A 53,782-nucleotide genomic window follows, 5' to 3' on the forward strand; every position below is an offset into this window, starting at 1 on the left:
TAGCTGCATTTATTGGCGGAGATGTTCCATCAATAAAAGTTATTTCTGAAAAATCATTAAAAGCAGTCATATTAATGCTCCTTCCTATTATTTTTTATTTCTATTGCTTCTTCTTTTGTATATGCTTTATGGGAACTTGGCGGTTTTTTAGTCTTTTCTATTGCATTTTTTTTAATTACTGGATTAACCATTTCCATCCTATATCTAATTATATTTATTTTTTTAGGTTCTTTTTCTTTTGAATCTTCTTTTAATTGATCTTCTTTTTTTAGTTTTGGATTATCAATTTCTAATAATTCAACCTGAAAATTAAGTTTATCTTTTATCTGATCAATATAATTTTTGCAAAAATTTTTATAAAATTCTTCAACATATTTAGGATCATTTATTTTATTTTTATCTATCTGAGCATCCATTTGAAAGATCATATTATTTCTACCCCCTTGTAAATTCATCTTCACGAACAAAATTTATTTGTTCGGTTGCTGTTTTAGATTCGACAGGGTCTAAGACTATTCGACTAATCATTAATCCTGTATCTTTTCCACTACCATCTGTCCAATTTATAGATTCACTTCCACAGAAAAAGCCAACCTCTTTAATTGTCACAATTCCGCTTAAATCAGTGGGTTCCGTATCTAATAATATTGCCGTAGATGTTACAATTCCAGTTCCTGTCTTTATTTTTGATATAATCGGAATTCTATAAACTTCATTAACTAATGTTGTCATAGTGTCCAAATTTGCTGTGTCATCATCACCAATTGCAACATGTTTTAACAATAAGTCAGTCTCACCAGTTCCATAAAGAGTTTTTATTACTTCATCCAAAGCACTATTCATCAATCGATTAAAGATAATTCTATTTGTTATAATTTTATTAGTTCTTATATCTTTTTTTATTAATCTAAGCTTTCCGATCCATCCATGATTTTCTTTTATTTTTATCATTACATCACCTCTTTAATTGTTAATCGTATTCTGTCCTAGTTGTGTCAATAGTTCCCGGAAATAATAAATTTGATGGATAACGTCCCCCGGGATCATCTTCAGGATATAAACAATCAAGCTTAGTTATAACAACTGTTCCATTCCAGTCTTGTTCCTCATTTATATTATAGGCTTTTTCAACAAGTGCATCCTCTCTTAAAGTGAATTCTTTAGTTTTTGCCATCCACTCTTTGAAAAAATTAACGAATCCACCAATTTGAGTACCGTCTACAAATGTTGCACTTTTTAGAAGCGGCAAGTTGTTGCCAACATCTTCAATTTTTAAATTTCTAACTAAATATCCCCCACCTTCTGAAGTCAAAGAGTTAATCCCAAAGTTTGGAAAAATTGTATCGCAAATTTGACCATTTTTCCAATTGTGATTATATGAAGCTAACATTATTTTATTTGCTACACGTTTATATCTATCCAATAATGCTTGTGCTTTTTCCTCTGCAATAACTATTCCTTCAATATTTGCTCCACTTTCTACATCTTCATACAATCCCGAACCGCCTTCAATCGCTTTTCTTTCATTTATAGAATCCTCATCATCTTTAACCACATCAATTGAGTATTGTCCGAAATATTTTAAAACTAAAAATTGTCCATCTGTAAGGACTTCTTGATCTTGATCTTGTGTAATTGTATTATCAGCTTTTGACCAATACCAATACATATCACTATCTAAACCATTAATTCCAACGTATCTGGGATCAACTAAATCTTGATCCCTCGGATTATTTTTATATCTTTCTATAGTAATATATATTTTAGGTTTATTATTTAATTTAAATCTTACATAATAACTTCTGTTATTATCAGGATTTGGGTTTGCGGTTTCAGTTAATTCATCTGTTATGGCTTTTACACTCTTTAGAATTTGCTTAGTTCTTAACTCTGAAATATCCTGTCCAATTTTTAAACTTCCCCATAAATAATTTGTATTTTCTCTAATTTCTGGGCCTATATTGATTGTTCTATCATCAAGATAAAACTTTTTATTTGCATCAATATACCATTGCCATCCTATAAGCTCTACAAGTTCATTGAACAAAGTAGAGCAATAAACATATGGACAATTAACTGATATTTCGTTTAGTGTTTCATCAATAGAGTCATCATCATACCATATTCCATCATCTGCCAAGTAATTATCAATTACTTTTTTTATTAAATCTGAAATTTTTAATTTGGGATATGATTCATTAACAAGCCTTCTATCGCAAATCTCGTTATAGTCTACACAAGTAATTGATTGAAGTGTTGTTGGTTTTTGATTAATTTTTTCAATGTCTGGCGTATCAATTTTACCACCATAAATTAATGTTCCATTTTCCCATACTTTTACATCTTTTCCGCAAACAGATTGAAAGTAAAATAAATTACCTGTTAAATTTTCATCAATTAGATTAAAACTAAGCACGCCACGAGTGCCAGTTTCATCATAACTAATGTTTAGACTTTTACTTTCAACTTTTACTCCTGAAGGCAAAAATTGATTATCAATCTTTAAAACAAATGACATTAGAACTTACCTCCATATCTTCTTAATACATCTTTCATTTCTCGCATAAATCCATTCATGTCTTTAATTCCATGAAAGTTAAAATCTCCATTAAAAGAAATACCTTGATTATTATTTGGATTCAAAGTTTGTGGAGCGATTGACTTTTCATTCAACATTAAATCCTTTAAAAAATAATTACCGACAATTAAGTTAGCTTTTGCAAGACTTTTTTTAATGGGCCCTGCAAAATTTAATTTATCTAAATCTCTAAGAGGTCCTTCTTTTGCTGGTGAAAATGGTAATAAATCTCTTAATCTTTTAACTAAGCTTTTTAACGCTCCGACCGCTGCACTAGCTGCCGCATTAATACCGTTTTTAATTCCATTAACGATTGCCATTCCTGAGGAATAAGCAGATGAAGCAATTCCTTTAATTTTACTTTTTATGTTACTAACCATACTAGAAATAGTGCTTACGGCTTTTGATTTTATGCTGTTCCAAGCTGAACTAAAAGTATTTTTTATACTGCTTAAAAGACTTGAAATTCCACTTCTCAAACTGCTTATTTTGCTTTTAACTGAACTAATTAATGAGCTTACAATACTTGAAACTTTAGATTTTATACTATTCCAAATTGAACTAAATACGCTTCTTACTGCATTAAAAACTGTTGATACATTGCTTTTAAAAGTGTTAAAACGAGCGATTACAAGTTGGATTAATGCACTTACAATTTTTGAAATATTAGATTTCATGTTATTCCAAACCGCTATAATTGCGTTTATTAAAGCGACTATAATTGAATTAGCCTTAGTTTGTAAATTTATAAAAAATTCAATAATTTTTGTAACAAATCCAATAATAATTTCTAAAACTCTTGCCGGAAGAGTTAAGAACCATTCGATTATTCCATTAATCATATCCGGGACAATTGATCCACCAACTAAAGTTTCGTATAATCCAGTAAAAAAACCGACTATTCCTTCAATAAATCCCGAAACTAAATCAATTATAGCAACGACAATATTTCCAAAAAAGTCTAATATACTATTCCACATATTTTGAAAGCTTTCATCAACTAACTTCCAATTGCCTGTAAATAGCCCAACTAATACGCCTAAAGCTCCACCAATAAATGATATAACATTCATAATAGCAGCAATAACATTGTCAATCGCTTTGACGATTCCGTTAAAAAGCCCCGCAATTATTCCAATTATTGCGGCTATAGCACCACCTATAACCATTCCTAACCCTTTAAATATTGTAACAACTGGACCTATTACAGCTTTTATATTTTCAAAAGCTTTTTTGATTGCATTAACATTGAATTCTTTGAATGAATCGGAAACTGCTTCTTTAACATTAGCAAAACCAGCGGCAATTACACTAACAAAACCGCTTACAGCTCCTATAATTCCACCAATAACTGTAGTTACTACATTTTTAATTGAATTAAAGGCATTCATAAATCCATCTTTAAATGAAATAATTTTGTCTCTGATCTCAATCATTTTATCTCTAAATTCTACAAAGCTAATAACAGCTTGATGTATTTTTGTCATAGTCTCACTTGGAACTAAATTTTTCATATTATTTATAAAATCACCGAAATTACCAGTTGCGATTCCTTTTATTAATCCCATAAGAGCTCCTTTTATGGAATCTGCATTTTCTTGAATAAATTTTGCGGCTTCTCTTAATTTAGAAATAATTCCATTAAATTTTTCAAATATAGCTCCCCGAACTTTTTCAGAACTCAACATTAATCCTACAAAAGCAGTGACAAGTCCACCAATAACACCGATTACAGCTAGAATCGGCACTGTAACTGTACTTATAATTGCAGTAAAAGCAGCTATTACAGTACTTACACCACCAATAATTCCCCCTAGAACACCAATAGCTGTAGCTATACCCGCAATAACTGGTCCGATTAGTGCTGCCATTGCTGCAAATCCAGCGACTAATTTTTGTTGAAATGGATTTAAAGATGCAAAAGCATTTCCGACAAATTCAAAAGCTTTAACCAGTGTTTCTAACACTGGAACAGCCACAGATTTTATAACTTCAAAAAACTTTATTAAATTAGCTTGTAAAGCAGATAAAGCAGCATTCCATTTAAAATCTACCGTTTCGCTTGCAGCTTTAAAAGCTTTATCGAGTGATCCAGTAGAATTTTTAACAGCATCAAAAGTTTTCTTATTGCCTTCAAGATTATTTCCCATTAAGTCAAGTACTCCCATTAATGCTCTAATATTTGGGAATACTCTCGCCATTGCTTCTTCTCCGTATTTATTGGTCATTTCTCGCAAATCCATAAGGGCTTGAAGTAGACCCTCTTCTTTAATTTTTTTCCTCATTTCTGAAGAACTAGTTCCCATTGCTCGAAGTTGTTCTTCAGCTTGTTTGCTAGGTTTAATTAATCCAGCCATAATGCTCTTTAATTGAGTCGCTGCTTCGGCTGCGTTAGTACCTGTTTTTGTCATTGCTGCTTGTGTTGCAGCTACCTGATCGAATGTTACTCCTAACTCACTAGCTAGTGGTAACACTGCCCCCATTGTTGCTGCTAGTTCTGCCGCCTCTGCTTTACCTTCACGAACCGCAGCGACTAAAATATCAGTTGCTTGTCCTGCACTTAAATTCTCTATTCCATAAGCATTAACCGCAGATGTTACAAGATCGGCAATGGTTTTAGTCTCGCCTAATCCTGCGGCACTTGCTTTCGCAGACTTTTTAAGAACATCTAAGGCATCCGCTCCTCTTAATCCAGCACTTGTAACGAAAAACATTGCTTCGGCTAGTTCTTTCGGTGGCTTTGCTACCTCTGGCGACATACTTAATATGTCACTTTTCCATGAATTAACTTGTTTTTGAGATACGCCAACAAGTCCAACGACTTTTGACATTTCCTTTTCAAAATCTTTGCCGAATTTTGCGGCGGCTAAAACCCCAGCAGCTAAAGGAACAGTAATAAATTTTGTGAGACTTTTTCCAACTGTCATCATTGAGCTTGAAACACTTTTCAATGAATTGCTAATTTGACCAGCAAAAGCAGACCCCATTCCTCTAGCACTTGCCAAGCCGCTCTGGAATGGGGAAAGATCGGCATCTATCGGAGCGGTTACTCTTCCAACAATAAACATATAAAAACTCCTTTTTTTTGCCAATAAAATCTATTCGATTATTTTATAATTACTTCTTCAGCTTCAACAAAATTTCTATTTTCTTTATCGTTATACCAACGATTATATGCTGAATCCTCTGGAAGTCCTCTAACTAGTATTAAAAACTTCCTCCAAGTAATTAAATTATTTTTATGTATATAATTTAAATCTAAATCATAAAATCTTTTAAAATCAGCTTCTAAGCTTCCCCATGCCCAAATTATTATTTTTGGATTTGGATTTTTTTTTCTGATATATGACCAGATTTACTTGTATCCATATGATATCCCCATTCGTCTAATATTTTGGGAACTATGTTTTCATAAACAAACATCATAGATATTCGATTGTCTCTAGACTTTTCTAAATTTTCAATAAATCTTTTCCCAAACATTAATTCTATAAAAGGCATTATTTTATCATCATCCATAATGACAGTCCATTGTCCTTTTATTTTCTTGTAACAATTTCTTAGGAAAAAAGTTGAAAAATTAAAAGGCATTTTTTTAGGTAAAAAATAAGTTTTACCCAAAAGCTTTATTTCTATTTTTTGTTTGTTTTCTTCTCTTAATGCTTGATCAAAATCTAAAACAAGATTATTACTTTGTCTTTCTGTAATTTCTTCTTGTTTTTCATCTAAAAATTTGATTCTATCGGCATTATTATTTAAATTATTAGACATTTTAAACTCCTTTTATCTTTTTATTGCTTAACTACCTGGGGTTATTTCTACTTTAGAATTAATTCTAAAACTACCCTTATAAGTATAAACTCCGCTTGTATCTGCTCCTTCTTCATATGAAGTAAAAAAGCCGCTTAAAGACCAGCCATATCCAGTATTACGAGTACTTTTTAATGTTATAATTTTCCCTTGATCAACTGCATCTTTTAATTCACTTTGTCCATCATCTAAACCAGCAGCAGCCGATTCAATAGTTATCCCTTCAATATCAGCAGTTTCCGAAACTGCAATTGATGTAAATACTTGATGTAAAACATCTGTTCCGGGGACAATATCTTCTGACCCAGTAATATCTTGTTCAGATACCGAAACTTTTCTATTAAAAGAAGTTATTTTGCTTACGACTTGACTATCTACCTCAATGACAGTTCCAGCGAATTTTACTTCACCTTCAACATTATCTGGACTTGCCATTAAAATAGGCAAAACAGGAGATAATAAAATGGTTTTCAAAGTTTTCTTAAAAATATTAAAAGCTTTATTTGATAGCATAAAAATCCTCCTTTCTTATAATCTATACTTATTGCCTGTACTTTGTACTCGGCAATTATAAGTAACTGCGTATTCTGTTCGATTTTTTTCATCTTTCCCCAGATTTTCTGGCGGCTGATCTATAAATACAGCACTAACAATCGGACCACCAGATATTAGAGGAGTACCACCAAACCCCATAAAGTATTTGTGAATATTATAAGCAAGTTCTTTGGCTGCCGCTTTGCTTGAATTTCTTGTAATAACTTGAAGTCCAAATAGATCAACTGATAAGCTGCTTGACTCGTCAATTTGTGGAGCATTAACATCAAAAGCAGTTACACAGTTATCAGGACTTAAAGGTTGAAAATTATCAAATAAATCAGTTCCAACAACTCCGAATCCTTCTTCTTCAAGCCACTCAATAAAATTATCGGCAATCATAACGCTCCTCCTATTCCATTTCTAAGATTAGATAAAAGTTTATTCTTCGCTAATCGATTAAATGGATCCCTTAAATAGAATCTTTTTCGACCATGTTGGAAATTTGCGTTTTTTTCATGCCATCTAATAGCGTAAGGAATTACAGGATATCCAGTAGAATGACCACCGCCAAAACAAGCACAGCCAGCAGCTTTCCCATCAGGAGACATTTTCGCTACTCCTGTATTTCTTAGTGTTCCTTCATCCAACGGTACTTCTCCTTTTCCTGCTTGAACTACAGCATCACAAGTTTGAAAAACTGCCGCTCTTGCTGCCTGATTCATTATTCTTGTTAATTCACTGCCTCTCCAAATACTCCAACCACCTAAACCCATAATATCACCTCACCATAACTTCAAAATGATGTGTTTTTCCTGCTTGTAATGGATGATCAATAGGATCAATTTTTAATACTTCCATATCTGTTCTTGTTTGTGGACTTGTTTGATCAATTTTCCAATATGGATAATTTATATCAATTCCACAATCATCTTTTAAGAAAACAATTGCGGTCGATAAGATTTTTTCACCTTTTTCATTGATTATTAAATTATTACCATATTGAACAAATCCCTTTAAGGTATCATCACTTGAAAGAACTGAAAAATCAGCAGCAGCATTTCTTTGCATTTTTTTTAAAGTTATTGAATGATTCATCATTTTATTGAAAGCTGCTATACTCATTTTAAACCAACTCTTTTCTCAATTATTCCAGACGAAATTAGAATTGAATCAACATAACCCATTGACTCGGGAAGTTTTGATCCTGTTGAATTTTTTGATTTTGAAACACTAAATCGACCTAGTTTTAAGTTATCTTGTGAATTTGGGGTATTATTATTATTAAATAATTCGGTTATCATTGAAGCTATCCATAATTGTATAGCTTCTTTTTGCCCTATAGTAACTTCTATTTTATAATTCGTATTAGAAACATTAACATAATTATAATCATCAGATAACAAACAAGGTGATACATACCAAGTCGATTTACTTGTGTCAATCTTATATCCACTTTTGTAAATTCCATAGTTTCCTATTCTATCATCTAACAGTTTTGAGGCAAGTCTTATTCTTATTGTTGTTGCTTCGGACGAGTCTCGCCCTGTTAATGTTGCATATTCTGAACTTGTAATATATGCCATTATGCCCACCTCTTCCACTGTCCAGCATTGTCTTTCTTATATCCAGCTTTCTCAACTGCCGCCCAAGCTGTTTGGTTAGCTCTTTTTTCATTGCTATTATATTCTTTAAATGCATTATTAAAAGCAGCTATCCAAATCTTTTTTGCTTGTGCCGGTAATACTTTAATTCTATCAGGATAATTATTTACAGTATAAGGCATTAAATCACCTCATTAATTAATTCCTTTTTCATTTAAAGAAGTAATTAAATCTTCTTTTTTGCCAACCGCAGGGAGATTATTATTTTTACAAATATCTTGTAATTCTTTGTATGATTTCTTTTCTAATGGAATTTTTTCAGCTGTTTTAACATGATATTTTACTGCATTTTGATTTAAATATGCGGTTGCATCACTTTGATCCATTTTAACCACATCACCTATTTTATATAATTTCCCCTTATAATACCTTTCCTTAAGAAACTCAACATTTGATTTAAAAATTTTTATCACTTCCTAACTTAACTTACGGCTTCACCATATACAGAAAATGGATATCTTGTTTCTTCAATTTCGTTAAGACGATTTATAGGATTTGGTACTTGCCATCCTAATCTCATAGACGCTCTTAACGCAATCATGTTTTGTTGGGCTAAATTAAATACGATTTCTTTTGTGGTAGGGTCTTGAATAACTGCTTCCGTCAAAATTGTCCACATGATATCTTTTCTAATTGCATACATTAATTGTTTCCATTCTCCAGAAATCATTAATGACCTATTTGGAATTATAGCTCCATTTCTAGGAAATACACAAGGCTCACCATCAAGATAATAAGTAGAACTACCTTGCACACCTTCTTTATTTAACGATTTAAAGATAGGAATTCCATCTGTGGCTCTTAATGATCTAAATTTTGATCTCATTGTCATACTGCATACATGACCATCAACCATGAATCCATCTTCTTCAACTTTTGCTATTAAACCACCATCACCCATTATATCTTCATATATATCGCTTTTATTTGTATTTGGACTTATGATACTTCCTTTAGGTACAAAATTTCCAGCAGCGGTAGCAGCCGCAACAATGTTATCGGGCCATATTTGAGGAGCATTAATCCCATAGAATACAGCTTGATCAAAAGCAATTCCGAAAGCTTCTATTAATTTAGGTTTACTTTCTGCCCAAATATCATAGTCAGCATCGTCTAAAACTGCCATTGGAATTGGAACAATGACGTTTAATTCCTCTGCATCAATGTATTTATTTTCCCACATTAATTTAGATAATCTTTTCCATTGCTCATCTTCTGTTTTAGTTGATGGACCCGGATTTGAAAAATATGCGGTTGGTAAAACTGATAAACAAGGAATCCTTCTTTGTGATCTTGACATATTTGGACCTCTTCTTGCATATGTCATAACCGCAGAATTTTCGGGAACACTTTGAACTATTTCACGTTGTACATCTTCAGGCATAAGAGCTTCAACACCAGCTCTTGGAATATAGGTAGCCATGAAACTTCCTCCTTATATCCCTAAAACTACTTAATCAACTAATCAACATATCCAGCTTTTTTTCTTATCAAATAATTCATATCTATACTATTTCCAGATGGCTTATTTGATCCAGCGTTTTGATCGTCTCCACCCGATTGAGGGTCTTGATTATTACTATCATTGCCAGAATCTAATAAATAAGGTTTTTCTTTAATTAATGCTTTCAATGAATTTTCGATTCCCATAACCTTTCCATTGTCATCAATAGATACGTCATCTTTGTCCATTAAAATATAAGCAGCTTCGGGATCTCTAATTTTTAATTTACTTGCAATACTAACAACTTTTGATTGAATTAAAAACTGATTTGATCTGTTTGTTGCTTCAATCAATTTTTTGTCACTTTCTTCTTTTTCTAATTTAAGTCTTTCAAGCTCACTTAAACTTTCTTTTTTCTTTTCAGCTTCAAGTTCTTCTCTAGTTTTCTTAATAGCTTTATTAATTCTATTTTTCAAAAGACTATCAAGTTCAGCTTGTGATTTAAAAACTACTTGCCCACTTGTATTATTTCCATCTTCTCTATTTTCGCCATTTTCGTCGGCATTTGAATTTTCTCCATCTGTATTATCCGAATTTTCTCCGCCTTCTCCTTCACCTTCTACGCTTATGATTGGAACTATTGGAAATAAAAAACTAGTAAACAATATTTTCTTAAATCTTTTGAATTTTCTTAAAATCATAACTCCTCCGATTTATAGTCTGTCGACTTTATATTCCGTTTACGCCCGTCGGCTAATTCAATTATATCCTACATGACAAAAAAAAACAAACATGTTATATTTGTTCTACGTAGAACAAAAAACATGATTGTTTGTTATTTTTAAGTGTATTTAATTGACGTTTTTATATAATATTTCTTTTATTTTGAAAAATAATTCCTAATCTTTTCCATTTACAGAACATTTCAGATTTAACAAAACTTTTGTTTTGATATGCAAAAGCATAAATATAAAAATTATTTCTATTACATAGATTATATAAATCATTAAAATCATATAAAAAACTATATATTTTATTATTATTCTTATTGGTTACATGATCTAAGATATACTCTATCAAATATTTTTGATTATCATATATTCTTATTTTTATATTTCTATAATTAATTTCTAAACACCTTTTATCATCTTCTAATAAATAAATTGTTTTAGATAGTTTCATTTAATTATCTCGACTTTCTATAAATTTTATAGCTTTGTAAATTTCTTCTCTGAATGTAGATGAATTATTCATGTAGAATTCATTCATATCTTTATATTTATTTAATTTTAAAATTATACTTTTTAGTCCAAGAATTCTTAAACCTTCATCAAGTGATTCCCTCGCTATTTCAGAAGGCATTTTTTTATTCGGCTTTTCTGGATTTCTTGGATCGTTGTCAAAACAGATGAAAAACTTAACTTGATTTTCTTTTAATTGATCAATAAATTCTTTAATAATATCTAAGAATTTATTAACCATTGTTATGGAATTCAAAGCTATTCCTTTACAATCTATACATTCAAAAGATAGAGCATCGAAAATGCCCTCTGTTATAAAAAATATGTCATTCTTCTGTGAATGCCTAATATAACCAGCATTCCAAATTTTTAAAGGAAGTCCTTTTAGATTTAAAGTCTTTTTATTTTTTTTATTTAAATAGTCATCCCTTCTTAGAATTACATTTACTACTTTTTTATTTTCCCAAACAGGAATTATATTTTGGTAACTCCATAAGTTATAGACTTGTGGTAATAATTCTTTTGGAAAAATTTTTCTTGGATCATCACAAATTATTTTATAATGTTTTAAAATATTATCGTTTTTAATATTTCTTCTATAAAAATAATAATATCTTTTTGATAAAGAGAAATATTGTAGTATAATATCAGTTAGATTATGATTAACATTTTTAAATTCTTTTTCTTTAGTAGATTCATTGTTTTTATTGCTTTTATTTCGTTTAGTTTTATAGGTATAATTAATAGTAGGGTTTTGACACCCTACTATTTCAATTCCCTTTTCTATTATTAAAGTGAAATCTTTTTTAATGTTATAACCTTCTAATTCAGCTATAACATTAAACGAATCGCCTTTTAAACCACAATGACAACAACAAACATTACCTTTTATGGACAAATCATTATCAGGCTTTTTATGTCTATAAGGAATACATTGCCAATTGTATTTCCCTTCTTTAGCCCCATAATAAGTCAATATTTTTTCCAAATTATTTCTTACTTGATCTTTTTGAGCCTCAGTAAATTTTCTAGTTTTAGTTTTCATGATATATTCTCCTAATCTTCGTTTAATTTAATTTGTATTTCTGGACTACTTAAACAAACTCCGTCAAAAAGTAATCCATCATCATTGCTAATTGATCCATCTTCGCAAATATAAAGATGATCTTTTAATAGATTAAATAATATTTTTTTATTAGTATCAATATAGTCTTTTTCTAATTTATTTCTGATCAAAAAATTATATAATCTTTCTTCATCAGATATTATAATTTCTTGCTTTTTAAAATATATTTTTGCCGATGGTAGAGAATAAATTAAATAACCATTTTTAGATAAAATAGTATTTTCATTAATTACCTTATTAGTAATAGTTTCAAAGAGTAAAGCCCAAATTTCATGTTTTAAAAATTCTTCTTTGTCTTTACCTTCTTCAGCTATTTCATTTATATATCTTTCGTTTTGTTTTATCATTTCTTCACAAGTTCTTAAATATAAATTTGCTCTAATCTCCATAACTGCATTATTAGAATTACTATATTTAGTAAATTTTCTAATATTATTGTTATACATTTTTATTCTATAATCATAAAGATTTTTTCTTTTTTTAAACTTATATAATTCACTTTTATAATCCAATATCATTTCTTCAATTGTTACATTTAAAGCTATTTGCTCATTTGAAATCATTGTTTTTATACCTCCATTTTTAATTCTATCGAATTCGAGCTAATAAGAAGAGTATAACATAACAACAACATAAAAACAACACTTTATATTGTATTTATGTTGTTGTTATGTTATTATAGAATAAATCAATTAAAAAGGAGCTTTGAACTTATGAAAGATGAAAAAGATAAAATATATTGTGGAGTTTGCAAAAAAGAGATAATAAATGATCACATAGTATTTGGCGAAGCTGGCGTATTTTGCACTAGTTGCCGCTCTTGGTATCATAGCGATTGTTTAGATATTCGCTATGAAAAGACAGATAGTTTTTTTACAAGTAAAGCGAATGTTGGTTATTGTCCAAATCAAAGGTGTGGCAAAAAATTAGGATGAGGTAATAATATGAATAATAAAAAAGAGAAAAAAAAATATATACATTTTTGCATAGATAAAAAATTTAAAGAAGAGATTGAAACTATTGCAAAAGATAAAGGCTTGCCTACAGCGAGTTATATAAAAATGATGTTAAAAGAAAAAATACAAGAACATAAAAATAAAAAAGGGTAATATTAACCCTTTTTTATTTTGTATTATTATTTTCAAGGAAAAAAGAGGTCATCATCACTCTTTTTTTACGTGCAGTTTAAAAAAAAATAAAATAATAGGCAACACAATTTTTTTTATTTTTAATGCTTTTATTTTATATTATTTATATCATTTGTCAATATATTTCTGTTTATATTGTCTTATGGTATTGTTATTAGGAGATAGATAAAGAATTAATAAATCTATTTGCTTGTAGTTTAGATTAAAAAATTCTAATGGTCTTCCTCCTTTTGTGCCTTTTCCATATCTTAATATGCAAGAATTCATATTACCAAATTGTATAAAATCATTTTTATATTTCTTTAAACAATAAATTATTGTCTTATGAGATATTTTTAATTCCTCTGATAATTCAATGCTAGTCATACTTTTAACCTATTTGCTAATTCTAGTATTTGTTTTGCTGCGGTCTCTCCTGCTTTGCCTCTTAAATTGGTTGGATAAATTTCCTCTATAAATTCTTTTTCTAAATCTTTCATTCCATCAGATAAAGCAATATCAAATAATTTAATTAAATGTTCCATGCTCTTTGCATGATAACCAATTTTTTTAGAATAAATTTGATATTCAAAATTTGCCGGATCAGTTTTGAAATGATTCATTGTATCTTTTGCACAAATCCAGTCAGGAAAAATTACTGGTTTTCCTAATATCCATGCTTCATATAAAGTTGATCCTGCATCTGCGATAACAATATCGGCTTCCAATAATTCGTTTGTTGTCGGTAATTGTTTTTCATTGTTGTGCATTTTGCTTGTTGGATGTAAACTTGTTGCTAAATCATAATCTTTTGGAATTTGATCTAAATATCTTGAAAATGCTGGATAACTCGATCTACCTTTATTTTTTGAGTTATATCCATGAGTAGGAGCCCATAGAATTTTAGGTTTTGAATTCTTTTTAATTGAATTCTTATCAATATTAATCAATGGATCTAATTTAGTATATCCACAGACAAATATTTCTCCTTTATATCCTGTATTTCTCATTCTTTTTTCCCATGCTGGACCCGGCACAAAAGCATATTTATAGTCGGCAATTTTACTTCCTTTCCAATAATTTTTATCGCCAATTCCATGACTAAAAAATATATCATTTGGGCCAACTGGAATTTTTCCCTGTTCGTTAATTCTTGCGGAATTGAAAAATCTAATGTTCATTCTAGTTAATGGTATTTTTGAATATCCAATATCTTTTTCAGGAAGATGTTTCATTATTGGATTTGATAAAGCTTCTATCGCATTAACATAAGCTTCGCCAGCATGTTGGCTCATATTATCATAAACAAAATTTATTTTATTTCCCTTTTTAAGTCCATGTCTTTTTATATATGCCTGATTATCGAGCTTGTCTACTCTTAATCCTCTATTGCTTCTTATTTCTCTAAATATACAATTTGAATCAATTCTAATTGTAGTTTCTTCAAAAGGTTCAAATCTATATTTATCAATTATTATTGGATAATGAACTCTATTTAAAATATTTACTAACATTATTTTTTTACCTCCAATATTTGTCCATTAAGAAAGTTATCACTTTCTATTAAATTACAAATAAACTTGCCTACTTCATGAGGTTGCAGCATATTTTTAAAATCATCATCAGGCTCTAATTCATGTCTCATATCTGTATTGACTGCCCCAGGGCAAACAATATAAATTTTTATGCCATATGGTTTTAATTCTTCTGACATTGATAAACTAAAATTAATTAAAGCTGCTTTTGTTGCTGCATAAATTGCCCTACCCGGTCTTGCTCCTAAACCAGCAGTTGAAGCAATATTAATTATTTTCCCTTTTATCTTTTTATTAATGCAAAATTTTGTATATTCTTTTGTTGTATTAACTATAGCATTGAAATTAATATTAAATTGTTTTTTTACTATATTCATATCAGTTTCCAAAATGCTCCCTTGTACAGCAATAGCGGCATTATTTATAAGAGCAATGGGATAATATTCTTCAGAAAAATTATAAAAATCTTTCATAAATTCTTCAAATTGCTTAAAATCTGATATGTCAAAATCACTCCATCTTGATATTTGATAATATAGATTTTTTTCGCCTCTTTTACACCATTCTTTGGCTGTAGCTGCTCCAATTCCTCTACTACTACCAGTTATTATAATATTATTCAATTTTATTACCCTCCTTATAATTTAAAATTGCCTCGGCAATCTTAAGATCAATAGGATAAGTAATTTTAATATTTTCTCTTTCCCCATGAAAAATTATTTTTCTTTTAAAATGAACTTCGCCAGATATTTTTTCAAACTTATAAATTAAGTCCATATCATCCGTAGAATTTTGAGAAATCATACCTGTATGGATTTTATAAAGCTTTTGATTATCATATTTTTGTGGCATTTGAACACACCCAAAATCATTTCTATCATAAGAATTTCCTAATATATCAATTACACTGGCACTTGATAAGTCTATAGGTACTACACAATCGCCATCAGCTTTTATAACTCTTTGTATTAAATCTTTTGACATAAAAGGTCTTACAGCTTCACAAATTAGAACATTTTTTGTCTTGACATATTCTAAACCATTATAGACTGATTCTTGACGAGTTTTTCCAGCTTTACATATATATCTATTTTCAATATTATATTCATTTAAAAATCTTATTACATTAGAATTCGTTATATCACTTGGGATTATAATTCTACCTATTTTATCAATCTGTCTTAGTGTTTCTAAACCATATATAAAAATAGGCTTTCCTTTTAGTCTAGCGAACTGTTTAGGATATCCTAATTTTGCTCTTTTTCCTGTTCCACCTGTTAAATAAATTACATCAATCATGTCTTTACTCCTTTATAAAAATCTTTCTATCTTCTGAATTATTTATGTTTATAATATTTTCTTTTAATGCTGCTATAATATCGTTAGTTGTATGTTTAAATAAATAATATTGTAATTTTTTTAGAAATAATTCTATTTCTTTTTTATTAGCTTTAAAATATTTAACTTCATTATATGCCTGCATTGCTGTTTTCATTCCATTAATTTTATAAACACCTGGGGCATATTGATAAAATATATTACCAAATATAAAACTAGGCTTTCCTCTTAATATAGCTTCCCATCCTGCTGTACCTGTTATAGTAGCTACCGCAATAGAGTTATCGATTAAAGAATAATTATTTGATTTCATTGATATAAAATTTACATTTGGCATTTTTAGCAGTCTTATATAATAATTCATATCTCTATTTTTACTAATTCGAGGATGTTCTTTTACATAAATTTGTATTCCTAATCTGCTTAATATTTCAATAGCCATCCATTGATCAACAAATGGACCTCCCATTGGACATGTCGTTGCTTCGTATTGATAATGAAGTGGAAAATAAATATAAGGCTTTGTTAAATTAGGAATTACACATTTATTATTATAATAATCTAATAATTTTTTATTTCTTATTAACAAAGTTTTTTGTGTTTTAACTTTTTTTCGTGGAATTATTGTTGGTAATACTGGTATTTTCTTTTTATTCCAATGTATATCTAATAAATCAGCCAATGGCTCTATTAATTCAACTTCATTTTCTTCATTTGTTATTGTAGTATTATGAAAATTAGGAAAATTATCTTTTACATATCTTGCAAAATACCTATATTTTCCCTTATGCGTATGAAATGGATTTCCATAAAATGCTGGTATATTATAATAATCACATAAATGTGAAATTACATTATCATATCCTTCATGAGGTGGAGCACATCTATAAAATACACTTATTTTATTATTTAATAATACATGAGACCAATATCTTAAATTATTAATATAATATTTTTTCCTATTTTCATATAATAGAGGTCTTAATCTTTTTATACGTTCAATCATTCTCATAGTTTGTGATTCACATTCGGATAAATCTACAATTAATTTTTCGTCAAGTGGATCAATTTTATTCCAGTCCATTTTTGGATAATAATAACCTTTTCTCATACTTCTATGGGAATAAGCCCAAACATCTATTCCAATTTTTAAATTTTGGGGTAGCTGATTTTGTTTTATTTTTATTGGACAAATAAAGAAATATTTATTACATTTAATTGTTTTCATTATTTGAATCGCTTCGCTTTGATTACATAATGCTAATATATTCATTGATCTATTTTCTCCTAAATTCTAAAATTGTAATAATTAAAATTAAAATACATTGAATCAAAAAAAGATCCATCAAAATATTTTCTCGCTGGCAATGTTGTTTTATATCCTTTATATTTTTCAATCATTTTTTCCCAAAATTCTATATTAGGATTACATTTATAACATTCACCATAAATATTTTGTAATCTCATATTATTAAAAGCTTCATTTAAAACTAAACTTAATGCCTTCGATCCATAACCTAAACCAATATATTCATGAGAAATCATTAATCCTATTTCAGCAATGCCATTTTCCCACTCAATCTTATCTAACCCAGTATAACCAATAAAAACATGAATTAAATGATCATCATTATCATAAGTTTTTAAGAAAATTCCCCAATACCTAGAATTTGAATTTCTATTATTAATTACATCATCAAAAAATTTTTGCTGCATATCAGTAGTTAATGGATAAGGAGTTCTAAGTATTCCTTTTCCTGTATTTTCATTTCTCCATATTCTTACTTTTTCTAAATTTTCAAAATTTAAAACATCTAAATAAATATTATCTTTCATATTCTCTCCTTATTTTTAATATTTTTACAATATCTTCAACTTTTCTAAAATCTTCTAATGTATCAACACTCCATTTATATTTAAAATCTTGAAAAAATGAATTTACTTCATAAATTTTAAATTTCTCAGGATTCTTTTTTATAAATGTTGTTACATGTTCCCTATCTTCTTTATCTTCAGCAACATTATTAACATATGCTAAAACAGAAGATTTCATAATTTCTACATCAAGTCCGCTAGGTAATCCATTTTCACCCCTATTATGTGTAAAATCAGCATTATTTAATAAATGTTTTAATATGACCTCGTCAATTACTTTTGGATAAAATCCAAGCATTGGACAATCGCTTGTTATTCTTACAACATTTGTTATATTTTCTTGTGTAATATTTTGTATATAATTTAATGCTGCATAATACCTATTTAATACGTCTGCTTCATCTCCTTCATGAGAATAACAAAAACATTTATCTGAATATAATTTTGAAAAAACCATATTATCTGAAGATGGATAAATTATTCCTGTAAAATGATTTAATTTACTTTGTTTTGCTCCTTCGATTGTATAGCTAGTCATTGGATGACCAGCCATACTTTTTATACATTTTCTTTCAAGTCTACTTGATTTTAATCTAGTTTGAATTAAAGTTATTATCAATTATAACACTTCCTTTAATATATCTGGTGTTCTTGCAAATTCTCCAGCATCTAAACCTGTCGAAGTTTTTAACTTGTAATGCCACTCTATTATTTTAGGTTTAAATCTATTGAACAGTGCAAAATTATTTGTATGATCTGAAATATTATTACCAATTTTAATATTTAATTTTAGATATTCTTGAACATCAGCAGGATATTGGCTTATACACCAAAATTCCTCAAGTTCTTTTGGAACTTTTATGCAGCCTAATCCAGATATATTTTTATTTCCGAATTTAATTGTTAAATCATTTGTTTTAGAAATATATATTGGAATTTCTTCAGGTATAAAATCTATTAAATAATCCAATTCTCTTCTATTTGCTATTTTCACGAATGGAATATCATAACCAAGCAAAAATTCTAATGATGGTCTATCAAAAATAGAAGATGTTACCTTATATCCTAATTGATTTCCATACTCATAAGCATAATTAAATGATTCTTCAGTTAAAGGAATATTAGCACCGCAAACCTTAAATAATTGCCATTTTACAATTATTTCATACTTGCCACCGTCAATAGCTTTCAATTCATCATACATTCTTTTTATTATTCTTTTATTGTTTTGACATGTATTACCAGACCCAAAATCAAGTATTATAGTTTTACTTTTCATAAGTTCCGTGGACACCCCTTTCTTTTCTTTTGTTTGTTCTCGATCTTAAAGCTACAATTGCCGCTTTTAAACCATCTAATGCGACATCATTTTCATTACATTTAAATTCTGAATTTTGAAAATTCTCCAAAACATCAATACAAATTCCAATAATATCAGGTAGAAAAACTCCATTTAATTCTTTTTCCTTAACTGGTCCACATTGAAAATGTATTCCGCATAAAAGATCATCATTTTTAATTAAATAATTATGGGGGGCATTATATTGATTTTCATCATGTTCAATATATGTGTGTTCTTCAGTTAATAACTCATGTACTAATCTTGTTAACTCGCCATTAATCTTTTTATAAGCTTTAAAGGGTTCTTCTGGACTCCATGATAAATAATCATCTGAATATCTAACAGCAAAACCTTTTTTATTATCTGGAAGACCAGTATTGATTTTTTTATCTCCATATTTAAAATCCGAATATTCTCCATAATTCATTTCACAAGCTTCAATTTCTTTTGTTCCAAAATATTTCTCAAATTTTTTCATAGTTTAAATCATCCTTTTTTATTTATTTTTTTTTACTTCTTTTCAAAAAAATTATTTAATAATTTTCTTATTTTTATTAATTCATTTAAATTATTTTCCATATAATCAAGAGTAACGATAAACATATCTATTATTAATTCCTGTGTATTACTGGTATAAAGAAAATTTTCTCCACCTTTATCATTATTTTTTAAACCTATTCTATAGCTTTTATTATTAAATTTAAATAATTCAGAAAATTCATGAACACTACAAACATTTAAGGCACTTTTATTCTTTCTTAAATAATTATTTAATTTTTCTTTTAGTAGATATTCACGAATTTCTTTATCTTTTGGCTTTTCTTCAATAAATCTAAATATTTTAAACATTGTTTTTATTATTCCTTTCTATTCTTGACAATCAATACAATAATTTTCCCATTCATCTTTATCATTTTTTTTAACTGTCCAATTATTTTCTTTTGCATAATTTAAAGCAGCTTCAAAAGTTAAAAAGCTTTCGTTGTCGCTGCAACCATCACAAATTATATACCAATTTCCTTTAATTTTATTAATCATAAAATATCATTCCTTTTCTATAAATTCATTAATTGTATTAATGATATATTCTTGTTGTTCAAATAATAAGTTATAATACAATGGAATGCTTACTATTTGATCGGCTACTTTTTCAGTATTCGGACATTGTTTTGAATAATCAATTTTGCCAAAATCATAATAAAATAAATTTTCATATATTGGAGGGAAATGTACAACACATTGAATTTCCCTTTTTTTCATGTAATTAATAAACTTTTTTCTATTCTTAATCTTAATTACAAACAAATGATAAACATGAATTCTTCCCTTTAATTGCTTTAATTTTTCACATTTTAACTTATCAATATATTTATCAGCCAACATATATCTAAATGATTGAAATTTGAAATGCTTTGTTTTAAACTGACTTAATACAAGTGCTGCATTTATTTCAGACATTCGATAATTATAGCCTAAAAATTCCATCATACCTTTTTCATTTCTTCCATGATTTCTAAATAATTTAACCCTATGATCTAAAATATAATCATTTGTTAATAAAGCTCCACCTTCGCCAGATGTAATATGTTTTGCTGGATGAAATGAATAACAAACAATATCAGGAATTGTATTATCAGCAAGTCTATTAATTCCACCAAATGAGTGGCACGAATCACTAATAAAATGTAACTGATTATTATCACAAATTTCTTTTATTGCTTTATAATCAGCTAATTGACCAGCGTAATCCATTGAAATTATTGCTTTGGTTTTATTTGTGATTAATTTTTTTATACTTTCAGGATCAATTAAAAGAGTATCTGAATCGATATCTGCAAAAACAGGTATTCCCCCACAATAACTTACACAATTTGCAGTTGCCACAAAAGAAATTGAAGGAATAATTACTTCATCCCCAGGTTTAATTTTTATTGCCATACAAGCAGCATGTAAGGCAGACGTACCACTATTAAGAGTTTTACAAAATTTATAACCTGTATAGTTACTCAGTTCATTTTCAAATTCTTTTGTAATTTCTCCTTGTGTTATATTATTGCTTCTTAATACGTCATTCACTGCTTTTATATCATGCATATCAATAAAATGTTTTGCATAATTAATCATTATTAAGTAACTTCTCCTTTTTTATTTCTACTTGTTGCTTCTTTAAAACTTTAATTTCCTTCTCAAGTTTCTTTACTTCATTTAATAAATATCTTCTATCTCCTCTTAAATCTTTTACATTCTTAACTAATAATTCATTAATTAATTTAAAATTGTCATTTTCTGCTAAAACTTCATCATAAATTATTTTTAATTCTTCATAAGTCATTTCTCTACAACATTCATTCATAATAATTTCCTCATTTCCTCAATAGATAAATAATTATCATTATTTTTACTTGTATATTCAAAAGGTTGAAATTTACTAATTGGTGCATTTTGAGTAAGAATAAAATAATTATTCATATCTAAAAAATACTTGGATTCTTCTTTACTAATTAATGTTTCGTGTATTTTTTCGCCTTTTCTTAATCCTACAATTTTTATTTCAGCATCTTCCTTTATAGCTTTTATTAAATCACTTATTTTTAAAGTAGGTAACTTAGGAATAAATATTTCTTGACCTTTCATAATTTCTAAAGAATCTAAAACAAATTTTGCGGCATTGTCTACAGTTGTCCAAAATCTAGTCATTTCGTTATCAGTTAAAGGAAACTTGCCACCTTCTTTGGCTATTTTCTTGAAGAAAGGAATAACTGATCCTCTAGAGCCAATAACATTTCCATAGCGTACAATCGAAAATATCGTTTCATTATCGCCAGAATAGTTATTCCCATCAATAAACATTTTTTCCATACATGCTTTTGTACAACCATATAAATTTACAGGATTTACGGCTTTATCTGTAGAAATTGCCAATACCTTTTCAACTTTGCGATCAATTGCGGCATCAATTATATTTGCTGATCCTATAACATTTGTTTTGACAGCTTCAAAAGGATTATATTCGCATGAAGGAACATGCTTTTGAGCGGCTGTATGTATAACATAATCAATTTCATTAAATGCTCTATACAATCGATCTTTGTCTCTTATATCACCAATAAAAAAAGATAGTTTTGGATGATTTTTAAATTCTTTTTTCATTTCTGATTGTTTATATTCATCCCTAGAATAAATATAAATTTTTTTGATATATTTATCACTATTTAATAATTGTTTTGTAAGTTCTTTGCCAAGTGTTCCTGTTCCACCTGTTATTAGGACTTTCTTATAAAACTTATTCATTAATTTCTCCTTTTAAATTTTCAAAATCACAAATAACATTACTTAATAAATTATCTAAAGAATCAATCATAGATTCTTTTTCTTTTTTATATTTGTTAATTAAATCTTGAAGTTGATTTAATTGATATCTTTTTTGATAATTATTAAATTCTGACTCAAAATTATCTTTTTCAGTTCTTGAATTTTTTTTATCTTCTTCTAACTGCATTAATTTTTTAATTATATTTATATCCATTAAGCTGTTATTATCATCTAAATCATTATCATTTAAAGTGTAATCTATCAAATCAGCCACAATATTTAATAGATCGGCTGTGCTAAATTGAGAATTTTCTTTAATTGATCTTCTTAATGATTCTTTATCATTTAATAATTTTTCTCTAAGATTTTTATTTTTCATGGATCACCTCATGCATTTCATATAATTCTTTAATAACTTCATCTGGCGTCTTATCTGAATATCCTTTAGTAGTAGTTATAATAGAAAGAGCCATTAAAAATAATTTGCCTTCTTCCGTATTAGTATTAATATCCTTTATTTCTTTTATCTTTTTTTTTGGTTGATTCATCACTTTTTATCTCCTGACAATAAAATTATTTTTTCATATTCGATTAACATCTTTGTAATTTCTTCTTCTGAAAATATTTTCTTTTCTAATAAACATTTTTTAAATACTTTTAGATTTTCTGCAATATAAGGCAATACAATTTTTAAATTTTCATTAGCTAATAATAAACTTGCTTCATTAAGATTTTCGTTTTTATTTTTCATTAATGTTTTTTCCTTTCAAATAATATTCTTTCCATATTTTTGTTTGTTTCTTCTTTATTTTTAATTCCGCAATTAAAGCAAATTCTAGCACCATTTTTTCCATATGGTCTTAATTCTGCCAGCTTTCCGCAATATTCGCAAAAATCTGGTTCTTCTTCTTCTATAATTACAATATCATCTATTCTTTTTGTCATGATTACTCCTTTCATAGTTTATTTATATTTATATTCAATTTCATCTAATCTTTTTTTAACAAAATCTCTTAAATAATCTTTATCAATTTTTATAAATTGTTTTGTTAAAAATTCTATTTCTAAAACTTTTAAATCATTTTGTCTTTTAAGTTCTCTTATTAATTGGTTTGCTTCGACATTATCCATTAAAACTCCTTTCTAATGTGCCTTCCCAATTTGTTCTCTAGCATAGTTTCTATTAAGGAAGGTATTATCTTTTAAATGTTCTCTTTGTTGAGCTTGCCAGTATCTAACTTTTCTATCGGCAATATTTTTAATATTATTATCCATTGCCCCTTTTGATCTTCTTTTCCAATTGCGAATATTTCTTTCTATTGATCTTTGTCTTAATTGAGCATTATAAGAAATTCTTTGTGCTTCATTATAGCCATATTCATCAATTAAAGCCTGTTCAGCTTGATCAACTCGTGGCGGCAATGGCTCTTTACCTTCAAACCATAGACTTACATCATGTTTACAGTTAGGATGAAAAAGCCCTTGAGTTTCTGCATCATCAACGCTTTCATAAACAGGATGGCGTTCTATACTTAAAGTTACTCCTTCATAAGGAGTGCATAATTCACAAGCTCTGAAATGACTTGATACAACGACTAAAGTATAACCTCCTTCAGCATATCTATTTAAATTAGCCTGTAAAGAACATCTACCTGAGACAGTTCTCCCCACCATTTCACAATAGGTATCTATTGAATATTTTGCTCCATTTTTATAAGTTATAGTTTGAATTCCTTGTTTTGCTAGTTGATCCATCATTTCTTGGGAATATTTTATTCTTGTATAAATATCCCCTTCTTTGAAATACTTTTCGCCTGCTAAAATACTAGCATTTCTATAAATATCTTGGGCTTTTCTTAGTATTTGTAATGGTTGCTTATCTAAGTTGTAATATGCTGCATCTCTAAAAGTTTTATAGAAAGGTACATGTTCAGATATGTTTTTAAATAAAGATAAAGTCTCGCTGCTTAATGCCGGGATTGAAATTGGTGGTGGACTTTCAATTAAAAAAGATCCATTTGTGATTTTCTTTATAATTGATGCAGATAAATTATTATATTTTAAATCTGCTTTTGCATGGTTTATTCCTGCGATATATGCTTTTGCTAAGTCTTTATTTGCCCAACTTTTCCAATCTTTATTGAATGTCTTAGCAATTGTTGTAACTTCTTCAATATAAGCTTTTTTATAATTAGCAACATTTACAGGATCATTATTTATTTTTTCTAGTAATTTTTTTGTAGCAATCAGCATTCCAAAAACTACATTTTGAGCAGACAAATATAAATTTTTTCCGTAATCTTCATATCTATCAATGTTCATTTCTTCACCTTATTTTTTTGTTTTTCTTGTTCTTCATGATATTTTATTTGTTGTTTTTCAAATAATTCAAAATTCTTTGTATTGGCAATTCTAAAATATGCATCGCCAGCTTGAAAAAAGTTTCCAGCTTTTGTAATTTTAGAAATTACGTTTTTGTCATTATCGGGAAGTTTATTTTCTTTTTTATCAATGAAAGTATTAACTAAAATTACTAGTCCTTTCATATAATATTCAAGTCCGCTTTTATAAAGGTTATGAAAATCTTTATAACAATCAGGAACTAATAATTTAATAAATCTGCCATAATTGCTTCTGATCTTATCGAGCATTGGTTGATAATTTGGCAAGCTTTGTTTTGCTAAATTCGCTAAATCTCCTAATATTTTATTTAATTTATCAGAAAATAAATAAATATTATTCCTATACTCATATTCTTCATCAGTTTCCCATTTGAATTTTATAACATCATTTTGTTTTTTCATTTTTTCCTCCAATCTAATAAAGAGATTTTATTATAAAAATAAATAAAAGACAAGGTTTAAGAAAAAAAGTCTTAAACCTCAGTTTTAATCATTTCGCTTGTAATTCCTTCTTCTTGATTTATTTTGTCAACTTCTTCTTGTATTTTTTCATCTGTCCAATCTGAATGTTGTAATTTTACTTTCATAAAATTTGAAATAGCTTTTGCCTGATATAAATTTTTTATTACTTCAGATGTTTCTTTACTGTCTGTCATTATTGAATCTTCTATTTCCAATGAGATTAGTTGATTTTCATAATTTGAATATAATCCACTTGCTTTATCAATATTTTGAGCTTGTTGTAATAAACTTAAAATTGCAGGCTTAAAATATTTTTCTTTTTTTGATCTTGTTTTTTGAGACTTATTTTCTCTTATTTTTAAAGCTGTTCCCGATTGTGCATTTCCATATTCTCCTAATCCGAATGTTTGCGGAGAATACCCGCAATTTGAAATTATTTGCCATGTCAATTCGGAACATGTCTTCATATGTGCTTCAAATCTAATATCAAATTGTACTTGTTCTATAGGTTTTACATTATTTTCAGACATTCTCCATTGTGTGAAGTCCATCCTCACAAAAGACTTTTGAAATTTATTAAAATTATTTATAAAAGTCGTTGTACCGTTCACATCTGATCTTGTCTTTTGTAGTAGTTCCTCATCAACAAATATCTGTGCCATTCCTAATTCGATATCACGCATCCAACTAGTCCAAGCAAAATCTAATGAATCAAGTAAGGAAATATCATCTGAATAATCATTAATTCCTAAAGGACTTCCCAAAACAAGTCTATTAGGTCGCATATTTGGTACATATACACAGCCTAAACCGTCCATATTTTTATATTCAACTGGTTTTAAATTTAAATTTTCAGTTTCTTTAATGCTATTTGGATCAATTTCTTTGCCTACTTTTGTCGCTGTACCAACATTTAACTTGTATTCAATTAAAAGAGAATTGCCACTTCTTCTTCTATTCTCAAATAATCTAAAGACTTTTCCACTATCTGTCTTTTTAACTACTCTAAAAAACAAGATTTCCCATAGTCTACCTCTCCAAAAAGTAGGAATAAATTGCTTTGGATTCATTACATTAATTAAAGGAACTCCTTCTAATTGTGCCTCTATGTCTAATTTTAATACGCAGCCTGAGATTGCTGCCGATATTTCCGCACTTTCTAATAAAATACTATTAAATCCATTCTTTTCAATAATATCTTTTATTCTTTCCCCAGCAATTGTTTTTTGATCATATTTAAAAATTGGACTTTCAGAAAACAATAAATCCGCCGAAGTGCTTGCGATATCACCAGCTAAAGGCATATGTACTATACCTTTTCTTTCTTCAGTTTCTAACCTTGCCCAAAATTTTTCTTGAGCTGTCTCATTTCCCGAAGCTAATCTTGTATAAAATCTTAATAATTGTTCAGGATCGCCACTATACCAGCTCGCCCATTCCTCATATTTTAAAAACCAATAGTCACATTGATTAGGTGGGAAATTATCTTTTTCATTCAAAAACATTTAATTCACTCCTTTTAAATTCCTAATATTTTATATCTGCTTGTAGCCCAAGCTATCAGGCTATCGGGTATATGGTCATCAATCTTTGCTATTTGCCCTAGTTCTGGGTTTGCATAATGATACTTTTCCATTTTTTCTTGAGCTGTTTTATTAGTAATATTTAATTTGTTCTTTTCTAATAAAAATCTTAACACATTTATGCCAATACCTTTCCACTTATTAAAAGATACTGGAATAACTTTAGTTGGACATCTTAATTCCCTAAAGGTTTTTTGTAATGTAATATTACTATCTTTAGGGTTACTATCGCAGTAAACCGCTACTACATTATATTTAATACATAATTCAGCTATTGCCTTACATCTTTCTTTTAATTCAACATATTCCCAATATTTAGTTATATTATTTCTGAAAACTTCTCTAGGGTCTTGAATTAAAGAAAAAGCTGTAAAACTATATCCCCAGTCAATTCCAGCCTCTGCAAATACATTAGGCTCAAATATATCATTTCTTCCTCTGTTATATGCTCTATCTATACTATCAAATTCAAAAATTGTTTCCCCTACTTTAGGTCTTTTTAGTAAATATTCAGCATCAACCATTGCTTTTGTACATTGCTTTATTTTTCTTTCAAATTCTTCTAATGTCCAAAAACCTCTATTCCCAATAACTTCCTTGATACACCAAGCATATAATTTAGCTCCAATTTCATATCTATTATCGATTATTTCAGACATTAATCCAAAAGCATTATGCAAAGTGCTAGAAATTATTACATTATCAAGTATTCCGTAATTTGATTTCGGCTGCCCTAAAGCTCCCAAATATATCTTCTCTTCCATTTCGTCAACTTCATCTAATCTTAATTTTTGAGGATGGGGCCCTCTAATAGATTTTGTAGAAGCTGCCAAAGCTTGAAATTGTGATCCATGAGTAGTTTTAAAACCTCTTCCAGCTACTTGACCATTAACTAAAAGTTTATTTCTTAAATGAGCTACCGTTGGCATATTCCATAATTCATTAGTATAGGCAACCGCTTTTATTGACTGTTCTAAGCTTCCCCCTAATACAGTTGTCCAGCAATGCGGCTTGAATACACTTTCAAGCCAACCAAGAATCGCTAAATCTCTTGTCTTTCCTGATCCTCTCATTGCGTACCATATGGAAAAAGAATCTTGTTCTGAATATGCTCCCCATAATGCATCTAATGGAGATTTATGATCATTTTTTACACAATATTCATTTGTGCTTCGAGGATAAGGAAATTTATTATTTAATACTGTGGCACAATAAAGAGCCAAATGTTCTTTTGATCTTGGAGCTTTCCCAGCGAATGATTCATCTATATCAACTATATTTGAAAAGTTCGGCAGTGCTTCTTGTCTATTATAAAGAGAATTAATCACAGCAAAAGAAAGAATATCACAATATTTTATTATTGTTTTTTTATTTTTCTTCTTTGTTTTCTGCATTTTTATCCTCTTCTTCCTTAATTTCTTTTTCTAATTGTTTATAGTCATCATCATCAATCGCAGGATATAAAGCTTTGAAAGCATTTTGTATATGTTCATCTGTAATATTAAGTTTAATTCTTCCCTTTTCAAATTCTTCAATGATTTCTTGATCGACTCTTTTCCATTTAGTAGGAAATCTATTACATAAGGCAAAAATTAAAGCATTAACATTTCCTCTATGAAATTTTGTAATTTTTTTTTGTTTCTTTTTTCTTTTTATTACTTTTTCCTCACCATTATCAATTATTACATCTTCTTCTAATTCTGTTTGTACCTCAGTATGTTCAAAGCCTTGCCCTTCTTTATATAATGCTTCTGTTAGTTTGATTTCTAATTGTTGTTTGCTGTTCTTTAGCACCTCTTTAAACTCTGTTTTTAATGTAGAATATTTATAGAAAGTTGCTTCACTTACTCCCAACATTTTATAAATTTGCTGGTGCGAATAACCTTCATTAAGCCAAAACCTAATTTGATTTAATTGAGGATAAATTATTGTATCATATGCGTTTTTTCTTCCTGCTTTTTTGACTTTTGACATAATATCAACTCTTTTTAAATTTCTCGTTTAATATACATGGAACAGCATTTTTCCATTTGATTTTATGATGTATTCTTTTTGAATCATTATTTATTATCATAGAAATTTTTACACATGATGGACAATACATTACAGTATAAAAACTTTTAACATATGTTCCTTGTTCTAAATATATAGTTGTCATTCCTCCTGATTGTTTTTGGGTTTGTATTTGTTCTAGTGCGATATGATTAAGCATTACAAAAATTTTACCTTCTTGTCCTAATTTTACATAGGTTGTTGTATCTTCATTTACATTTCCTAAAAAACTAAACTTTCTATCTACACTACATATAAAGCTATTCATAGCTTTTCTTTTTAATATTATAGCTGCACCCATTGGGTTATTTGTTCCCCCAATATAATCCCCACCTTGAGCGAATGTAACGGTTAGAATATCTTTGTTATATTCAAGAAATTTAATCATTTCATCAATAATATTATCTAATATTGGGATTCTAATTTTTGTATGTTTATAATCTAAATTCTTATTAAATCTATAATTCATTGATTTATAATCATCATCAAGCTCCATGAAGTATTTATATCCTTTTTCTTTAGCGATATCAAAACAGATATTTCTTGCTGATACGACAGTTTTTCTATGATTAAAATTATCTCCTTGATCAGTCTTTTTACATGCTTCTTTTTTATCGAACATTAAAACCTTTTCAGGTCCATATTTCTCAAAATATTGATCGGCTGTTTCGTCTTCATTATCGATCAAAACAAACCATTTGCCAGAATAACCAAGATTATTTAACATATCAATTGTATGTATTTTATCAGCTCTCCCATGACTTAAAATAAAAACACAAAAATCTTTTCTCAATTAAAATCACCCTCTCCAAATGGTCCTTCAACTTCATTATTATTTAATTCACCTTCTCTTAATTCATTTATTTTTTTTGAAAAATCAACAAGCCCATTAGCGATAGCTTTTTCATAATCAATTATAATTAAAGCTAAATCTTCCATTAATTCTTGAGTCTCTTTATTTTGATGACAATAAAATTCTGCGATATTTTCATAATTGAATGTTAAAAATCTATTTGAGGCAAGGGTTAAAAAGTCTTTTAAATCTTGATCAATATTACTTTTATTAATTTTATTAATTAATTCTTTTGTTCTATCAACATTAACTAAGTCATTAATTGGTGGAGCTTCATCCATTTTAGGCGTATATTCTGGCGATGCAATTTTATCAGTATATCTATTTTCATCATTTTCATTACTACCAGATCCCGAAGAATTATTATTATTTTCAAAATTTTTAAATTCTTCTTCTAAATCTTTAAATTCCTGATTATCGAAGCCCGTTAAAAGAAACTCATCTTCTCCGAAATCTTTTAAAACTTCATACAGCTTTTCATTATCCCATTCACCAGATATTTTATTGAGTGCAACATTTAAAGCTTTTTCTTCAGTCTTATCAAGATTTAATCTTATAACATCAATTTCATTATAGCCTAAATCTTTTAAAACTGTTCCCCTTTGATTACCTCCAATTATAGTATTATCTTCATTGATTATAATTGGATCGACATAACCAAACTTATTAATACTATTTTTAATCTTTTTATACTCTTCATCTTCAGGGGTTAATTTTTTCCTAGGATTATAATCAGGAAAGATTAATTCATCAATTTTAATTTTTTCAAGCTTCATTTTCCCATATTTCATTGTTTTATCACTCCTTTTATAGCTATATTGTACTATAAAACAGACAAAACAAAAAGAAGCTTAGATTTACCAAGCTTCTTTAATTATTTTATACATTTTTTCTAATGTTTCAAAAGATATATAATTATTTGTAATATATATTTTTTCAATTTCTTTATTCCTTATAAACAAATTGGCTATAATTCTATTATCATCTATTATTGCATAAATTGGGCATCTTCCTTTTTGAATACATCTTAAATACATTATTTATTATCATTTCGACTTCTTAAAGCATCTGCTAAATGACTTGTTAATTCTTTATCTTTTGCGGAGCTAACGGCATTAGTCGCCAACTCATTAACTTTTTTATAAGCTTCATCAAGTTTATTTTCTAAATTAGTCATATTTTGTTTTTGATCAATAATTACATTATCTTTTAAATCTATGATAGAATTTAAATGGTCTATTTTTGACTCATATTTTGATTTCTGAATATTTAAAGCAATTTCTTTTTCTTTATCTGCCTTTTTCTTTGTTTCTGTTTTTGTTTCTTCAGCTATTGTTTTATTTTTTTCTTCAAGAGTTTTTATAATTTCTTCATATGCATTTATATGTTTTTCTTTTTCTTCAACTTCTGAAACTCTTTTATCTAAATCATTATCTTCATTTTCAATTTCTTTCTTTTTACTGATAACATATTCATCAAAAGTCTTTTTCTTTTGAGCTAATTCATCTTTTAGCTTATCTTCTCTAAGCTTCTTTTCTCTTTCAAAATTATAATTTTCTTTGTCCTTTTCTCTATTAATTTTAAGAAATTCATCATCTTTAAAAGATTTAACACTTTTCTTAGCTTCTTCTAATTTTTCTGAATAATAATTATCAATTTCGTCTTTTTTCTTTGACAATTGATCATCTAAGGAATCTTTTTCATTTTCTAATTTTTCAATAGCAAGTTTTAAAGCTTCTAAGCTTGAAGCTTCAACTTCTATATCATATAAATTTTTAATTTCTTTAGATTTTATTGCTATAGCTTCATCAATATCATTTAGATTATTTACTTTTTGAGTAAAATCATTTAAGAATGAATTTAGCCCTCTTGTTATATCGTTATAATCTCTAGCCACATTAGTAGCAGTTGACAAAGTAGCTTTTTCCTTTTTTTCTGCAATTGTTTGATTCTTCAGCTTTTTAATTTCTTCTAATTTTTCCTTATAGGCATCCCATATTATTGTTTTTGTACTCTTTGATGTAACTTTTTCTGACATTTAAAAATCCTCTTTTCTTTTATTTTTGTTTTATTTATTTAAAGCATTATGCTTAAATATTAATTAATCTTCACCTATATATTTATAATTGTTTGAAATAAACCGTTTATGTCTTACATTTGTTGTCTGACTAACATTAATGCTACTATGTCCATTTACATTACTGATTTGTCCACTATTATTATTAATTATTATTGATTCATTATTTATACTTTCTAAATTTCCTAAGCTAGTATTATTATTTAATTCAGCTTCTTGACAATTAGATTTTTCTTTCATTGAATCATTAATATTATCAATAATTTCATTAACTAGAATTACTTCAGACCTTAATTCTACGGTTTCTAAAGCTTCATTAATAGTTTCCAACATACTTATAATACTTTTTTTTGCCGAATTTTTTTCTTTTTTAAAATTATTAAACATTTCTTAAATTCTCCTTTACCTTTTTTAAATTTTCTCTAAATTTATTTTCATCAGAACTTTTATTATTAGATTGAATTATCTTTTCTCTTTTGTTTTGTTCTTCTATCTCTTTTCCCTCAATATATCTATTATAACTATTTACAATATCATTATACACTTAATCACTCCTTTACAAAGTCATATAATACTACACCGTTATTAACGATCAATATATAGTTTTCTTTATTCAAATTATTTGGTATTACTAACATAATTTCCTTATTTTCTATCTTTGTAGATATCAACTTTATATTTTCTTTTAATTCTTCCCAAACTGCCAATTTTGTTGCATCACCATTGTGGGCTTGCATAACTTCGATCATGAATGACTTATCAGTTGGTAATATTTCTATTGTTTTAATTGATTTTTTATATGTTATATCTGCGATACCTCCAAAATTTTCTCGCAGTATTGCTAATTGTACATCAAGAGTATTAATTTTTTTAGTTGGTTTTGGCTTTTTAGTTGGTTTTGGTGTTACAATTTCAGTCGATTTACTTTTTATTTTATCTTCAGGAGATAAAGTTTTTTTATTTTTTATTTTGTCTTTTGCTAAATTAGATTTATTCTTATTATCATTATTCTTCTTTTTAACCTTATCTTTAGTTACAATTTTATTTTCTGTTTTATCATTTTGGGAATCATCACTTAAAAGAGCTCCTCCAACTCCTAAACATGTTATAAAACTAAGAAAAAATATTCCACCTATAATTATTAATGTTATTTTCAAAACTTGATTATTTGTATATTTATTCATTTCAAAATTCCTCCTGTTATTTTATCTTTTATTAATTCTTTCAATTTTTTTCATTAATTTTTCATTGTTAATTTTTTCAGCAATAAAATCCAGCTCTGATTCCGACAATCTTTCAGGCTCAACGAGTTCATATCCACCGTCATAGCCGCCATAGGTCTCAATTTTATGACCTAAAATTTCCAGTGTTTTCTTATAATAATAAATTGACCTTTTGTTATTAAGTCCTAATCTTTCTGAAAGTTCAGGAGCTTTTTTTCTTCCTTCTTCTTTCAAGATTTTTAACATTTTTAAAGCATTTTCAAGCTTTTTTGTTTTCGTATTATCGTAGTATTTTTTCTTTTTCATTGCCATATTATCAACCTCACTTTATTTATCATTTTGTCCTAGTTGTATTTAGGACAAAATGATATTATAATGTATATGTTTTAAAAAATTTAAATAATTATTACTACTTTTCATGGCTGATAATATCAGCCTTTTTTATATCTCCGCTTTTTCAAGCTTTTCAAGATATTTTGGATCACATGATCCATCTGTAAATTCTTCATCTGGATTGAAATTCATAACTCTAGGACTATGATATTTATTACAATCGTCACAATACCAAAAACCTATAAACTTCAATAAACAAATTTTCATTTGTGAAAACTTAAATCCTATTTTATGTATTTTTTTATTAATTACTCTTATAATCCAAAATTTTATAAAAGTATCATGATATTTCATCGTTTTTTCCTCCTAATCAAACAAGATTTCAATTAATAATTCAATAATATCCCAAAAATCTTTTCTAAAAATTATTAATAAGATTATAATTACTATAACTATTAAAGTTATTTTCATGCACTGCCACCCCTTTTTTAATCCATTGAAATCTTATTATTAAGATTATCAAATGTTACTAAATGTATATTAAAATCAAATTCTGCCTTTTCTACACTTCCATTATATTTAAATACATGATTTTTTTTATTTGATTCTAAGAATGTAAAAGAATCTTTTTCTTTAAGAAAGTTTACAAAGCTATAAGGATATAGATTTTTTGAAAATCTTAATATAGTAGTTCCTGTAACTTCATTTAACTTAAAATTTACACTTAACATTTTAAATACCTCCAAACATTTTTATAAATTGCTCAGCTTTTCTATTTGGTTTATATGGTTTGTTTTTAGGCAAGTAACAAATTAATTTATATTCATAATCATCATAATTATGCTGCCCGGACTATTTATTCCATGAATTACTTTTAATAAGAACTATATGAATTGAATTTATGTCAAATTCTGCATCTGATTTATTATTTTCTGAATATGTAATATTGCCATTGTCTGAATAGTATTTATCAATATATTTTCCAAATATAACATTTGGTCCATATAGAATTTCTCCGGTTTCACGACAACCATCATCGCCAGCCCATGAATGTTCATGGGATATATTATTCAACATACAGTATTCATTAAACCCTTTTGCTGTAGTACAAGTTTGAATTTGATAATCCTTCCAAACATCAAGCTTTTTAACAGCTTGTTTTAAATGTTGAACATTTATTTTTCCTTCTGTTTTTTCTAACAATTCGGCGGCTAACAAAGCTACCTTTTCTATTCTCTTTTCTTCTTTAAACATTCTTAATTTTCTTTTCATTGTATAAATCCTCCCATTTTTTTTATTATCTATATTTATTAATTATTTTTAACAATAGAAGATTTTTATTATCTTCATAAAAATTTCTCATTCTTGCGGCTTCATCTGTAGTATTACATTTTTGTACAAATATACATTGTGCTAGAAATCCACCCGGTTTTGACCAGATAATTTCATCTGTATTTTTATCAATAACCTCAATAAGATCATTATTATTCTTTGTCTCTTTTAATACTTTATTAAAATTACTAGTCCATGAAGTATTAAATAATTTATTCTCTTCATCAAAATATTTTAATTTAAAATTATTCATAATATCCTCCTAAGAGGGGATTTTATCCCCTATTTAAATCAATTAATTCAAACTCGGCTATTTCTTTACAAGTTAGCTTTCGATTATAAGTCAAAACTTCAAACTTATATTCTTTTTGATTCTCATGATTTATTAATCCATTCATAGGCTGACAAGAAGGAGAAAACCCTCTTGATCTATATGTATACTTGAAAAAATTTGTTGATTTAATCCAGTGAGGGATTGAGTCAATAATCTTTTCATTTATTAAGTCATTTAAAGCAACCCTTCCACCTTCTGGAATATATGGAGTTTTTCCATTCATTGAAGCATATCCAAGGTCTTTATGATATAAAGTATATTCATCAATATAACAAAGATTTCCATTACCAAATGTTATATCACTATTTAATTTCACTATTTTAAAATCCTCATCTTTTAAAATTTTGAAATTAGGTTCTTTCTTGAAATTTTTTATTTGTTCTTGATAATTGTTAACTTCTTCTATAATTGAGTTTTTAAAACTATTAAGAAAATCTATATATTTAACGATTTTTGATCTTATTTCTTGCAATTCAGATAAATAAAATTCTTCATTTAGAAAGGTACTGTAATAAAATAAATTAATATCTAAACCCTTCTTTTCTCTTTGAAATTTATTAAGAACTTTTGTTCTTTGATCTTTAGCTAATCTATTAAAATAAATCTTAATTTCTTTTTCTGTTTTAATTCCAGCATTGCAAGTTTCAACTAAATTATTAATTATTTCTTTTTTTTCTTCTTCTTCATGATCTGTGATTTGATACCATTCTTTATCATGATCTTTCTTAACTTCTTCAGTTGATTCATTATTATTATTTTCTTCTTCTTCAATTAATTTCATTCTTTCATCATAACCTTTATCAATTACTTTCATTCTTTCATCATGATCTTTGCCAAGCAAAACATTTATTTGATTATAAACATATGATTCATTTGTTGCCTTGATCTTAGCTTCCATTGTTACAATTCTTGTAGATCCATTCATTCGATCGATATTGCTTATACAATATTCAGGATAATTATTTTTTCTATTTCCGCCAATTTCTTCGACTTCATAGAATATTCCAAATTTGTCAATTGTTACATTTGTAATCTTATACCATCCGGAATCATTTGCCATATCTCCACAATTATAGAGATATTGACCTATTTGATATTTAGTTTCTTTTTTAGCTTCTTTTTTTACTTCTATAACTTCTTCTAATATTACATCTTCTTCAGTTTCTATAATTTCTTCTTCAGCTTTTAATATTTCTTCTTCTTCTTCAGTTTCTAATAAATCATCAACTGATTTTTTAAATTCTCTATATAATTTATTGAATTCTTTTATATATTCCTCGTCAATACAGACTTGGAATTCAAAGAATTTATCATCTTCACAATAAAAAGAATAATCATATAAATACATTGTTACTTCCTCTGAATATAAATCAACTAATATTTCACTTAATTTTATTCCTTCAGCTTCTAAGCAATCAAAAACTTTGATAGTTACTAATCTATATCCAGCTTCGCAATTCAAAGTTTTTTCACCTTCTAAACTATCTACGAAAAATTTGTTTTCTAATTTCTTTGTTAATCTAATCATAATCTGCCTCCTAAGGTTTTTTTGTTTTTCTCTATGACTCTATTATATTACATGGAATCTATTTTGTCAATAAGAACGTAAAAAAAAGATACATTTTTCATGTATCTATCTAAAAATCTAAACAATTCGCATTATTATTATTACTTACATATTTAACTATACCGACCAGTTAAATATATTATAAGGAGACAGAATAAATTAAATTTCAATTTAATTAACTCTGTGTTTAAAACTTACAGCCTCTATTATATTACATTAACTCTATTTTGTCAATAAGATTTATGATTTATGCAATTATATATAATTAATTTTGCAATAGTTTTTATTCCATTATTATTGTAAGTATGATAAAATTATATTAAATGATTTTTGGAGGCTAAAATGAATAAAAAAGAAGCTCGAACTTATTTATTAACAAAAGATATCATTGAAGCAATTGAAAAGGCTTCAAATATTAATAAGGTTGGAGATAGTAAAAACACTATTGTTAAAAAATGTATTATATTTGGATTGAAAGAATTATACGATATCAAAATATAAAAATAAAGAAAGGATGATATTATGAAAAACAATAAAAAAGAAAAACAAACAACTTATAAAATTAAGTCAAAGTTTTTTTGTCAATCGTGCAAAAAATTATTATATGAAAAATATATAGGAGAAGAATGTATGATTTGTGGTGCGGTGCGTTGTGAATTCTGCTCCAATGAAAATATTTGTAATTGTGATGATTAGAAAGTTAGAAAGGAAAAAATATAATGAAAAATTTATTTAATGGCCTTAAAAGTTTAATGTTAAGACCAAAATTAGTTAAAATAATATTTTTAGTTGTAATAATTATATTTATGTATAACATTTACAATTACTTAAAAACTGAAAAAAATCCAGTATATTTTTTCAGTTTTTATCTTGCCATTCCTGCTTATTTATATATTCTAGGAATGATTAACCAAGAAAAAGAAGAAAAAATGTCAGTTAAAGAAAATTCTTTGCCTGCAGTTCAAGAAAATAATATTCCAGTTGATGAATTTAATGATCAACAAGATATAGATAAACTTGAGAAAAGAATTATAAAAACCTCAAGAACTGAAGAAATAGAAACAATCTATTTCAGAGGTGGACAGGCATATAGGAACAAAGAAACATATTACTTTAATAGGGAGGGAAATTAAATGTTATTTTCAAATGTAATAGAGAATTTAATTAATAGTTTAACAGGGTCTATTTCATTATGTATTGCTGTTCTAGGAGTTGTGGCAATAGCTTGGTACGTCATAAACTCAAAATTTAAATTTTTATCGGCAGTTTTAACATTTCTGTTGATAGCGATTTTAAGCTATTTGGCTTTTAATCCAAATTTAATTCAAGAAATAGGTGGAAAATTATTTTTTATGATATATGAAGGGATCTGATAAAATTGAAAATTTTAAATAAAAAAAATAAGCCTAAAAAAAAATTAAGCACTATTATAATTAAATACTTATTTAAATACCTAATGGTAGCTCTAAAATTTATATTTAGAGCTACCATTGAAGGTTTTACCTCTGATCAATGTATACTATTTCAAAATAGAAAGAAGATTAAAATTATAAACTTTGTATCCCTAAGTATTATTTTAATTTTATCATATTTAAATATAGTATGGGTTAAATTAATCTTTTTTTTCACTTTAAAAGGATTTATTTTAATGTTGCATAATTCTAAGCAAAACATTAAAACACTTAAAATTAAGCAAAAATATAAAAGATTATCGAATGAATTTTTTGATAATAAATTAGATATTGTTTATGTTGATAATGAAAAAATAACAATAATATCAAATCAATTAACTATTGAAGATATTATTAAATCTAAAAGCAAATTTGAATTATTCTTTAATAGAAATATATCTTTTATTAGAAATCAACAAAAGAATCTTAGGTATATTGATTTATATTTTTCAAAAGAAATAAAATTTAATGATTGTTACCCTTTTCAAGAATATCTATCTAAAATAGATGAAAAAGAAATAAAAAATAAATCAATTCCAGCAGTTATTGGAGTTGATGAAAAAGAAAATATTGTAATAATTGACTTTGCAAAAGTAAAAAATTTGTTTATCGCAGGGGAACCCGGTGGAGGAAAATCCGTTTTAACAAATGTCATAATACAATCATTAATGATCTTAAATCAAAATATTATGTTTATCATGGTCGATCTAAAAGAAGGGGTAGAGTTGAGCGATTATGATAATTTTAGAAATACAATAGTAGTTAGCAACACAAAAGAGCTATGCAGCATAATAAATAAAATAAATGAAATCATGATCGATAGATTACAAAAGATAAGAAAAACAGAAAATTGCAAGAATTATTTTGATTATAATAATAAAAAAAATACCGAAAACATGTCGGAAATTTTTCTGATAATTGATGAATTAGCTGAAATAAAGTTAAATTCATCAAGTAAGAGACGTTCCGATGAAGAAACACAACTATTACAAATCGGTCAAAAAGCGAGAGCCGCCGGGATATATATTGTCGGAGCTACACAACGACCCAGCGGCGAACAAATAAATACAGATTTTAGAGCTATATTTCAAAAGGCGATATCTTTCTGTATTTCAACGAAAGAAACCCAGCGAATGACTAAAGTTCCAGACACCGAAAAATTAAAACCTGGGGAATTCAAAACTAATATCTGGAATAAAACTTCCAATATTTATAAAGCTTTTTTAGTAGATTCAAAACATAATAAAATTTATGATGATTTAAAACATGTTCTAAAAAATGAAAAAGTACTTATAAATATACTGGAAAAAAAGAAGACTAAACACTATAGTTTATTCCAAAGAATAGTTAACAAGTTTAACAAAGGTTATGACGAAAAGTTAGTACAAGCCTTTAATTGGTACAATTATTTAAAAACTGTTCCTAGCTCAGTAAAAATGCAAGTTATAGACATTAAAAAATTAGTACAAAATGATAATAATTCTATAGAAAAACCTCAAATTAAACATGGGGATAACTACTTTTTACTTTTAAAATTCTTGCTGGAAAATAAACAGGAAAATAATTTGATTCCAGCAAGCAGTAAAATAATAAAATCTTTAAAATTATCAGAGAGAAAAAAGAAAGAATTATTAACAAAAGCACTCGAAGAAAATTACATTAAAAAAAGAGGAAAAACAAGATTTGAGATAAATAATTGTGAAAAGTGGAATGATATTAAAGAATCTATTAAAACAAACCCTACCAAACCAAACTAATTTAAAATTGATGTTATCTTTTTAGTTCTGAGGATAACATCAATTTTTATTCTAGTTACATGCTAGTTACATGATGCAATAAATTCCTTTTAATTGACAAATGATAAAACATATATATACATGTTACCTGTAATAAAATAACGTTACTTTTTTAGTAACATCTTGTAATTTGCTTATAATGCTTATTACAAGAATCAAGTTACTTGTGTTACTTGATAGTGGTAACGCCTCTAGCTTAGTAATAGTCTAAGTTACAGCGATTTGTTACCAAATTTTATTTTTTATAAGCTATTATATATTTTTATATATATAATTATATATACATATGTATATGTTATATGTTAATAATTTGAATTACTTTTTCTATATATATATATATATATATTATTATATTAGGTAACTATATATATATATATATAATAAAAGCAGAATATCACTAAATTTTTGATGTTACTTTTTCCGTTACCAAATGTTACTTTTTTCAAAAAAAAAGTAACATTGAGTTTAAAACGTGATTATTAGTAAGATACAAGTGTTACCAAATTTAAAACGTGATTATTTATAAGATACAAGTGTTGCCAAAAAATAAACACTAAAAAATTCTTGATTTTTTGCTTACTTGTAGTATACTATAAGTTAGATAAAGCATAAAAGACTATTATAATTTTGGAGGTTTGAAATGGCATTAATTAAAAAAATATCTGTATATGGTTCAAGTGGATCTAAGTGTATTGTTTTGTCAAAAGATATACGAGACTTAGTTGATATTAAAGAATTTATTTCGATAACTATCGAAGATAATAAATTAATAATAGAGCCTGTTGAATCAATAGAAAACAGTACAAAATCCACGTAAAGGAGATTTCGTATGATTAAAATTGTTGCAAAAAATGTAATCTCCCTAATTACAATTTTAAATAAACGTATAAATTCTATTAGATTAGGAGATGAAAAAGTTTATTTAGAATTCGATAACATTAAGGGTTTATATAATGTTACTTTAAAAGAAAAAGCAGTAATTGTATATATAAATAAAGAGATTACAGCTGACGAAAGAGAATATATCAAGAATACAATAAAAAATATATACAATAGAGAATCTATCATAAAAATAACATTAAACGATTCAATAATTCCAGATGGTTTTATTTATGATAATTTAGGAATATTGGTTAGAAAAGAAAAAGTTACTCCTAAAAACACTTATATTCATTATGTTAGAATATCCGATAAATGGCTCTTTATTAAATCAAAGGTTTATAGTAAATATCATGATATTTATCAATTTGAAATTGAAAGTTTTGATCCAGTAACAAAAGAGTCAAGGATTGAATTATGTTCGGCTGAAACTATAGGAAAATGGGGATTATGTGTAAGTTTTTTAATGAATTCATTGGCAGTCAATACAAATGAAGAATTTAAAAAAGATTTAACTACATTATTTACTCGAATAAGTTCAGAAAATGAAATTCCAGATAAAATAACTATTCCATACATGGGATGGAATGAAAATAATACAGAATTTTTTCCATATTCAGATAAATTAAATATTGATTTTACAGGAGATACAAGCAAATATTTAAAAAATACCATAAAAGCCTTCCAGCCCAAAGGGGAAATTAATAAATTTATTAACAAATTAAAAAATTTTATTAATGATAATTATGATAGTGACTTTATAATATCTGAAAAATTTGCTGCACCACTTATCGATATTATAGGGATAAGAAGTTTTTCCATAAATTATTATGGAAAATCAGGTACTTTTAAATCATTAGCAAATAAATTTGGAATAGCTTGTTTTGGTGATCCTGAAAAATTAAGTTCTTCAGGTGGACACACAAAACTTGTATTAATGGAGAAATTAGCCAAATTTCACAACCTACCATTTTATATTGATGAAATAAAGGAAGAAACAATAGATATTTATGGAGTAGGGAATGAAAGTGGCAGACAAAGATTAAATAAAAATGCACAAATAATGGAGTCAGTGACATGGAGAACTATAATGTCGTGTACTTCAGAACATTCAATGGAAAAGGATTCAAACAAAGAAGGTGAAATAAATCGAGTAATATGTTTATCGGTTGATTGTGTACCAAAAAACCTTAAAAATTTAGATGACTTTTCAAAGGAAGAATTTGCAAGAGATAATTATCTATTCATTAAAAATAATTATGGGCAATTAGGCGAATTATATATACAGGAAGTAATTAAATTAAAACCAATTCTAAATAATATATATCAAGAAATCTTAAACAACATATATGATAAAAATAAAAATAAGCAACATTTATATATGATAGCTTCTATAAGCTTAGCAAATTATATTTATAGAAAATTATTTTTTGATATTGATGATATTAATTACTCAATTAAATTAGGTAAAATATTTGTTAAAAAATTACAAGATATTGAAAATTTAGACTCTGATATAAAAATGTTACGTACAATAATGGAATTTTATGATATCAATGAAAATGCTTTCAAAATTACTGGAAAAGAATTTAAATGTAATTATTGTTATGGAGCAGTAAGGGAAGATCAAATATATTTTATTTTAAATCCATTAAAAGAATACTTAGAAAAAAAGGGTTTTAACTGGAATGATAAAAAATCTTTAATTGATAGAAATTTAATTGAATATAAAAACGCAAGAATAGATAATGATTTAAAAAAGCGAATAATAGTTAATACTTCTATATTAACTAAAAATACAAATAAAACTCTTTGGGATGATATGACACCTGAAGGAATCATAAATGAGTTAGGTGATAATGATCTACCACTGCCGCCTAAATTTTAAAAAAAAGGAATGATAAAAACAATGAAAGAAAAAATGAAAGCAATGATATTAAATTTATTAAAAGAAAAAAGAAGTGAAGGTATAAGCTTCGCACAAATAGAAAATATGTTTGATGATAATAATATTGACTATAATGGGGATCATATTATTAGATCATCAAAATATAAAAAGATATATTATTGGCTGAATATGTCCGACGACTTTTCACGTGCAATAATCGAACTTAGAAAAGAAGATAAGATAGAATTCAGTGAATGTAATGTAATAATATATTTAGCAGATGGGAAAATAATTAAAGATCCATTAGCTAGAAAAGCCATTGAATATAAGGAGCCGCATTGGCTTCCAGTTCTTATAAAAATGAAAGAGGTGAAAATATGAACTATATAAAATTAAAGCAAATTAATGAAGATGCAAAACTAATCAACTTTTTCTTTTCAGGTCAATTGACAAAAGACTATGAAATAAAAGTTAATTCAAAAAAATTTGAAGTTGATAAACTTAATATTGCTTTAAATCAATTATATGAAAATAGCAAGTTAAGGCAACAATGGCAAGCTAAGCAATTAAAAGATTGTATTATTGTATCGTTACTCGATATAAACAAAAATTTAAAAGCTAAAAAATTTAAATAGTTTTCAAAAACTTTAAAAATGAGAGGAGAATTTTAAATGTATATTAAATACACTATATACAATAAAAATACTGAAGATGAAAGACATTATATGAAGATAGAAGGAACTGGAATTAATGTTTGTGGACTTTCAAAAGAATCAACTTTTGATCAATTAAAAAGAACTTTAAATTGTTTTATAACTGATCTTAAACAATTAAGGCAAGTTGAAATTGGTAATATACAAGAAACACAAACCGAAGCATTATCATTTGATGCCCAAATGAGTAAAATTGATAGGGAAATTATTAAAAAAGTTGTTCAGGATGAAATAGAAGAAATAAACAAGGATAAATTTAGATTAATAGAATCAATCTTAGAGGATAATTTTGATAATTGTCCTATAGAACTTTATAAGAAAATAAAACAGGCTATCAGGTTTGAAACATTTAACAGTAAATTAAAAGAATTTGGTGAATCAATCTCTGATTCTTTAAAACAAGCTGATTATTTAACAAGAAAAAATAGGAGATGATTAAAAATGAATAAAATGAATGAAATAGAACTTGTAAAATGTCCTAATTGTCTTGAAATTGATACCGAATTAAATACTTTTTTAGGAAAAAATCAATTTAATTGTTTAAATTGTAATACGGTTTTTTCAAAGGATCAAATCAATTTAAATAATATATCTGATGGGTACCATACTTTTAAAGAATTATATTATCATAGAATGGTAATGTTTTCGATTATCTGTAATCAAAATAAAGATAAGGCATGTAAAAGCAAATTACATTCCGATGGCGATGGAACAATGTATAAAAATTATTTCATAGCTGAAATCAAAACGCCAGAAGGAAATTTTAGTTATCATTTCAATCTTAAATACTGGAATTGGTTCAAAATCCCAGCAGTTGAAAAAGCTCCGAAATGGGACGGGCATCAACCAAAAGATATTGATAGATTGTTGAGTTTGTATCATGAATAAGGATCAATTAATAAAAGAACTCAACAAAAACCTAAAAATTTTAAAAGATTGGAGCAAAGAAAAAATGAATAAAAGAATAAAGTGTACTTACTGTCATAGAGCGTATATAAAAAATACTTCTGGTATATGTTCTAATTGCAAAGAAAAAATTGAAAAAAATCAGTTTTTAGAAAAGAGAATTAAAACAAATAATCTTGATCTTGAATGGATAGTGTTTGAATTTAATTGGAATAAAAAAAACACTAAACATTTTTTGCAGTTTTCAGAAATGAATCATATAAGACAAGATGATAAATGTTATATCGTGATTTATTCTTTAAATGATCTTTTAGACATTGAATCAATGTTAAATGTTTTTTGTTCAATAAACAACTTAGAAGCACATAAAATAAGAGCCGATATCTCAAATATTGGCTTGCAAAATAGGATTGAAGTTGTTGAAATAGATAAAATTTATAAAGAGGTTTAAAGGGGAATGAATATGATGAAATATAGATATTATGATATGCCTAGAATAGCAAGGATTTTCTTAAGTATTTACGATAGATTACCACAATTAATAGATCAACCAAATGAAGGGTTTCAGCTAGAATCATTTATTCAAATATGGGGCAATACAAGCGGAGGACATGAAGGAATTGGGGGCTCTGCTATGACTTCACAACTAACGGTCATTCTATGGAATGAAAAAAGGGCATTTGTTTTCTTTGATGGAAACTATGGATATAAAGTAAATTTTTCCTTAAAAAATAAAGAATTATTTTTCAAGGATTTACATAATAAAAATATTGCTGGTGCGATATCTCAGAAAAAAAGATATTAATTTTTAGCACTCCCCTCCCCTATTAAAATGATCAAAATTGATAAAATAGTAACCATTTTTGATAGGGGATAGAGGATTAAAAATAGAAAGCTGGTGAAAATATTGATTACTTTAATTATATTAATTATCAAAGTAATAATTAATATAATATTTTTTAATAAAGAAGATGGATTAAATGTTTTTATTTTAAATAATAAAGAAGTAGAATATTATAACCTCAACCATGAAAATAAAAATAAGGAAATGAATAATCCAGATCCATTTCCAATATATATGGGTAAACAAAAAATATAACAATTTATTTGTATATGATACAATCTTATTATAATACTTTTTACTTAGCAAAATTTGAAAAATATATTAATTTAAAATTATCACTTAGCAAAAAGAGCTTTAAAAAAATAGCTCTTTTTGTTTTTGCTAAATATAATATATAATAAAAATTAGAAGTTGCTAAATTAAAATTGCTAAGTTTAAAACTTCTAAAAAATGTATTTTGTGAATTTTACTTTCCTTTATTTTTTTAATGTTGCTAAAACAAAAAAAACTTTGCTAATATGATTAATCCTTGTTTAGCAAGGTTTTTTTTATACCTAGCAAACTTTAAATTAGCAAGTTTTTAAGTTAGCAAATTTAACTTAGCAACATTAAAACTTGCTAATTTTTAAGTTAGCAATTCAATAAATATTTTAACTTAGCAAGTTTTAATTTAGCAAAAAAAATAATTGCTAAATATAAATATTTATACCTAGCAATTATTTTTTTTAATTAGCAAATAATTATTTTTTTCTTAATCTGTCCCAATAATTTTTTGCATCTTTTTTTATTTTCTGAGTATGATCAATTTCCTTCAAGCATTTTTGAGAGAAATTTCTATTACATTTTTTGTCATTGTAAAAGTAACAATTTTTGTCGTTGTATATACATTCCATTTGCCAATTATTCCTTTCTAATTTTTTTTGAATTTATATAAAAAATAAGAAGGGAAAACCCTTCTTAAGTTTAAAACTTTTTATTTTTACGATCTCCTAATTCTTTAGCTTTATCTAAAATTTTCTCACCAGACCAGGGGCATCTTTTATCTTTATCCTTTAATTTGCTTCTATCACAGATAATTGTTTTTCCGTTTTTGTCTGGTATTACTGAGACTGACCCTCTGCAAATTGGACATTTTGTTGTTTCTTTCATTGTTTTTATCTCCTTTAGGTTTAGAATTTTTAAAATATATCAGGTTCTGATAAGTCAGAATAAGATAATTTTCCTTTTGGTTCTTTAATAAATATATAGGCTGGAATATCTCCAACATCTTCTAACTCTTCTATTCTTTCAATTTCACTTTCTGTAAAAAAATCTTTCATAATCTGCCTCCTATAATTTTCTTACTACATCTATTATATTACATTGACTCTATTTTGTCAACTCTTTAAGAAAATTATGGAAGATTTTTAACATTGCCCATCCTGCATCATTCTTGTCTTGACAAAAGAAAATATTGTCAATATATCCTTTATTATACCAAGAATTCAGTGATCCTATAAATGCATTCGGATGTAATTTTGATCTATAATTATGCTCTTTTATATCTTCTTGCGTAGCATTTTCAATTAAAAGAACCATTTTAGCTCCTACTTCTTTAGCTCTTTTAAATTCATTTTTGAATCGTTCCCTACGATTAACAGGATTATCTTTTTTACCTGAAGTTAAATTTAGAGCTAATTCATCAAGACTGTTTTTTCTTTCAATTACAATCAAATTTCTATAATCTGTGTTATGATCAATAAATGAATAATCGCCGAATTTTAGTGCTTGTTTTCTTTTAACCGATATTTTATTAACAGCCATATAATTTAATATATGGCTGTTCTCCTTTTCTCTAGAATCAATTAATATAATCATTTTATATATGCCCAATTTTCATATAATTTTGTATTGTGATCCTTCATTTGATATTTTCTTTCTGAAGAATTAAAATTGTATTCATAGTTATAATTTAAATTATCGGTTATGCAGGTCGCAAATATTTTTTGACCTACAAAATTGTTTTCTATATTTAGTTTGCTAATTATGTCTTTAATTGATTGAAAATTGCCCAAATTTTCAATTTTTAATTTAGGACTTAGAATTAATAGTCCTTTTTCTTTTAATGTTTTAATAAGCAAAATTCGTAATATAAACACTTTTATTATCATTCCTTTCTTGGCAATTTTGTATTATTAATATTTTGAATTAATCTTAAGGCATATCCAATTAATTCATCTTCTTTATTACCAGCAATGTCTAAATTATTAAATAATTCTTTTGTTTTTTTCAATTCATAATTTGTCTTATTTGATAAGATAATGAAATTCGGATTTTCTTTTAATTTATAAATTTCTTCTATAGTTAAATCTTTTTTATATTTATTTGGTTTAATATCAAATTTATAAAGTAAATAAAAATGATCTTCTAAAATTTTATTAATATAATCATCAATACTTTCATTAGATTTTCTATTTTCTAATATCTTATCTAATAAATTATTTTCTATGGCTATTTTACCTTCTTTCCTCATTAATCGTCATTCCTTTTAATCTTATTTAAATGATCTTCAGCTATAAAAGTATTTGTTGAGTCAGTCTTATATTGTTTTTTCTCCATATCTTTTAAACAATGAGAAATTAATCTTCCTTCAGATAAAATTAATTTCTCAACGACTTCTGTATAAGTCGATTTTTGATATTTGGAAATATCTTTTAAAATTTTTTCGGCTTTTTTTGAAAGAATTATTCCATAAATATTTTCATCATCAAACATTTTAAATTCAAAATTAGTATTACTTAACCTGAAACATTCTTCTATTCTTGGAATGTTAGGATGATATTCTCTATGAAATAACATTCTATTGAATAATATGCAATGATGTTTTGTTAACTGATTATCATTTAATTTAATTTTATTTTGTTGTTCTTCTGTCACATTTAAAAATCTGCATCTATTACAGTATTTATTATGATCAATTTTTTCTTTATTCATTAATTTTCATCTCCTTCATTATCTAATATAAATAATTGTTCTTGGTTAATTCCAAAATAATCACATAGTTTTTTTCTTACTTGATATTTTGGATAATGATTATAATTCTCAATTTTTTGAATTAAGTTAAAACTTATATTTAATTCTTCAGATAGTTCTTTTTGGGTTCTATTTTTCCAAACCCGATAATGTTTTAATTTATTATCCATTGTTCGTATTCTTGTTTTCATTGTTTTTGCTCCTATCTTTTTTAATTGTTAATATTCTCTTTTCAATTATTGTCTTATATAACTCTATTTCGTTTTTATCTTCTGAATAATTTATACAATCAAGTGAATGTTTAGTAATATAAAATCCACAATTAGTACAAAGATAACTATCAATATCTTTATGATATGAATATTTATTATTATTTATATCTTTGCATATTGGACAAAGCCCATATATTTTGAAATTCATAATCTCTCCTTATAATTACCAAAAGCCTTTTTTAATATATCCATATTGTCTTTTCTTAAAAATTCAAATCTTCCAAATTGTGTTTCAAAAATTATGCATCTATAATTTAGACCTATAGATTTTATATCGTCTATATCAATGCTAAAATCCATCCCATTAGCATTTATCATCAAAGTTCCTAAGCTTATTTGATGATAAAATTTTTCATCAAGCTGATTTGATTTTAAAAACTTTTCAATAGTTTGTTTATTCATAATTTTTAAATCTCCATTATCTTTATTTTTTAAAATTATTGTCTATTTATTTAAATAAACTCAATTTTTCTGGTTTTGTAGCTTCACTACAATCAATATTATGTTTATATAATACAAAAACATATTTTTTATTTACACTTTTTATTTTGCCTATATCCCATAATCTATTACTACAGCCTTCAAATGGTTTATAAATTACAGTTTTTCCTATATTATTTCTAGCTTCATCAATAGTCATAATTTTTCTTAATCTCCTTTTTTTCTAATTCTTCAAGTAATTGCTTAGCATAAGTATAATTTTCTAAATTATTCATATCAGCAGACCGCAACGCTTTTAATACTTGTTCTATCTGAATTCTTTCATTTTTTAAATTTTTGATTTCATTTTCACCCAATTCTACAAGTTCCATATATTCGTTTCTTTGATCTAATAGAATTTTGTTATTTTCTCTTAATGAGTTTATATTATTTTCCAAAATTTTTATTTCATTTTCTAATCTTTCAATAATTTCTATAAAAGTCATATTTAATCTCCTTCTATCTTCAATTAAAAAGGAAGCTAAGAACTTCCCTTTTAGTCAATTAGATCATCAACATTGTGATAGCATTTAAGTTTATCAAAACGTGACTCTACCTTGTTTAATTTAGTAAATATATTCTCTAAGTCTTTAGTTAATGTATTTATTTTATTGCTATCAAAACAATACATATTTTCTAATTCATCAATTATATTTTGTTTTTTGCAATTAAATTGAATTTTCAATTCATCAATTTCATTAACTATACAATCATAAGTATAGTTATAAACAATGCGGCATAAGTCACTTAATCCTAATTGAAATACAATAACTTCTTTTTCATTATCAGAATTTTCAAAGGCAAAATCGTCATCTTGAATAAATAATTCAATAGGAAATCTAATCCTATAATAATTATTATTAAAATATTCTTTGTAGGTATATTTTAAATTTCTTAAATAATCTATAAAAGCATTTGCTAAAATAGAATATTTGATTTCTACACTTTTAATTCTTTCAAAATCATAGCTATTTTTTATTTCTACATGCTCATTACTTCCTAACCATTCTATTTTAGGGGTTTCTTGAAGATTTGAAAATTCTTGTATTCCCAATCTTTCCAAATCTTTTAATTTCAAATCTTCAACCATTAAGTCAAAATTTAATTGTATTTTCATAATATAATCTCCTTTATTTTTATAATTTTATAAATTAGGAAGCTAAGAATTATCTTAGCAATCCTCCTTAAATTCTGATATCATTCTTTCTTTCAATAATGTATTTCTTTTTTCTCTGTTATTTCTTGCGACAACTTTCTCGGTTGTTTGTTTGTTTGATAGATAAATAACTGTTTGCTTCCCTCTGGTTATTCCTGTATATAAAATACGAGAATCCATAAAAGGTGAATCTTGATTCATTACAATAACGATATATCTAAATTCTGAGCCTTGAAGTTTGTGTATTGTAGAACAATAAGCTAATTGAAAATTTTTAACAGTCTCAGAATTTTTCTTATAGCAAACAGTTCTATCCAAATCTTTGTAATATACAGAAAATGTTGTTTTATCTTCATCCGAGATACGACCACTTTCACCATTCATAATTTCGTTTTCTCTATCATTTTTTATGCACATGATCTTGTCGCCCTTATCAAAGGGAAACCATTTTGACAACTTATCTTTTTCTTTTACAGGATTTATTTGTTTTTTCAACATTTCGTTTATATTGTTAACACCCGTAGCACCTTTTTTAATTGGTGCTATGAATTGGACTTCTGAATAAAACTTGTCTATATCATCATATTTTTCTAGTAAATAATTAAAGAAATATAATATTGAATCCTTACAATTAGAATCATTGACAGCTTTACAATAAAAGTCTTTCTTTTTAATTGATGAATCAAATTGTTTATTATCATTTACTAAAGTTGCGATATCAATAATATTACTATCTCCCTTTTGACGAAAAACCTTTTGAAGTTTTACACAAGGGATTATTTGAGATTGAATAAGATCATGCAGACAGTTACCCGGTTGAACGCTTGGAAGTTGTCCCGGATCACCAACTAAGATTAACTTTTTAAAATCTATTGGTGCATCCTCCATCGTTCTTAATAAATCATAAAATAGTTCCGTATCGACCATTGAAAACTCGTCAACAACCATTACGGATTGTCGATAAGTTCCCGAATCTTCGGCAACATTTAAAAACCTATGTATTGTTGTTGCCAATGATCCAGTCGCTTGTTCCATTCTTCGACTTGCTTTTCCAGTTGGAGCAGTCAAAAACATACGGAAATTTAATTCATTTAAGATAAATAATGCACATTTTAACAAAGTTGTTTTTCCTGTTCCTGCTCCACCTGTTAAAATACTAACTTTATTATTTACAAGATTTTTGATCCCTTCAATTTGAAGTTTATCAAATTTAATTTTATTGATTTCTTGATAATCATTGATAGCTTGATCTATATCATAATTGTCAAGAAATTTTATGCTAGTTTCTTTTTCAATAAGTTTTTTAAGATAATACGGAATTTTCGTTTCCGCTTCAAACATAGAATTTGTGTAAACTCTTTCTCCATCTATTTCTAATCTTTCATTTTCTTCAACGAATGTATCAACATTCTTTATATTTAAAGATGATAATTTATCTAACAAATCATCTTTTTCAATATAGCAATTACCTAATGAAGTATAATATTTCACAACATATTCAACTAAATATTTTAATCTAATAGGATTATCTTGTTTAATTCCTAAGCCTAAACCAATACGGTCTGTATATTTAAATCCAAATCCAGCATTTTCGATTAAGATTTTATAAGGATTTGATTTAAATTCATCAAGTCCATTTTCTAAGTTTTCGATTAATTCGTTTATTGATTTTATTTTAGTTGGCGTGCATTTGTCACCAAGTAGCATATTTAATTCTTTAAAGACTTCCATAGATTCGAGTTTTTGAAGTCCTTCACGAATTAATAATACAGTTGCAGGCCCAACACCTTTAATTTTTGGATAATCTTCTGTTTTATAAATATTAATATCTTCAACTTGATCTAAAATTCTTTTTGCTGTTTTTTCTTTTATTCCCGGTATTGAACAAAGCAAATTGCTCTTAGCTTGTTTGGAATTATAGTCAAATTCTTCATACTTACATTGAAAAGATTTTTGACCTTTATAATTTCCCATAGTGCCTACTAGAGTTTTCTCTCCCTCAGTAAGCTCAAATCCATCAGCTTTTACACTGACTGATTCGTCGCCAACCCATCCAGAATAAATCCTAAAATCGCCATTTCTGAATATTTCTCTTTCAATTTCAATGTTTATCTTTTCCATAATCAATCTGCCTCCAAATTCATTTTTTAATTCTTCTATGACTCTATTATATTACATTGAGTATTTATTGTCAACTAGTATGCTAAATGTAATATAATTACACTAATTAATATAAAAAAAATAAGCCGAAGCTTATTTTAAAATTCTATAAATCAATTTTCTTTTTGAAAATGTCTTGTAAAATAATACAAGTTTTGATATATTAGGATTCGGATTTTTGATCCATTTTTTAAAGATTTTTTCTGAATTTGTAAGATATTTTGAATTTTCAATTTTTGCTTTATTCTTTAAATACCAATGTTTGAATTCTATGAAATTGATATTATGACGGAATATTAATTTCATAGAATCATTATCTAAGTTAATAGAATTAGAGTTTTTTTTAATTGCTTTATTCATACTAATCAAGCCTTTCTATAGTAATTTTATTTTCTGATTCTTGATATACAATAAATATATCATTTTCAGATAGATGCATTTTTTTTATAAGATGTATGGGAATAGTAACAACAAAACTATTCCCAACTTTTCGTATTCTTTTTCGTATTCTTTTTTGAATACTATTTTTTCGTTTTATCTTTTTCATTAGTTTTTTCCTCCTTCTTTTCCTGCTTTTTTTCATTAGTTTTTTGCGTTTTATTATCTTCTTTTTTATTATCATTGTCTTTATCAGTCTTTTTATTATCTTTAGTTTCTGAGCTTTTATTATCTTCTTTCTTATACTCCATTTCAATTATCTTTTCTTCATTCTTATCATTTGATTTTTTTTCAAGCTCTTTCTTTTCATATAATGCAATAGCTTGTTTTGTTCCTTCTATTACTAAGCTTAATTTATCTTTAGGAATAGTTGATAAAACAACTTCTTTTTTTAATTGATTGTTTTTTATTAATTTACTGATTACATATTCAATAATTTTATATTCTTCTTCTGTAGATAATTTTATTATATTTGATTTCATTGACTTGTATATTTTATCGATATCATCCTTATTAATAGTTTCATTATTATCTTTTTTATTATCATCAATTGGAATATCAATAATATTGTCCTGATTAACATCAATGCCAATTTCTTCTGAGCTATAAACTCCCTTAAAGTCTTTTGTAAAAAGTTTTCTAG

Annotated in this window: 85 protein-coding genes (1 of these 85 cut by a window edge); 16 read left to right on the plus strand and 69 right to left on the minus strand. The window is 26.6% G+C overall.

Features of this window, described 5'->3' with window-relative positions; genetic code table 11:
* Positions 1-71 precede the first annotated feature (71 nt).
* The 17 genes from ACQY5W_RS11010 to ACQY5W_RS11090 form a co-directional block, all read right to left on the minus strand.
* Positions 72-461, minus strand: coding sequence for a hypothetical protein (locus tag ACQY5W_RS11010; RefSeq protein ID WP_428025021.1), 390 nt, complete (start codon positions 459-461; stop codon positions 72-74).
* Positions 436-951 (minus strand): hypothetical protein, encoded by a 516-nt coding sequence (locus tag ACQY5W_RS11015; RefSeq protein ID WP_428025022.1) that lies wholly within the window; start codon positions 949-951, stop codon positions 436-438. Before ACQY5W_RS11015 ends, ACQY5W_RS11010 begins: the two co-directional genes overlap by 26 nt.
* 19 nt (positions 952-970) lie before the next feature.
* On the minus strand, positions 971-2,518 hold the full coding sequence (locus ACQY5W_RS11020) for a hypothetical protein (protein ID WP_428025023.1): 1,548 nt from the start codon (positions 2,516-2,518) through the stop codon (positions 971-973).
* Positions 2,518-5,670: a phage tail tape measure protein gene (locus ACQY5W_RS11025; RefSeq protein WP_428025024.1), complete on the minus strand. Its 3,153-nt coding sequence runs from the start codon at positions 5,668-5,670 to the stop codon at positions 2,518-2,520. Before ACQY5W_RS11025 ends, ACQY5W_RS11020 begins: the two co-directional genes overlap by 1 nt.
* A gap of 220 nt (positions 5,671-5,890) precedes the next feature.
* Complete coding sequence (locus tag ACQY5W_RS11030) at positions 5,891-6,349, minus strand: hypothetical protein (protein ID WP_428025025.1); 459 nt, start codon at positions 6,347-6,349, stop codon at positions 5,891-5,893.
* Between the two features lie 27 nt (positions 6,350-6,376).
* Positions 6,377-6,901 carry a hypothetical protein gene (locus tag ACQY5W_RS11035; RefSeq protein WP_428025026.1) on the minus strand — a complete coding sequence of 175 codons (525 nt, stop codon included), beginning with the start codon at positions 6,899-6,901 and terminating at the stop codon, positions 6,377-6,379.
* Positions 6,902-6,916: 15 nt separating this feature from the next.
* On the minus strand, positions 6,917-7,324 hold the full coding sequence (locus ACQY5W_RS11040) for a minor capsid protein (protein ID WP_428025027.1): 408 nt from the start codon (positions 7,322-7,324) through the stop codon (positions 6,917-6,919).
* The gene (locus ACQY5W_RS11045) at positions 7,321-7,647 is read right to left on the minus strand and encodes a hypothetical protein (protein WP_428025028.1); all 327 of its coding nucleotides are present in this window, start codon (positions 7,645-7,647) and stop codon (positions 7,321-7,323) included. Before ACQY5W_RS11045 ends, ACQY5W_RS11040 begins: the two co-directional genes overlap by 4 nt.
* Positions 7,648-7,702: 55 nt before the next feature.
* On the minus strand, positions 7,703-8,047 hold the full coding sequence (locus ACQY5W_RS11050; protein WP_428025029.1) for a hypothetical protein: 345 nt from the start codon (positions 8,045-8,047) through the stop codon (positions 7,703-7,705).
* Complete coding sequence (locus tag ACQY5W_RS11055) at positions 8,044-8,508, minus strand: hypothetical protein (RefSeq protein ID WP_428025030.1); 465 nt, start codon at positions 8,506-8,508, stop codon at positions 8,044-8,046. Before ACQY5W_RS11055 ends, ACQY5W_RS11050 begins: the two co-directional genes overlap by 4 nt.
* A complete protein-coding gene (locus tag ACQY5W_RS11060) occupies positions 8,508-8,708 on the minus strand; it encodes a ChaB family protein (RefSeq protein WP_428025031.1) in 201 nt (66 codons plus the stop codon). Before ACQY5W_RS11060 ends, ACQY5W_RS11055 begins: the two co-directional genes overlap by 1 nt.
* 12 nt (positions 8,709-8,720) lie before the next feature.
* Positions 8,721-8,999, minus strand: coding sequence for an SAP domain-containing protein (locus ACQY5W_RS11065; protein ID WP_428025032.1), 279 nt, complete (start codon positions 8,997-8,999; stop codon positions 8,721-8,723).
* A gap of 8 nt (positions 9,000-9,007) precedes the next feature.
* A complete protein-coding gene (locus ACQY5W_RS11070; protein WP_428025033.1) occupies positions 9,008-10,009 on the minus strand; it encodes a phage major capsid protein in 1,002 nt (333 codons plus the stop codon).
* Positions 10,010-10,047: 38 nt separating this feature from the next.
* Positions 10,048-10,731: a hypothetical protein gene (locus ACQY5W_RS11075; RefSeq protein WP_428025034.1), complete on the minus strand. Its 684-nt coding sequence runs from the start codon at positions 10,729-10,731 to the stop codon at positions 10,048-10,050.
* Positions 10,732-10,894: 163 nt separating this feature from the next.
* A complete protein-coding gene (locus ACQY5W_RS11080) occupies positions 10,895-11,212 on the minus strand; it encodes a hypothetical protein (RefSeq protein ID WP_428025035.1) in 318 nt (105 codons plus the stop codon).
* A complete protein-coding gene (locus ACQY5W_RS11085) occupies positions 11,213-12,316 on the minus strand; it encodes a toprim domain-containing protein (RefSeq protein WP_428025036.1) in 1,104 nt (367 codons plus the stop codon).
* Positions 12,317-12,327: 11 nt separating this feature from the next.
* Positions 12,328-12,960, minus strand: coding sequence for a hypothetical protein (locus ACQY5W_RS11090; RefSeq protein ID WP_428025037.1), 633 nt, complete (start codon positions 12,958-12,960; stop codon positions 12,328-12,330).
* A 150-nt stretch (positions 12,961-13,110) separates the two neighbouring features.
* Between ACQY5W_RS11090 and ACQY5W_RS11095 the strand changes: the two genes are divergently transcribed.
* Together ACQY5W_RS11095 and ACQY5W_RS11100 are read left to right on the plus strand one after the other, a co-directional pair.
* The gene (locus ACQY5W_RS11095) at positions 13,111-13,332 is read left to right on the plus strand and encodes a hypothetical protein (RefSeq protein WP_428025038.1); all 222 of its coding nucleotides are present in this window, start codon (positions 13,111-13,113) and stop codon (positions 13,330-13,332) included.
* 9 nt (positions 13,333-13,341) lie between these two features.
* On the plus strand, positions 13,342-13,506 hold the full coding sequence (locus tag ACQY5W_RS11100; protein WP_428025039.1) for a hypothetical protein: 165 nt from the start codon (positions 13,342-13,344) through the stop codon (positions 13,504-13,506).
* A 147-nt stretch (positions 13,507-13,653) separates the two neighbouring features.
* Here the strand turns inward: ACQY5W_RS11100 and ACQY5W_RS11105 are convergent, their stop codons facing one another.
* The 37 genes from ACQY5W_RS11105 to ACQY5W_RS11285 all read right to left on the minus strand — a co-directional run bounded on the left by ACQY5W_RS11105 (position 13,654) and on the right by ACQY5W_RS11285 (position 37,105).
* The gene (locus ACQY5W_RS11105) at positions 13,654-13,911 is read right to left on the minus strand and encodes a Rha family transcriptional regulator (protein ID WP_428025040.1); all 258 of its coding nucleotides are present in this window, start codon (positions 13,909-13,911) and stop codon (positions 13,654-13,656) included.
* Positions 13,908-15,038 (minus strand): hypothetical protein, encoded by a 1,131-nt coding sequence (locus tag ACQY5W_RS11110; RefSeq protein WP_428025041.1) that lies wholly within the window; start codon positions 15,036-15,038, stop codon positions 13,908-13,910. The genes ACQY5W_RS11105 and ACQY5W_RS11110 overlap by 4 nt, the downstream gene beginning before the upstream one ends.
* Positions 15,038-15,682: an SDR family NAD(P)-dependent oxidoreductase gene (locus ACQY5W_RS11115; RefSeq protein WP_428025042.1), complete on the minus strand. Its 645-nt coding sequence runs from the start codon at positions 15,680-15,682 to the stop codon at positions 15,038-15,040. The genes ACQY5W_RS11110 and ACQY5W_RS11115 overlap by 1 nt, the downstream gene beginning before the upstream one ends.
* On the minus strand, positions 15,675-16,358 hold the full coding sequence (locus tag ACQY5W_RS11120) for a 2-C-methyl-D-erythritol 4-phosphate cytidylyltransferase (protein ID WP_428025043.1): 684 nt from the start codon (positions 16,356-16,358) through the stop codon (positions 15,675-15,677). Before ACQY5W_RS11120 ends, ACQY5W_RS11115 begins: the two co-directional genes overlap by 8 nt.
* Positions 16,359-16,362: 4 nt before the next feature.
* A complete protein-coding gene (locus ACQY5W_RS11125) occupies positions 16,363-17,670 on the minus strand; it encodes a hypothetical protein (RefSeq protein WP_428025044.1) in 1,308 nt (435 codons plus the stop codon).
* A 14-nt stretch (positions 17,671-17,684) separates the two neighbouring features.
* Positions 17,685-18,233, minus strand: coding sequence for a GNAT family N-acetyltransferase (locus ACQY5W_RS11130; RefSeq protein WP_428025045.1), 549 nt, complete (start codon positions 18,231-18,233; stop codon positions 17,685-17,687).
* Positions 18,223-18,891: a cytidylyltransferase domain-containing protein gene (locus ACQY5W_RS11135; RefSeq protein ID WP_428025046.1), complete on the minus strand. Its 669-nt coding sequence runs from the start codon at positions 18,889-18,891 to the stop codon at positions 18,223-18,225. Before ACQY5W_RS11135 ends, ACQY5W_RS11130 begins: the two co-directional genes overlap by 11 nt.
* Entirely contained in the window at positions 18,892-19,551 is a 660-nt protein-coding gene (locus ACQY5W_RS11140) for a hypothetical protein (protein WP_428025047.1), read from the minus strand. It abuts the gene before it with no gap.
* A complete protein-coding gene (locus ACQY5W_RS11145) occupies positions 19,541-20,092 on the minus strand; it encodes a hypothetical protein (RefSeq protein WP_428025048.1) in 552 nt (183 codons plus the stop codon). Before ACQY5W_RS11145 ends, ACQY5W_RS11140 begins: the two co-directional genes overlap by 11 nt.
* 32 nt (positions 20,093-20,124) lie before the next feature.
* Entirely contained in the window at positions 20,125-20,463 is a 339-nt protein-coding gene (locus ACQY5W_RS11150; protein ID WP_428025049.1) for a hypothetical protein, read from the minus strand.
* A gap of 18 nt (positions 20,464-20,481) precedes the next feature.
* A complete protein-coding gene (locus tag ACQY5W_RS11155) occupies positions 20,482-20,652 on the minus strand; it encodes a hypothetical protein (protein ID WP_428025050.1) in 171 nt (56 codons plus the stop codon).
* Positions 20,653-20,658: 6 nt separating this feature from the next.
* Positions 20,659-21,738, minus strand: a complete 1,080-nt coding sequence (locus ACQY5W_RS11160) for a DegT/DnrJ/EryC1/StrS family aminotransferase (RefSeq protein WP_428025051.1) — start codon at positions 21,736-21,738, stop codon at positions 20,659-20,661.
* The gene (locus ACQY5W_RS11165; RefSeq protein WP_428025052.1) at positions 21,731-21,967 is read right to left on the minus strand and encodes a hypothetical protein; all 237 of its coding nucleotides are present in this window, start codon (positions 21,965-21,967) and stop codon (positions 21,731-21,733) included. Before ACQY5W_RS11165 ends, ACQY5W_RS11160 begins: the two co-directional genes overlap by 8 nt.
* The gene (pseB, locus tag ACQY5W_RS11170) at positions 21,964-22,905 is read right to left on the minus strand and encodes a UDP-N-acetylglucosamine 4,6-dehydratase (inverting) (RefSeq protein WP_428025053.1); all 942 of its coding nucleotides are present in this window, start codon (positions 22,903-22,905) and stop codon (positions 21,964-21,966) included. The genes ACQY5W_RS11165 and pseB overlap by 4 nt, the downstream gene beginning before the upstream one ends.
* Positions 22,898-23,305, minus strand: coding sequence for a hypothetical protein (locus tag ACQY5W_RS11175; protein ID WP_428025054.1), 408 nt, complete (start codon positions 23,303-23,305; stop codon positions 22,898-22,900). The genes pseB and ACQY5W_RS11175 overlap by 8 nt, the downstream gene beginning before the upstream one ends.
* A complete protein-coding gene (locus ACQY5W_RS11180) occupies positions 23,295-23,474 on the minus strand; it encodes a hypothetical protein (RefSeq protein ID WP_428025055.1) in 180 nt (59 codons plus the stop codon). Before ACQY5W_RS11180 ends, ACQY5W_RS11175 begins: the two co-directional genes overlap by 11 nt.
* Positions 23,474-23,677, minus strand: a complete 204-nt coding sequence (locus ACQY5W_RS11185; protein WP_428025056.1) for a hypothetical protein — start codon at positions 23,675-23,677, stop codon at positions 23,474-23,476. The genes ACQY5W_RS11180 and ACQY5W_RS11185 overlap by 1 nt, the downstream gene beginning before the upstream one ends.
* Complete coding sequence (locus tag ACQY5W_RS11190; RefSeq protein WP_428025057.1) at positions 23,677-23,871, minus strand: hypothetical protein; 195 nt, start codon at positions 23,869-23,871, stop codon at positions 23,677-23,679. The genes ACQY5W_RS11185 and ACQY5W_RS11190 overlap by 1 nt, the downstream gene beginning before the upstream one ends.
* A gap of 18 nt (positions 23,872-23,889) precedes the next feature.
* Positions 23,890-24,057 (minus strand): hypothetical protein, encoded by a 168-nt coding sequence (locus ACQY5W_RS11195; protein WP_428025058.1) that lies wholly within the window; start codon positions 24,055-24,057, stop codon positions 23,890-23,892.
* A gap of 12 nt (positions 24,058-24,069) precedes the next feature.
* The gene (locus ACQY5W_RS11200) at positions 24,070-25,248 is read right to left on the minus strand and encodes a phage minor capsid protein (protein WP_428025059.1); all 1,179 of its coding nucleotides are present in this window, start codon (positions 25,246-25,248) and stop codon (positions 24,070-24,072) included.
* Complete coding sequence (locus ACQY5W_RS11205; RefSeq protein ID WP_428025060.1) at positions 25,245-25,730, minus strand: hypothetical protein; 486 nt, start codon at positions 25,728-25,730, stop codon at positions 25,245-25,247. Before ACQY5W_RS11205 ends, ACQY5W_RS11200 begins: the two co-directional genes overlap by 4 nt.
* A gap of 71 nt (positions 25,731-25,801) precedes the next feature.
* Positions 25,802-27,295, minus strand: coding sequence for a phage portal protein (locus tag ACQY5W_RS11210; RefSeq protein ID WP_428025061.1), 1,494 nt, complete (start codon positions 27,293-27,295; stop codon positions 25,802-25,804).
* 14 nt (positions 27,296-27,309) lie between these two features.
* Entirely contained in the window at positions 27,310-28,767 is a 1,458-nt protein-coding gene (locus ACQY5W_RS11215) for a hypothetical protein (protein ID WP_428025062.1), read from the minus strand.
* On the minus strand, positions 28,742-29,347 hold the full coding sequence (locus tag ACQY5W_RS11220) for a hypothetical protein (RefSeq protein WP_428025063.1): 606 nt from the start codon (positions 29,345-29,347) through the stop codon (positions 28,742-28,744). The genes ACQY5W_RS11215 and ACQY5W_RS11220 overlap by 26 nt, the downstream gene beginning before the upstream one ends.
* Before the next feature lie 4 nt (positions 29,348-29,351).
* Positions 29,352-30,218 (minus strand): hypothetical protein, encoded by an 867-nt coding sequence (locus tag ACQY5W_RS11225; RefSeq protein ID WP_428025064.1) that lies wholly within the window; start codon positions 30,216-30,218, stop codon positions 29,352-29,354.
* Positions 30,215-31,069: a ParB N-terminal domain-containing protein gene (locus ACQY5W_RS11230; protein ID WP_428025065.1), complete on the minus strand. Its 855-nt coding sequence runs from the start codon at positions 31,067-31,069 to the stop codon at positions 30,215-30,217. Before ACQY5W_RS11230 ends, ACQY5W_RS11225 begins: the two co-directional genes overlap by 4 nt.
* A 66-nt stretch (positions 31,070-31,135) precedes the next feature.
* Entirely contained in the window at positions 31,136-31,315 is a 180-nt protein-coding gene (locus ACQY5W_RS11235; protein WP_428025066.1) for a hypothetical protein, read from the minus strand.
* Entirely contained in the window at positions 31,315-32,316 is a 1,002-nt protein-coding gene (locus ACQY5W_RS11240; RefSeq protein WP_428025067.1) for a hypothetical protein, read from the minus strand. The genes ACQY5W_RS11235 and ACQY5W_RS11240 overlap by 1 nt, the downstream gene beginning before the upstream one ends.
* Positions 32,317-32,379: 63 nt before the next feature.
* On the minus strand, positions 32,380-32,688 hold the full coding sequence (locus ACQY5W_RS11245; RefSeq protein ID WP_428025068.1) for a hypothetical protein: 309 nt from the start codon (positions 32,686-32,688) through the stop codon (positions 32,380-32,382).
* A gap of 46 nt (positions 32,689-32,734) precedes the next feature.
* Entirely contained in the window at positions 32,735-32,899 is a 165-nt protein-coding gene (locus ACQY5W_RS11250) for a hypothetical protein (RefSeq protein ID WP_428025069.1), read from the minus strand.
* 4 nt (positions 32,900-32,903) lie between these two features.
* Entirely contained in the window at positions 32,904-33,539 is a 636-nt protein-coding gene (locus ACQY5W_RS11255) for a hypothetical protein (RefSeq protein WP_428025070.1), read from the minus strand.
* Between the two features lie 21 nt (positions 33,540-33,560).
* Complete coding sequence (locus ACQY5W_RS11260; protein WP_428025071.1) at positions 33,561-33,890, minus strand: hypothetical protein; 330 nt, start codon at positions 33,888-33,890, stop codon at positions 33,561-33,563.
* Positions 33,891-34,019: 129 nt separating this feature from the next.
* Positions 34,020-34,265: a hypothetical protein gene (locus tag ACQY5W_RS11265; RefSeq protein WP_428025072.1), complete on the minus strand. Its 246-nt coding sequence runs from the start codon at positions 34,263-34,265 to the stop codon at positions 34,020-34,022.
* 134 nt (positions 34,266-34,399) lie between these two features.
* The gene (locus ACQY5W_RS11270) at positions 34,400-34,642 is read right to left on the minus strand and encodes a hypothetical protein (protein WP_428025073.1); all 243 of its coding nucleotides are present in this window, start codon (positions 34,640-34,642) and stop codon (positions 34,400-34,402) included.
* A gap of 121 nt (positions 34,643-34,763) precedes the next feature.
* Entirely contained in the window at positions 34,764-35,183 is a 420-nt protein-coding gene (locus tag ACQY5W_RS11275; RefSeq protein WP_428025074.1) for a hypothetical protein, read from the minus strand.
* 25 nt (positions 35,184-35,208) lie between these two features.
* The gene (locus tag ACQY5W_RS11280) at positions 35,209-35,496 is read right to left on the minus strand and encodes a hypothetical protein (RefSeq protein ID WP_428025075.1); all 288 of its coding nucleotides are present in this window, start codon (positions 35,494-35,496) and stop codon (positions 35,209-35,211) included.
* A gap of 22 nt (positions 35,497-35,518) precedes the next feature.
* Complete coding sequence (locus tag ACQY5W_RS11285; protein ID WP_428025076.1) at positions 35,519-37,105, minus strand: hypothetical protein; 1,587 nt, start codon at positions 37,103-37,105, stop codon at positions 35,519-35,521.
* Positions 37,106-37,486: 381 nt separating this feature from the next.
* Here ACQY5W_RS11285 and ACQY5W_RS11290 point away from each other — a divergent pair, with 381 nt between their 5' ends.
* From ACQY5W_RS11290 to ACQY5W_RS11355, 14 genes are all read left to right on the plus strand, one after another.
* Positions 37,487-37,645 carry a hypothetical protein gene (locus ACQY5W_RS11290; RefSeq protein WP_428025077.1) on the plus strand — a complete coding sequence of 53 codons (159 nt, stop codon included), beginning with the start codon at positions 37,487-37,489 and terminating at the stop codon, positions 37,643-37,645.
* Between the two features lie 21 nt (positions 37,646-37,666).
* Positions 37,667-37,840, plus strand: coding sequence for a hypothetical protein (locus tag ACQY5W_RS11295; RefSeq protein WP_428025078.1), 174 nt, complete (start codon positions 37,667-37,669; stop codon positions 37,838-37,840).
* Positions 37,841-37,863: 23 nt separating this feature from the next.
* Entirely contained in the window at positions 37,864-38,277 is a 414-nt protein-coding gene (locus ACQY5W_RS11300; protein WP_428025079.1) for a hypothetical protein, read from the plus strand.
* On the plus strand, positions 38,278-38,517 hold the full coding sequence (locus tag ACQY5W_RS11305; protein ID WP_428025080.1) for a hypothetical protein: 240 nt from the start codon (positions 38,278-38,280) through the stop codon (positions 38,515-38,517).
* A gap of 5 nt (positions 38,518-38,522) precedes the next feature.
* Positions 38,523-40,352: an FtsK/SpoIIIE domain-containing protein gene (locus ACQY5W_RS11310; RefSeq protein ID WP_428025081.1), complete on the plus strand. Its 1,830-nt coding sequence runs from the start codon at positions 38,523-38,525 to the stop codon at positions 40,350-40,352.
* Positions 40,353-41,031: 679 nt separating this feature from the next.
* Complete coding sequence (locus tag ACQY5W_RS11315) at positions 41,032-41,208, plus strand: hypothetical protein (protein WP_428025082.1); 177 nt, start codon at positions 41,032-41,034, stop codon at positions 41,206-41,208.
* 12 nt (positions 41,209-41,220) lie between these two features.
* Positions 41,221-43,158 carry a DUF927 domain-containing protein gene (locus ACQY5W_RS11320; RefSeq protein ID WP_428025083.1) on the plus strand — a complete coding sequence of 646 codons (1,938 nt, stop codon included), beginning with the start codon at positions 41,221-41,223 and terminating at the stop codon, positions 43,156-43,158.
* 21 nt (positions 43,159-43,179) lie between these two features.
* Entirely contained in the window at positions 43,180-43,539 is a 360-nt protein-coding gene (locus ACQY5W_RS11325; RefSeq protein WP_428025084.1) for a hypothetical protein, read from the plus strand.
* On the plus strand, positions 43,536-43,793 hold the full coding sequence (locus ACQY5W_RS11330) for a hypothetical protein (protein WP_428025085.1): 258 nt from the start codon (positions 43,536-43,538) through the stop codon (positions 43,791-43,793). Before ACQY5W_RS11325 ends, ACQY5W_RS11330 begins: the two co-directional genes overlap by 4 nt.
* 36 nt (positions 43,794-43,829) lie before the next feature.
* Positions 43,830-44,306 (plus strand): hypothetical protein, encoded by a 477-nt coding sequence (locus ACQY5W_RS11335; protein ID WP_428025086.1) that lies wholly within the window; start codon positions 43,830-43,832, stop codon positions 44,304-44,306.
* 6 nt (positions 44,307-44,312) lie between these two features.
* Positions 44,313-44,759, plus strand: a complete 447-nt coding sequence (locus tag ACQY5W_RS11340) for a hypothetical protein (RefSeq protein ID WP_428025087.1) — start codon at positions 44,313-44,315, stop codon at positions 44,757-44,759.
* Between the two features lie 64 nt (positions 44,760-44,823).
* Entirely contained in the window at positions 44,824-45,228 is a 405-nt protein-coding gene (locus ACQY5W_RS11345; protein ID WP_428025088.1) for a hypothetical protein, read from the plus strand.
* 12 nt (positions 45,229-45,240) lie between these two features.
* Positions 45,241-45,582, plus strand: a complete 342-nt coding sequence (locus ACQY5W_RS11350; protein WP_428025089.1) for a hypothetical protein — start codon at positions 45,241-45,243, stop codon at positions 45,580-45,582.
* A gap of 93 nt (positions 45,583-45,675) precedes the next feature.
* A complete protein-coding gene (locus ACQY5W_RS11355) occupies positions 45,676-45,876 on the plus strand; it encodes a hypothetical protein (RefSeq protein ID WP_428025090.1) in 201 nt (66 codons plus the stop codon).
* 708 nt (positions 45,877-46,584) lie between these two features.
* Here ACQY5W_RS11355 and ACQY5W_RS11360 read toward each other — a convergent pair.
* The 15 genes from ACQY5W_RS11360 to bet all read right to left on the minus strand — a co-directional run.
* Positions 46,585-46,770, minus strand: a complete 186-nt coding sequence (locus ACQY5W_RS11360; protein ID WP_428025091.1) for a hypothetical protein — start codon at positions 46,768-46,770, stop codon at positions 46,585-46,587.
* A gap of 29 nt (positions 46,771-46,799) precedes the next feature.
* Complete coding sequence (locus ACQY5W_RS11365; protein ID WP_428025092.1) at positions 46,800-46,940, minus strand: hypothetical protein; 141 nt, start codon at positions 46,938-46,940, stop codon at positions 46,800-46,802.
* Positions 46,941-46,989: 49 nt separating this feature from the next.
* Positions 46,990-47,478: an ERCC4 domain-containing protein gene (locus ACQY5W_RS11370; RefSeq protein ID WP_428025093.1), complete on the minus strand. Its 489-nt coding sequence runs from the start codon at positions 47,476-47,478 to the stop codon at positions 46,990-46,992.
* Between the two features lie 289 nt (positions 47,479-47,767).
* Positions 47,768-48,133, minus strand: coding sequence for a hypothetical protein (locus ACQY5W_RS11375; protein WP_428025094.1), 366 nt, complete (start codon positions 48,131-48,133; stop codon positions 47,768-47,770).
* Positions 48,133-48,594: a hypothetical protein gene (locus ACQY5W_RS11380; protein ID WP_428025095.1), complete on the minus strand. Its 462-nt coding sequence runs from the start codon at positions 48,592-48,594 to the stop codon at positions 48,133-48,135. Before ACQY5W_RS11380 ends, ACQY5W_RS11375 begins: the two co-directional genes overlap by 1 nt.
* The gene (locus ACQY5W_RS11385) at positions 48,594-48,824 is read right to left on the minus strand and encodes a helix-turn-helix transcriptional regulator (RefSeq protein WP_428025096.1); all 231 of its coding nucleotides are present in this window, start codon (positions 48,822-48,824) and stop codon (positions 48,594-48,596) included. The genes ACQY5W_RS11380 and ACQY5W_RS11385 overlap by 1 nt, the downstream gene beginning before the upstream one ends.
* Positions 48,796-49,053, minus strand: coding sequence for a hypothetical protein (locus tag ACQY5W_RS11390; RefSeq protein WP_428025097.1), 258 nt, complete (start codon positions 49,051-49,053; stop codon positions 48,796-48,798). Before ACQY5W_RS11390 ends, ACQY5W_RS11385 begins: the two co-directional genes overlap by 29 nt.
* Positions 49,050-49,307, minus strand: a complete 258-nt coding sequence (locus ACQY5W_RS11395) for a hypothetical protein (protein ID WP_428025098.1) — start codon at positions 49,305-49,307, stop codon at positions 49,050-49,052. The genes ACQY5W_RS11390 and ACQY5W_RS11395 overlap by 4 nt, the downstream gene beginning before the upstream one ends.
* A 46-nt stretch (positions 49,308-49,353) precedes the next feature.
* Positions 49,354-49,545, minus strand: coding sequence for a hypothetical protein (locus tag ACQY5W_RS11400; RefSeq protein WP_428025099.1), 192 nt, complete (start codon positions 49,543-49,545; stop codon positions 49,354-49,356).
* On the minus strand, positions 49,535-49,831 hold the full coding sequence (locus ACQY5W_RS11405; protein ID WP_428025100.1) for a hypothetical protein: 297 nt from the start codon (positions 49,829-49,831) through the stop codon (positions 49,535-49,537). Before ACQY5W_RS11405 ends, ACQY5W_RS11400 begins: the two co-directional genes overlap by 11 nt.
* Positions 49,832-49,881: 50 nt before the next feature.
* The gene (locus ACQY5W_RS11410; RefSeq protein WP_428025101.1) at positions 49,882-50,502 is read right to left on the minus strand and encodes a hypothetical protein; all 621 of its coding nucleotides are present in this window, start codon (positions 50,500-50,502) and stop codon (positions 49,882-49,884) included.
* Between the two features lie 54 nt (positions 50,503-50,556).
* Entirely contained in the window at positions 50,557-52,662 is a 2,106-nt protein-coding gene (locus ACQY5W_RS11415; protein ID WP_428025102.1) for an AAA family ATPase, read from the minus strand.
* A gap of 132 nt (positions 52,663-52,794) precedes the next feature.
* Positions 52,795-53,061 (minus strand): hypothetical protein, encoded by a 267-nt coding sequence (locus ACQY5W_RS11420; protein WP_428025103.1) that lies wholly within the window; start codon positions 53,059-53,061, stop codon positions 52,795-52,797.
* A gap of 1 nt (position 53,062) precedes the next feature.
* Entirely contained in the window at positions 53,063-53,248 is a 186-nt protein-coding gene (locus tag ACQY5W_RS11425; RefSeq protein WP_428025104.1) for an AbrB/MazE/SpoVT family DNA-binding domain-containing protein, read from the minus strand.
* On the minus strand, positions 53,223-53,782 hold the 3' portion of the coding sequence (gene bet / locus ACQY5W_RS11430; protein ID WP_428025105.1) for a phage recombination protein Bet. 535 nt of this gene lie beyond the right edge of the window; only the last 560 of its 1,095 coding nucleotides appear in the window; its start codon lies beyond the right edge, outside the window; its stop codon occupies positions 53,223-53,225. The genes ACQY5W_RS11425 and bet overlap by 26 nt, the downstream gene beginning before the upstream one ends.

Source organism: Arcobacter sp., assembly GCF_050300555.1.
Classification (GTDB): Bacteria; Campylobacterota; Campylobacteria; order Campylobacterales; family Arcobacteraceae; genus Arcobacter.

Excerpts from the sequence above, each read along its gene's own strand:
- ACQY5W_RS11015 (WP_428025022.1), bottom strand. The coding sequence starts at position 951 with ATGATAAAAATAAAAGAAAATCATGGATGGATCGGAAAGCTTAGATTA.
- ACQY5W_RS11020 (WP_428025023.1), bottom strand. The coding sequence starts at position 2,518 with ATGTCATTTGTTTTAAAGATTGATAATCAATTTTTGCCTTCAGGAGTA.
- ACQY5W_RS11030 (WP_428025025.1), bottom strand. The coding sequence starts at position 6,349 with ATGTCTAATAATTTAAATAATAATGCCGATAGAATCAAATTTTTAGAT.
- ACQY5W_RS11035 (WP_428025026.1), bottom strand. The coding sequence starts at position 6,901 with ATGCTATCAAATAAAGCTTTTAATATTTTTAAGAAAACTTTGAAAACC.
- ACQY5W_RS11040 (WP_428025027.1), bottom strand. The coding sequence starts at position 7,324 with ATGATTGCCGATAATTTTATTGAGTGGCTTGAAGAAGAAGGATTCGGA.
- ACQY5W_RS11045 (WP_428025028.1), bottom strand. The coding sequence starts at position 7,647 with ATGAATCAGGCAGCAAGAGCGGCAGTTTTTCAAACTTGTGATGCTGTA.
- ACQY5W_RS11050 (WP_428025029.1), bottom strand. The coding sequence starts at position 8,047 with ATGAGTATAGCAGCTTTCAATAAAATGATGAATCATTCAATAACTTTA.
- ACQY5W_RS11055 (WP_428025030.1), bottom strand. The coding sequence starts at position 8,508 with ATGGCATATATTACAAGTTCAGAATATGCAACATTAACAGGGCGAGAC.
- ACQY5W_RS11060 (WP_428025031.1), bottom strand. The coding sequence starts at position 8,708 with ATGCCTTATACTGTAAATAATTATCCTGATAGAATTAAAGTATTACCG.
- ACQY5W_RS11070 (WP_428025033.1), bottom strand. The coding sequence starts at position 10,009 with ATGGCTACCTATATTCCAAGAGCTGGTGTTGAAGCTCTTATGCCTGAA.
- ACQY5W_RS11075 (WP_428025034.1), bottom strand. The coding sequence starts at position 10,731 with ATGATTTTAAGAAAATTCAAAAGATTTAAGAAAATATTGTTTACTAGT.
- ACQY5W_RS11080 (WP_428025035.1), bottom strand. The coding sequence starts at position 11,212 with ATGAAACTATCTAAAACAATTTATTTATTAGAAGATGATAAAAGGTGT.
- ACQY5W_RS11085 (WP_428025036.1), bottom strand. The coding sequence starts at position 12,316 with ATGAAAACTAAAACTAGAAAATTTACTGAGGCTCAAAAAGATCAAGTA.
- ACQY5W_RS11090 (WP_428025037.1), bottom strand. The coding sequence starts at position 12,960 with ATGATTTCAAATGAGCAAATAGCTTTAAATGTAACAATTGAAGAAATG.
- ACQY5W_RS11095 (WP_428025038.1), top strand. The coding sequence starts at position 13,111 with ATGAAAGATGAAAAAGATAAAATATATTGTGGAGTTTGCAAAAAAGAG.
- ACQY5W_RS11100 (WP_428025039.1), top strand. The coding sequence starts at position 13,342 with ATGAATAATAAAAAAGAGAAAAAAAAATATATACATTTTTGCATAGAT.
- ACQY5W_RS11105 (WP_428025040.1), bottom strand. The coding sequence starts at position 13,911 with ATGACTAGCATTGAATTATCAGAGGAATTAAAAATATCTCATAAGACA.
- ACQY5W_RS11110 (WP_428025041.1), bottom strand. The coding sequence starts at position 15,038 with ATGTTAGTAAATATTTTAAATAGAGTTCATTATCCAATAATAATTGAT.
- ACQY5W_RS11120 (WP_428025043.1), bottom strand. The coding sequence starts at position 16,358 with ATGATTGATGTAATTTATTTAACAGGTGGAACAGGAAAAAGAGCAAAA.
- ACQY5W_RS11125 (WP_428025044.1), bottom strand. The coding sequence starts at position 17,670 with ATGAATATATTAGCATTATGTAATCAAAGCGAAGCGATTCAAATAATG.
- ACQY5W_RS11130 (WP_428025045.1), bottom strand. The coding sequence starts at position 18,233 with ATGAAAGATAATATTTATTTAGATGTTTTAAATTTTGAAAATTTAGAA.
- ACQY5W_RS11140 (WP_428025047.1), bottom strand. The coding sequence starts at position 19,551 with ATGAAAAGTAAAACTATAATACTTGATTTTGGGTCTGGTAATACATGT.
- ACQY5W_RS11145 (WP_428025048.1), bottom strand. The coding sequence starts at position 20,092 with ATGAAAAAATTTGAGAAATATTTTGGAACAAAAGAAATTGAAGCTTGT.
- ACQY5W_RS11150 (WP_428025049.1), bottom strand. The coding sequence starts at position 20,463 with ATGTTTAAAATATTTAGATTTATTGAAGAAAAGCCAAAAGATAAAGAA.
- ACQY5W_RS11155 (WP_428025050.1), bottom strand. The coding sequence starts at position 20,652 with ATGATTAATAAAATTAAAGGAAATTGGTATATAATTTGTGATGGTTGC.
- ACQY5W_RS11160 (WP_428025051.1), bottom strand. The coding sequence starts at position 21,738 with ATGATTAATTATGCAAAACATTTTATTGATATGCATGATATAAAAGCA.
- ACQY5W_RS11165 (WP_428025052.1), bottom strand. The coding sequence starts at position 21,967 with ATGAATGAATGTTGTAGAGAAATGACTTATGAAGAATTAAAAATAATT.
- pseB (WP_428025053.1), bottom strand. The coding sequence starts at position 22,905 with ATGAATAAGTTTTATAAGAAAGTCCTAATAACAGGTGGAACAGGAACA.
- ACQY5W_RS11175 (WP_428025054.1), bottom strand. The coding sequence starts at position 23,305 with ATGAAAAATAAAAATCTTAGAGAAAAATTATTAAATGATAAAGAATCA.
- ACQY5W_RS11180 (WP_428025055.1), bottom strand. The coding sequence starts at position 23,474 with ATGAATCAACCAAAAAAAAAGATAAAAGAAATAAAGGATATTAATACT.
- ACQY5W_RS11185 (WP_428025056.1), bottom strand. The coding sequence starts at position 23,677 with ATGAAAAATAAAAACGAAAATCTTAATGAAGCAAGTTTATTATTAGCT.
- ACQY5W_RS11190 (WP_428025057.1), bottom strand. The coding sequence starts at position 23,871 with ATGACAAAAAGAATAGATGATATTGTAATTATAGAAGAAGAAGAACCA.
- ACQY5W_RS11195 (WP_428025058.1), bottom strand. The coding sequence starts at position 24,057 with ATGGATAATGTCGAAGCAAACCAATTAATAAGAGAACTTAAAAGACAA.
- ACQY5W_RS11200 (WP_428025059.1), bottom strand. The coding sequence starts at position 25,248 with ATGAACATTGATAGATATGAAGATTACGGAAAAAATTTATATTTGTCT.
- ACQY5W_RS11205 (WP_428025060.1), bottom strand. The coding sequence starts at position 25,730 with ATGAAAAAACAAAATGATGTTATAAAATTCAAATGGGAAACTGATGAA.
- ACQY5W_RS11210 (WP_428025061.1), bottom strand. The coding sequence starts at position 27,295 with ATGTTTTTGAATGAAAAAGATAATTTCCCACCTAATCAATGTGACTAT.
- ACQY5W_RS11215 (WP_428025062.1), bottom strand. The coding sequence starts at position 28,767 with ATGCAGAAAACAAAGAAGAAAAATAAAAAAACAATAATAAAATATTGT.
- ACQY5W_RS11220 (WP_428025063.1), bottom strand. The coding sequence starts at position 29,347 with ATGTCAAAAGTCAAAAAAGCAGGAAGAAAAAACGCATATGATACAATA.
- ACQY5W_RS11230 (WP_428025065.1), bottom strand. The coding sequence starts at position 31,069 with ATGAAATATGGGAAAATGAAGCTTGAAAAAATTAAAATTGATGAATTA.
- ACQY5W_RS11235 (WP_428025066.1), bottom strand. The coding sequence starts at position 31,315 with ATGTATTTAAGATGTATTCAAAAAGGAAGATGCCCAATTTATGCAATA.
- ACQY5W_RS11240 (WP_428025067.1), bottom strand. The coding sequence starts at position 32,316 with ATGTCAGAAAAAGTTACATCAAAGAGTACAAAAACAATAATATGGGAT.
- ACQY5W_RS11245 (WP_428025068.1), bottom strand. The coding sequence starts at position 32,688 with ATGTTGGAAACTATTAATGAAGCTTTAGAAACCGTAGAATTAAGGTCT.
- ACQY5W_RS11255 (WP_428025070.1), bottom strand. The coding sequence starts at position 33,539 with ATGAATAAATATACAAATAATCAAGTTTTGAAAATAACATTAATAATT.
- ACQY5W_RS11260 (WP_428025071.1), bottom strand. The coding sequence starts at position 33,890 with ATGGCAATGAAAAAGAAAAAATACTACGATAATACGAAAACAAAAAAG.
- ACQY5W_RS11265 (WP_428025072.1), bottom strand. The coding sequence starts at position 34,265 with ATGAAATATCATGATACTTTTATAAAATTTTGGATTATAAGAGTAATT.
- ACQY5W_RS11270 (WP_428025073.1), bottom strand. The coding sequence starts at position 34,642 with ATGTTAAGTGTAAATTTTAAGTTAAATGAAGTTACAGGAACTACTATA.
- ACQY5W_RS11275 (WP_428025074.1), bottom strand. The coding sequence starts at position 35,183 with ATGAAAAGAAAATTAAGAATGTTTAAAGAAGAAAAGAGAATAGAAAAG.
- ACQY5W_RS11280 (WP_428025075.1), bottom strand. The coding sequence starts at position 35,496 with ATGAATAATTTTAAATTAAAATATTTTGATGAAGAGAATAAATTATTT.
- ACQY5W_RS11285 (WP_428025076.1), bottom strand. The coding sequence starts at position 37,105 with ATGATTAGATTAACAAAGAAATTAGAAAACAAATTTTTCGTAGATAGT.
- ACQY5W_RS11290 (WP_428025077.1), top strand. The coding sequence starts at position 37,487 with ATGAATAAAAAAGAAGCTCGAACTTATTTATTAACAAAAGATATCATT.
- ACQY5W_RS11295 (WP_428025078.1), top strand. The coding sequence starts at position 37,667 with ATGAAAAACAATAAAAAAGAAAAACAAACAACTTATAAAATTAAGTCA.
- ACQY5W_RS11300 (WP_428025079.1), top strand. The coding sequence starts at position 37,864 with ATGAAAAATTTATTTAATGGCCTTAAAAGTTTAATGTTAAGACCAAAA.
- ACQY5W_RS11305 (WP_428025080.1), top strand. The coding sequence starts at position 38,278 with ATGTTATTTTCAAATGTAATAGAGAATTTAATTAATAGTTTAACAGGG.
- ACQY5W_RS11315 (WP_428025082.1), top strand. The coding sequence starts at position 41,032 with ATGGCATTAATTAAAAAAATATCTGTATATGGTTCAAGTGGATCTAAG.
- ACQY5W_RS11320 (WP_428025083.1), top strand. The coding sequence starts at position 41,221 with ATGATTAAAATTGTTGCAAAAAATGTAATCTCCCTAATTACAATTTTA.
- ACQY5W_RS11325 (WP_428025084.1), top strand. The coding sequence starts at position 43,180 with ATGAAAGAAAAAATGAAAGCAATGATATTAAATTTATTAAAAGAAAAA.
- ACQY5W_RS11330 (WP_428025085.1), top strand. The coding sequence starts at position 43,536 with ATGAACTATATAAAATTAAAGCAAATTAATGAAGATGCAAAACTAATC.
- ACQY5W_RS11335 (WP_428025086.1), top strand. The coding sequence starts at position 43,830 with ATGTATATTAAATACACTATATACAATAAAAATACTGAAGATGAAAGA.
- ACQY5W_RS11340 (WP_428025087.1), top strand. The coding sequence starts at position 44,313 with ATGAATAAAATGAATGAAATAGAACTTGTAAAATGTCCTAATTGTCTT.
- ACQY5W_RS11345 (WP_428025088.1), top strand. The coding sequence starts at position 44,824 with ATGAATAAAAGAATAAAGTGTACTTACTGTCATAGAGCGTATATAAAA.
- ACQY5W_RS11350 (WP_428025089.1), top strand. The coding sequence starts at position 45,241 with ATGATGAAATATAGATATTATGATATGCCTAGAATAGCAAGGATTTTC.
- ACQY5W_RS11360 (WP_428025091.1), bottom strand. The coding sequence starts at position 46,770 with ATGAAAGAAACAACAAAATGTCCAATTTGCAGAGGGTCAGTCTCAGTA.
- ACQY5W_RS11365 (WP_428025092.1), bottom strand. The coding sequence starts at position 46,940 with ATGAAAGATTTTTTTACAGAAAGTGAAATTGAAAGAATAGAAGAGTTA.
- ACQY5W_RS11370 (WP_428025093.1), bottom strand. The coding sequence starts at position 47,478 with ATGATTATATTAATTGATTCTAGAGAAAAGGAGAACAGCCATATATTA.
- ACQY5W_RS11375 (WP_428025094.1), bottom strand. The coding sequence starts at position 48,133 with ATGAGGAAAGAAGGTAAAATAGCCATAGAAAATAATTTATTAGATAAG.
- ACQY5W_RS11380 (WP_428025095.1), bottom strand. The coding sequence starts at position 48,594 with ATGAATAAAGAAAAAATTGATCATAATAAATACTGTAATAGATGCAGA.
- ACQY5W_RS11385 (WP_428025096.1), bottom strand. The coding sequence starts at position 48,824 with ATGAAAACAAGAATACGAACAATGGATAATAAATTAAAACATTATCGG.
- ACQY5W_RS11390 (WP_428025097.1), bottom strand. The coding sequence starts at position 49,053 with ATGAATTTCAAAATATATGGGCTTTGTCCAATATGCAAAGATATAAAT.
- ACQY5W_RS11395 (WP_428025098.1), bottom strand. The coding sequence starts at position 49,307 with ATGAATAAACAAACTATTGAAAAGTTTTTAAAATCAAATCAGCTTGAT.
- ACQY5W_RS11400 (WP_428025099.1), bottom strand. The coding sequence starts at position 49,545 with ATGACTATTGATGAAGCTAGAAATAATATAGGAAAAACTGTAATTTAT.
- ACQY5W_RS11405 (WP_428025100.1), bottom strand. The coding sequence starts at position 49,831 with ATGACTTTTATAGAAATTATTGAAAGATTAGAAAATGAAATAAAAATT.
- ACQY5W_RS11410 (WP_428025101.1), bottom strand. The coding sequence starts at position 50,502 with ATGAAAATACAATTAAATTTTGACTTAATGGTTGAAGATTTGAAATTA.
- ACQY5W_RS11415 (WP_428025102.1), bottom strand. The coding sequence starts at position 52,662 with ATGGAAAAGATAAACATTGAAATTGAAAGAGAAATATTCAGAAATGGC.
- ACQY5W_RS11420 (WP_428025103.1), bottom strand. The coding sequence starts at position 53,061 with ATGAATAAAGCAATTAAAAAAAACTCTAATTCTATTAACTTAGATAAT.
- ACQY5W_RS11425 (WP_428025104.1), bottom strand. The coding sequence starts at position 53,248 with ATGAAAAAGATAAAACGAAAAAATAGTATTCAAAAAAGAATACGAAAA.